Here is a 52,491-nt window from a genome sequence, read left to right on the forward strand (position 1 = left end):
ATATATATGAATAATATTATTATAAAATTTACAAATAGAAAAAACCAAAGGGGCCCCTTTGGTTTTTACATTTTTTTATGTTGTTTAGAAATTTTCTTCCATTTATCACGCTCTGCTCTGGCAAGGATTGCATCTTGTTTCCTCATAAAATACGCCAGTTCTCTTTGTAATTTTTTATAGCTTTTCAAACGATCTATCGTAATAAGTCCGTTTTCAATTGCACTATACACCGCGCATCCTGGTTCATTCTCATGCTTACAATCACGGAAACGACATGTTGTCGCAAGTTCTTCAATATCAGAGAATGCTGTTTGAATCGCTTCGCTGCCTTCCCAAAGTTGCAATTCCCTCATGCCAGGCGTATCAATCACGAGAGCGCCACTAGGCAATTGGAATAATTCTCGATGCGTTGTCGTATGCCTCCCCCTACTATCCTCTTCACGTATATCTCCCGTTTTTGCTACATCAATTCCTATTAGAGCATTTAACAAAGTTGACTTTCCTACCCCTGATGATCCAACTAAAGCAATTGTTTTCCCTGAAGAAACGAATTGTTTCAACGAATCTATACCTGTATGCTCTAAACTATCAACAACGAAAATAGGAACACCAATTGCTATAGCTTCCGTTTCTACAATTTTCTCTTCCACATCATTACATATACTACTCTTTGTTAAAACAATAACTGGCATAGCGCCGCTTTCATACGCTAATAATAAATAACGTTCCATCCTTCTAACATTAAAATCATGATTAAGTGCATTCACTAAAAATAAATAATCTACATTTGCTGCTATAATCTGTTCTTCTGTTCTTGTTCCAGCCTCTTGTCTTGAGAAAGAGCTTCTTCGCTGGAAAATACGATGAATAATCGCTTTCTTTTCATCTTCTATTTTCTTTATATACACCCAATCACCAACTGCTGGATAATCGCCTTTCGTAATCGCTTCATGCCGAAACTTCCCAGACAGTTCTGCCATATATTCACCATCATTACAAATAATGCGATATATATGCTTATGCTCAAGTAAAATACGACCTACTTCATAATTTTTCTCTGTAACTTGTTCTTCAAAAAATGAATCCCAGCCAAAAGATTCTAAAATATTTTGATTCAAATAAATATCCTCCCTAGTTTGTACTAAGTGGAAGGATTGCGAATTACCTTATATAATATCGCCCTTTCCATCCACCTTTGTATTTGGTTGATTATTCATATAAGTTATTTTCGCCATAATACATCACCCCGTTCTTATTTTAATTATTCTCATTATATGGAATTCTCCTATAAAAAGCTACATTATTTTACGTAATTTTCAAATAACTTGTTTTTGAGCATTCTAATTTGTCCTCGATGACTAATTTCATCTTCTAGCACATGAAACCATAGTTAGGCCACTTTCTTTCTAACATGAGCCACTCATCACCTTGTTCACTTAAATACTTCAGAGATTCTTCTCGAACACTTTGTAGAAGTTGTACATAATATTGTATTTCATGACCACGGATTGCTCTACCCGCTTCCCCTAAATACAGTGCATCTTCCCATATTTCTAATTCTTCTTTTGTAAAGTCATGATCTTGAAATGAAATAAGCTGATGAACTTTTTCAATAGCTGCTATATGCTTTAATAAGGCGCCAATTGAATTTCCGCTGCTTTGCATAATTAAATCTAATTGCTCAACTGATAAATTTTTTACTTCGCCTAATGTTACAGCTCTCGTATGCTCAAGCAGGCTTACTAATTCCCCTATTTTTTTGTATAACCATCTACACTTCTTATTCGATAATCTATATTCATATCACGCACCCCTTTCTGCATTCATATTATTGTAAAAATGATTCATATAATAGACTGAAATCTATCTAAATTTTCTGTTATAATTAATTTGAATACAAAATATACCCAAACAAACTTTCTCAATATGCTTATATGAAATATTAAAAGGAATCAATATAAAATAATCGAATCTTATTCACTAAAAGGAGTGGATTCGATGGAAATGTATCAATGGCTAACCGCTGTTCTCGTTGGTGGCATTACCGGCTTCGTTTCCCATCTAATCAATAACCAAGGTAAGTTATTGCTTCCACGCCGTTTGAAAACATTTTTTCATTTTGGATTTTTAACTGATATTTTTACTGGTAGCCTAGCCGCACTTCTTGGGCTCGTTTTATTCGATGTCACCACAATAAAAGAAATTATAAAAGTATCCATTGTAACTGCTATTTCCGGTCAAACTTTTTTACTACATCAAGCTCTTGGTGGCGAACAGGCTAAAAATACGCAAATTGGGAAAGCTGATGAGAAGATTCAAGAAATTGACAAATTATTGCGACGTTAGTGTATACTTTCTTTTAAAATTATTGTTATAATGAGAAATAAATATTTTCTATTGCGTCGTTTGTCAGGAGAAAGGGTGTTTCGTATGACAAAAAAGAAAATAGAAGATTTCTTAACAAACTCCGAAAAAGAGGAACTGCTAGAAAACTATAAATGTTTACGAGAAGCCCGCACAAAAAGCGAAGCTAACTATTTTGGCGAAGCAGTAAACCATCTATTAAATAAAGCAAAACAACGAATTATAAAAGATGCAGGTATACATGATGAAAATGCTGCAACTGTTCAATCAAAGAGAAAAGCACTGTTTTAGCTACATTAGCTAAAACAGTGCTTTTTATTACAATACTTTTCACATTACTTTCACATCTATTTCACAAATATAAGTAGTCCGATATGCTAAACTAAGTATATCCTTTTCCAAGGAACTATATGCCGATATATAAATCCCTATCTTTATAGGGATTTTTATTTTTTGATTCCTCATAACTTTGTTACAATACATTTCTTCTACTATTTCTATACTTTTAGTAACCACTTTAATTAAAAGCACATTCATGTATTCACACTCTTATTAATTCTGATTTACGAAATATTTATACAAGCTTTATGATGCAATTCCTGTTTCACTATTTTCAGTAATTTTTTCACTTTTTCTAAACAAAAATAAAGCTCCTATATATAGTAACGCAGTAAAACTACCTATAAGTATAAAATTGTGAGATATTGCAAATAACATTCCAGCTATTGCCGCACCAATCATTTGACCAATGTACATAGAAGCATTTGCAAGCGCGGCTCCTGTTCCTCTTGCTACACTAGACATGTTTTGTAAGTGCCTCATCATTAATACAAACAAAATTCCTGTCACAAAAAATAAAGCAAAGAACAATAACTCCACCAATACAATGTTCTTTACATGAGGAAGTAATACATATAGCACTGCTGTAAATATAATTCCACCATAGAAAGAAAGGTTATAACCAATTTTATTTACGATTCTAGGACCAAAAATATTAGCAATTAAATTTCCTAATCCTAATACGAGCATAGCTGTACCTACTTCATCAACTTGTAAGCCAAATTGAATGGAAAGCCATACACCAAAAAATGAAAATGCAGCAAAATTTCCGGTTTGAAAAACAAAGTATGCAAAATAAGAAAGTGAAACCTTTGAATCTGTAAGTAATTGTTTATAACGCTGTAAAATCGCTTTTTTATTTCCACCTATATGAACCGACTGTATTTCTGGTAATACAACATAAATAAGAATGACAAGTAGTGCTGATAATATACCAATGAAATAGAATGGAATTGTATAATGTATCGTTGCTAAATAAGCTCCCAGTGGCAGCCCTAAAATTTGAGAGATTGATAACCCTGCTGTTGCAACCCCAATTGCTTTCACAATTTGCTTCTTCTCTATAAGGAGCGGAATAGATGCCCACACTTGTGGAGATACAAAAGCTGCACTTACACCTGCTAAAAATCTAAATGTTAGCATCCATAAAAAACTCGGTGCAATTCCACAAAAAAACGTACTTATTGCAAAAAAACTCATACCTAGTACCATTACTTTTTTTCTGTTTAATCCATCTGATATAGGACCAGCCACAAGTGCAAATCCAGCATACCCTAAAGCATACGAACTCACCATCCATCCTGACAACTCAGTTGAAACATGATACGCCTGTTGCAATGTCGGCAACAGTGGTGAAATTAAGAAAGTATCTGTACCGATCATAAACATTATCATAAAAAATACAGCTAGTACTCTGTTCATTTAGACCTTCTCCTTATATAAACAGAGGGTACTCTCCCTCTGTTTAACTAATCTTCTAAAATAGATTGGATTTCTTTCATGACTCTTTCATTCAATGCAACATCTACCGCTTTCACACTTTCTCTTACCTGCTCTGCCCGCTTTCCACCAGGTATAACAGTATCAATCCCTTCTTTATTTAATAACCATGCTAACGCTAAATGAGACACTTCAATATCATTTTCTTTAGCTAGCCCTTTTAACTTATTCACTTTCTTAAAATTACTCTTATATGTATTTTCTTCAAATAGATTTACATTTTGACGCCAATCGACTTCATTTAATTTAAAATCTTCTGTATATTTTCCGCCTAATATTCCAAAAGCAAGAGGCCCATATGGAATAAATGAAATACCCGCTTCTATACAATACGGCAACAGTTCTTCCTCAGCTGTACGTTCTAACATATTGTATGGAGATTGTACAACATCTATATGACCATGTTGATTCGCCTCTTTTAATTGTTCTATGTTTACGTTCGATATTCCAATTGAACGAATTTTCCCTTCTTCTTTTAAATGAGTAAGCTCTCCGATTGAATCTATGTAACTTGTTTCAGGATTTGTAAAGTGTAAATAATATAAATCAATATATTCAGTCTGTAATCTTCTTAAGCTATTTTCCACAGCATTCCTTAAATAACTTGGTTCATTGTTAATATAAGTTTCTCCATTTAACAACGGTTGAATTCCACCTTTTGTAGCAAGTATAAACTCATGACGTTTTCCCTTTAATACTTCTCCTACTAATTCCTCCGATCTACCGAAACCATATGAATCTGCTGTATCAAAAAATGTAATCCCTTGCTGAATAGCTTCTTCTACTAATCGCTTTCCTTCTTCTTCATTCACATCAGCATATAAATTATGTCCCCCTACTGCATTTGTACCTAAACCCAACTTTGAAATATTTAATCCTGCCTTTTGCAATTTTATATACTTCATTTTTTCTCCCCCTATATTTCTATTGTTCGAATATATTCGAACAATAGAAATATACCACTTTATATGTTATAGTGCAAATATCTTAACTTATACAAGTAGGTGAAATATGCGTACACTCTATCATCCAAATCGAGAAGAAATTCAATTTTCTTCTGTCTTATATGCACTTAGCGATCAAATTCGTTTACAAATTGTAAATATGTTACTAGAGAAAAATGAACAATCTTGTGGTGCTTTAAACATCCCTGTTGCAAAATCAACTTTATCTCACCATTTCAAAGTTTTACGTGAGTCAGGTGTTATGTACACGCGCCTTGAAGGAACACAACGTTTCATTTCAATTCGTGAAGAAGATTTAAACGCTAGATTCCCAGGTTTATTACAAGTTGTATTACATGCGACAGAGCCATATTAAAAAAACATCTCATATTCATATGAGATGTTTTTTTAATATGGCTATTCTTTTAATAAATCTATTAATCCATTCCCTTCAGATGTACGTTCGTACCCTAAAGGTACAGTTCTTTTAATGAGTTGTGCATATATTTCCGGCTCCGATAACTTTCGACCGTATTCTTTCTCACACTGTTTAATGAGCAAGGCGAGCGCTCCAGCAACATGCGGCGTCGCCATGGAAGTTCCACTTAACACAGCATATTTTCCTTCTGGATACGTAGATAATATTTCATCACCTGGCGCTACTAGATCAATTTCTTGATTTGAATTACTAAAACATGCAATCTTCCGCTCTAAATTAACGGCACCAACTTCAATTACCTCGGAGTACGCACCCGGAAAGTCTAGTTCCTCTGTTTCATCATCGCAATCTCCATTATTTCCAGCAGCACATACAACGAGAACATCCTGCTTTACCGCATTTTGAATTGCTTCATGTAATTCTGGAACATCTTGCGGACCACCAAGTGACATTGAAATAATTCTCACTTTCTCTTGATTCGGCCCTCTCCAATTTACAGCATAATGAATTGCCTCAATAATTTGCTCATAACTTCCAGAACCATCTCCCGCTAAAACTTTTAATACTAACATTTTAGCAAGTGGTGCAACTCCTAATACACCGACACCATTTTCAGTCGCGGCAATCGTTCCCGCAACATGAGTACCATGCCCGTTATTATCAAGATACACATTTGGATCAGCTTCATAATCTTTTGTGAAATTTCTTCCGCCGATAATACGATCTTTTAAATCTATATGATTAGTATCACACCCTGTATCTAATACGGCAACGACTACATCTTGCCCCTTCACACTCTTTTCCCATACTTGCGGAGCGTGAATCAGTTGTACACCTGGTGGAATTTCATTTACTTGTTCTACCACCTTATTTACGGTAAACGGAATCAATTGTATACCTTTTTGTTTATTCACTGTACTACTCATCGTAATCCCTCCTGAAAATGTATTATTTTCATTTCAGACCACTTTTGAATACGTGTAAATGTAACATTCGTTTTATTCTTTTTGTTTTCCTTCTTTTCAAATATTTCTCAACATCATTTACTACCTCTATAATACTTCTTTATTTTCCCTATGATTTGTAGGAAGTAACAACCCGAGTCGTTCAACTACTAACCAAAATAAGAGGACCAATTAATGGTCCTCTTACAGTCTTTTAAAAGAATGATATGTATTTGAAAAATAATATAAATTAAGACTAAACCTCACTCTTGTTTAAAAACTTTTCTATTTCTTTTACTAAATATTCCGCTCCCTCTATGCCAACTGTAATATTTCCATTTGCTAATGTAATATTCTGCCCTGAAACATCACCTGTGATTTGGCAAGCATTGTAAGGTTGATATTTTTGTAAAATGATTTTATCTGCTTCTACAAAAATTTCAAGCGGTGATTTGATTTGTATTCCCAATACATCGCGTAATTCTTTAGGGATAACAATTCGTCCTAATTCGTCTACTTTTCGAATAACTCCTGTTGCTTTCATATTTCTCCCCCCTTACTCTCTATTAATTTTTTCACCTCGCTTTTTCCATTTTATCACTTTTTGACAATACTTGCCTCTTTTTAGAAAATTTTGTACTCGAGTTAAAAAAACACATTTAATGCATACGTAATCTCTCTTTTAATTGTTTTACATAACGGGATCTTATAAGTAAGAAGTATACAACTTGAATAACTATGAAAATACTTAATACAACTGTATTTTCTTTAAACAATGAGTACTCAAACATTTGCCCTAACGCCGTTAAGGCTACTGCTCCATGTAATGTTGCAACACCAATTGGAACGAAGAATAAAAGCGCCAATCGAATTGTAACTACCTTCGATAATTCCCTACTTGTCAATCCAACTTTACGAATCATTTCGAACAAACGAACATCATCCTCCAAATCGGAGAATAAACGGAAGTAAAGGAAACTTCCTGCGCAAACGAAAAATACTATACCTATAAAGAAACCTACAAATAAAATCGGTCCTGCAATTTGTAAACTTTGGTTTTGCTCGTACTCTTCCGCACTAAACGTTGAATATTCTTGATACGGTTTAATTTGATGCGTAAGCTCTTTACCAATTTCAATCTCATCTTTCGTTCTTTCAGTTTTATACATATAATCTTTTGTCTCTATAAACCCATCTTGTAATGAATCATATTGACTATTAGAGATTACATAAACATTTCCTCTTAATATTTTCCCCAATGAAGATGAAGTAACTTTTTTCACTTTTAAATTTTCATTCATATTAGGTAAAGTAATTTCTTTTCTTTCTTTCATCGTTGGCCCTGGTATATTAGCTGACAAAAATACAACTTCTTTATTTGCTACAGTATTAAATGGTTCTTCTGTTAACTTTGCATATTTCTTATAGTCTGATTCTTTTATAAAAATGGCACTTCTTAACGACTGTTCCTCCGTTTTCTTTGTCGAAATATTAGTTTTTGAAGCTGCTATACTATGTTTCTTTAATCCTTTGTCAATCATTTGTATATGCTGTGATTCGTTACTATTCCCTTGCTTAGAATGGTAATGAAACGAAATCGGTCTCTCCATTATCCCTTTCGTCATGGATGCGAAGCCAACTAATGTCCCTATTGCGGAAAATGCTACAGTAGAAATAATGGTTACAATAAAGAACATTCTTGCGTTATCTCTCATGCGATACGCTAAATCTGATAACGTAATAATATTAGTCTGTGTCCAATAGAAACGTTTACTTTTTTTACATAATCGAATAATAAAGACACTCAGCTGCTTGTACAACAAATACGTCCCAATAATAACTACCGTTGTAACAGGAATCATCATAATAAATACCATTGCTCCATGTGATAGAAGAGCTCCTACATAGCCAGCACTAAGCAATACTACTGCTAATATGGAAGAAATGATTGATGCTTTCGGTTCCGGTTTCGCCTCTGCTGATCCTCTAAACAACTTCATAATCTTATTTTTACGAATCATTCCTGCACTAAACAATGATATGATCATAAATAAAATAAAAAACATAATACTCGTTACAACAATTGCTTTCATCGGTATGTAATAGGATAAGGAGATATCTAGTTTCAATATCATCGGAGCGACAAATAGTAATCCCCCTGAAAATAACATACCTGAAAGAATACCAAAAATAATTGCCCCTATTCCAATCATAATATTTTCAAAAAAGATAAGACGCTTTAATTGATATTTCGTCATACCTAGCATCATTAAAATTCCTAGTTCACGCTTTCTCGTTTTTAAAAACATTCCCATCGAATATAAAATAAAGAAGAATGTAAATAAGTAAATAATAGACTGTGCAAAAGACATACTTACGAATACGTACTGACCTAATTCTCCTGCACTTAATGCCGGATGAAACGCAAAAAATGAATACACAAAAAAGGCCATAATTGCAAATGCACTACTCAAAAAATAGGCTGAGTATGTCCGTCTATTTCGGGTTACATTCCGATATGCTAGTTCTCTAATGTTCATATTACTTCTCCGCCCTTCTACTATCTATGTTTTTATATTAGTAAAGTGCGGAAATACCTTCCATCGATTCAAATGACAAAAACCTTACATTTTTGAAAGGTTTAAAAAAATTGCTTATACGTAGTACTTTATTTATAATGACTACATTCATATTCATACACACATCCTATTGTATATTCGTTAATTTTGCGAAATAATAAAGGATAGAAGTATGTACCATTATACATATAAACTTAATTACCGCTTTAATATGAATAGGAGGAAACATAATGACATTACAAGAACAGATTATGAAAGCATTACATGTTCAGCCTGTAATTGATCCAAAAATTGAAATTCGTAAACGAGTTGATTTCTTAAAGGATTATGTAAAAAAAACAGGTGCAAAAGGATTTGTACTTGGTATTAGCGGCGGACAAGACTCTACATTAGCAGGACGCTTAGCACAACTTGCAGTTGAAGAAATTCGTAACGAAGGTGGTAATGCAACGTTTATCGCCGTGCGTCTTCCTTATAAAGTACAAAAAGATGAAGATGATGCACAATTAGCATTACAATTCATTCAAGCAGATCAATCTGTTGCATTTGATATTGCTTCAACTGTTGATGCTTTTTCAAATCAATATGAAAACTTATTGGGTGAATCATTAACAGATTTCAATAAAGGTAACGTGAAAGCACGTATCCGTATGGTTACTCAATATGCAATTGGTGGACAAAAAGGGCTACTTGTTATCGGAACAGATCACGCTGCAGAAGCTGTAACAGGGTTCTTTACAAAATTCGGAGATGGTGGTGCAGATTTATTACCATTAACGGGATTAACGAAGCGCCAAGGACGTGCATTATTACAAGAGTTAGGCGCAGACGAGCGACTGTACTTAAAAATGCCAACAGCTGATTTATTAGATGAAAAACCAGGTCAAGCTGATGAAACAGAGTTAGGTATTACTTATGATCAATTAGATGATTATTTAGAAGGTAAAGCAGTTCCAGCTGACGTTGCAGAGAAAATTGAAAAACGTTACACAGTGAGTGAGCATAAAAGACAAGTACCAGCGTCAATGTTTGATGATTGGTGGAAATAAATTAAACATAAAAAAGAAGCTAATCTTCATTTAGCTTCTTTTTTATATGTTAACGATATACCCCTACTCTTTTCTCCAATAAATCTTGCAGGCAATCTTCATGTTGTTTACAAAATAACGGTGGCATGTCGTCTAACGGGAAAAACTTCAAATCCAACGTTTCATCACCATCTACTTTTTTGTCACCTCCAACTATTGAGAATGAAAAGAACATCACAATTGACTGGGCCTTGTCTCCATTTGGATATGATTGAAAATATTTTGTATACACTCCAATAAGCTCATTTATTTCTACATCATACCCGGTTTCTTCTTTTATTTCTCGGATTGCAGTTTCCGCAGCTGATTCTCCTATCTCCATTGCACCACCTGGAAATCCCCAAGCGTTAAAGTCTCCTCTTTTTTGCAGTAATACTTCTCCTTCTTTATTAAATACACAACCACCGGCAAAGTTTAAGAAAACATAATCATGTCCTACTTTTTCACGTAATTCTTTTATATAATTGGCCATTCTCTTTCCCCTTTTCATACCTCTTCTATCGCTATTTCTTATCTTTTTCAAGCAATTCAATGATTCGATCTAGCTTCTGGTTCATATTAATCACGTGGTGTTTCTTTGCAGCACTGCTTTGTAATACTCTTCTAATAAACAAAGTAAATGATATGAAAAACAAAACGATAAGTCCGATTACTAAACAAGTATATATCAATGTAAAAATATTACTTTCGAACAAGTTCATTCAGCATTCACATCCTCTCCTTTTTATTTTATCACATAATTCCCAAAATTTTAAAGTGATCGATAAATATAAAAAGAGCATCTTTTACAGATGCTCTTTCTCATTGCTTAATACGTAAATGTAATTGTCGCTAATGAATAACCCGCCAATGCACTGTAAGGCGCTACTTGATAAGACACACGCTTTGCACCTTTTGGCCAATTTATTTCATTTAATACTTTCTTTATATCTTGCATCGTCCCATCCATGGACTGCTTATATCGTACTTCTACTTTTTCTGGTTTGGCTGCAAACTTTTGCTGCAACTTTTGCTTAAATTCATTATAATTTTCTGCTCCGTATTCTGCAGATAAGTATTGTAAATTTGTTTCTTTTAACATCTGCTCATATACGACAGTTTTTGAGCTACCAGCTTTTATTTTATTTGTTAATTCACCAAAATAACTTGTAGTTGCCGCTGGATATTTGCTACGATCCCATTCATGATCTTTACTTAACTGTTCGTCAGACATATTAAAATATGAGTAAGTTGCACGCCCTGCTTTATCTGGTACTGGATCATCAAATGTAGTATCTAGGTGATACCATTTGTTTTCAATGTTCACTAAATTCCACGCGTGAGCTTGTCCGTTTCCTGTGCCTGTTACAATATGATTTTGAATACCTGCCTCTTTTAACAACTCATACGTCAATAATGTATATCCTTGGCAAACGGCAGAACGATTCGCTAATGCTTCATATGCTGTATACGCTTGATAAGACGTATCATAAGACACATGCTTAACAACGTAATCGTGAATAGCTTTTACTTTCTCATGCTCATCCATCCCTGGTTTTACAATTGATCCAACAATTGATTTCGCCTGAGCTTTTACATATTGAGTTTGTTCTTTTGATTCACGGTATTTTACTTGCAGTGTAAACGTATAGTCCCCTGGCATTCCTTTAATGGAATATCTAGTAGACGCTACATTATATTTTACATACTCATCAGCATCTACAATTTTATTAAACTCACCATACAATTGATCCATAATATTTCTAGCATTTCTATCTTTTGTTTTATATGTGATTGTAATATTTTCTTCTCGATTATCAATCTGTTTTTTTAATTCTTTTCTGAAATCATCTAATAACTTTACATCTGATTGTGCTGTCACTGTAGTCGGATTTGTAGCTGCATAAGATACAGATGACGCTTGTAAGCCTCCCATTACTATAGTTGAACAAAGTGCGGCAGCTGTCACATACTTACTTGTCTTTCCCATCTTGTCACTCCTTATATTCTATAACTATACGAAAAAGTATCGTATAGTTTCAGAGTATACAATACTTTTTCGTATAGGTCATATGAGATTATGCATATTAACTAATTCACATAAAAAGGTTGTTCTTTTAAAAAGAACAACCTTTTTTCATTAGCATGTTTGTAATACGCAGCATGTATTTTCAAAACGTTGATTTTTCAAATCTTCATTACTAATACAGAAATATAGCATCCCTAGTTCTCCCCAAACCATATTACAATTTTTATGATCTGAATCAATTTGGAATAAAAGAGTCATTTGCTGAGGGTCTACTCCCATATATTCTCCCGTCTCATATAACACTTCTTCTTGTACAGAGAATGGCTCACCAAACATTTGATGGTTATCGTAGTTATCCGGAATTAGCTCTTCAAGTAATTGCAAGAAACGATCTGAATCAGCCTCATCTTCAATGAAAAGTTCTGGTAATTTGTATGTCAGTTCAAAAGTAATTGCACACTGGTTATATTTCGCTTGTACTTCATTTCCTCTTCGTAATTGCTCTACAGGAACATCATAATAAAGTACACGCCCACCCTCTGTTAGCTTCACATTTTCTTCAAAATAATTTTCAATGCAAAAGAAATACAGCATCCCCGTCTTAGGAAGATTGTGATCCATACCAACGTTTTGTAAATCACTTAAGTTAAATTGCGCGATAAATTGTAGTGGATTTCCTTTATGCTTTGGATATTCAAATAAAGCTGGTAAATCAGGAACTCCTCCCATTTTCGAACTACCTATCGCAACAGTTTCCTGCTGCTTTGGCACAACTTTTATACAAGGAAATACAGTATTAATAAGTTCCTCTTTCAAGTGTGTTAGTTCATATTTATCAATTAATACTTCAATTTTTTTATTCATAAATTCTCCTTACATTTACATACTTATTTATATCATAGTACAAAGATTATACTTCATTCTTTACAAAATCAACAAGCCTCCCAAAAACGGGCTTATCCTTCGTACGCGAACAAGTTTAAAAAAGCATACTATACATTGTTCCTACAAACACGATAGTTCTTTAGTTCTTCCAGTACATTTTCCCCTCGTTCATTTTTATTTTTAATATAAGGAGGAATTCCACATGGGTTACGGATATAGTTGCGGCGGTTACGGTTACGGCGGTAGCTGTGGTGGTTGTGGTTACGGAGGTTTCGCTTTATTAATCGTTTTATTCATCCTTCTAATCATCATCGGAGCTAGCTGTTGGGGCGGCTTTGTAGGCTGCTAGTAAACTTAAAAACCATTGTAAAAAAGCACGTACAATACGTGCTTTTTTGCCATTTCCAAATCTTTTATTTGAAAGGAAGTATGTTTAATGAAGATTGATGGTGTTTTTGAAGGAGGCGGTGTGCGCGGTATTGCGCATGTTGGGGCAATTTGCGCGTTAGCCGAAAAAGGTTATGAATGGGAACGTATAGCTGGAACATCAGCTGGTGCAATTATCGCGGCACTTTTAGCTGCAGGATATTCTTGTTCAGAGCTAAAAACCATTATAACTGATATCGATTATAACAAATTTACGAAGAAAACCTTTATTGACAAAATCCCCTTTATCGGAAAAGGACTAAGTGCATGGACTACTCTAGGTATATACTCTAATGTATTTATAGAAGAATGGATTGAAGAATTACTTCGAAAAAAAGGTGTTCATTTATTTACTGATTTACCGGATCTAAACAAACTCAAAATCATCGCTTCTGATATTAGTAATGGTAAAATGGTTGTCTTTCCTGACGACTTACCAAACTATGGATTTTTAAATTATCGCTTCTCTATCGCTAAAGCGGTAAGAATGAGTAGTACAATCCCCTTCTTCTTTGAACCCGTAAAATGGAGAACTCCAAAATGGAAGCAGCCTTGTTATATGGTTGACGGAGGAATTCTAAGTAATTATCCAATTTGGATCTTCGATTCACCTACCGCTCCTCGCTGGCCGACTTTCGGATTTCATTTTGTAAAAGATGAGATTCAAGCTGACCCTGCTCACTATAACGAGCCTATTTCTATGTTCAAAGGACTATTTAAAACAATGATGCAAGCTCATGATTTACGTCATTTAGATAAGGAATCAAAAGCAAGAACGATTACAATTCCAACAGGAACGATTACAAGTACTAATTTTGAACTGACGAAGGAAGAAAAAGACTGGCTTTACAATTCTGGTTATAACTCTGCTAATAAATTTTTACAAGCTTGGAACTTTAGGCAATATATTGATGAGTATAGAAAAGGAAATCAAGACCGAAAGACAAATCGATTTTTTCGTCAACTTGACTCATAATATTATTACTTTGCGTATAAATACGAGAACGTTTAACAACTTAATAGTAAATAAGCCTAGTAAATTCTTATATTACTAGACTTATTTACTTCCTATATAATCTCATACATTGTTTAAGGATACGTTAAGCCTTCGGCTTCTTCTGCAGTTATAACTATGTAACGATTTCCCGTTCTTAATCCTAACAGTTCTGCTTTTTCAATCGCCTCTTGCTTCGTCTCCGCATAAGCAGCTAAATATTTTTCTCCATTGATCATTTGGCAAATTACATATTGTTTCATTACTTTCTCCTCTTACTTTTTCATTAGTTGTGCAAGTTTTTTTATACCTATTTCAATTTCTTCTAACGTTGCGTATGAATACGATAGGCGCAAAAATTGATTTGCACTTCTATCATATAAAGTACCTGGGTTTAATAAAACCTTTTCTTGCAGAGCTTTATCAAATAAACTGCGATATGAAATGGGTACTTTTATATGTACCCATATATAAAACCCGCCTGTTGGTTCATGCCAAGTTGCTATTTCACGAAGATATTTATCTAACATTAGTAACATATAATCTCTTCGTTTTTTCAATTCACTTCTTACAAATCGCAAATGCTCATCATATAGACCATTTGTAAACCACTCTGCTGCAATTTGCTGGGATATAGTGCTTGAACCATAATCTGTTTGCATCTTTATGTCTGACAATCTTTGAATTACTGGCTCGGGTCCAACAATCCATCCAATTCTTAAACCTGGACTAATTACTTTGGACATGCTTCCAATATGTAGTACGATTCCATTTTTATCATAGGCTTTTAAAGGTTTCGAACTAGGTGCATCAAACCATAAGTCTTGATACACTGCGTCCTCTATAATAGGTAATCCAATTTCATTACATATTTCCATCACTTCTATTCGTTTCTTCGCATTCATACTAAAGTTCGTTGGATTATGAAAAGACGGGATTGTATATAAAATAGAGGCATTAAATTGCTTCTTATATTTCTTAATATATGATGTATGTAACCCGCTTTCATCCATTGGGATTCCAATTAAACGTACTCCTGCTGATTGAAAAACATTAAGCGAATATAAATAGGATGGTTTCTCTAATAAGATTGATGCCCCTTTCGAAAGAAGCCCCATAGAAATAAGTTGCAGCGCTTGAATTGCTCCTGAAACAATTAATATAGAGTCAGGAGATACATATACGCCATGCTCCTTTAAGTATTCGGAAATCTTTTCCCTTAAATAAAGATTTCCTTTCGGCTCTTCATACCCAAGCGTCACATTTGACTTTAAAAGGTTATTCATAATTTCTTTCATCTTTTTCTCAGGTAAGAGACTCGGCGCGAGCTCACCTGTTCCTAACCGAATTACATGTGGGTAAAATTCAGCTTGATTAATCTCTTGAATAGCTGGGAGATTCGGATAATGAAGTCCTGTTTCTACATAAGACTGCCAATTAGGCGGGGGTGCGTAAGTTGAAACATTCTCATTATTATTTACAACAATTGTTCCTTTCCTGCCATTCCCTTCAATATATCCCTTCGCAACTAGTTCATCGAAAGCCATTACAATTGTGCTTCGATTCACACCAAATGTATGGGCCAAATCTCTTTGTGAAGGTAATTTCGTTCCAACGGTCCATTCTCCATTAACGATCCTTTCTTTTATATACGTTTCTATTTGTTTATACAGCGGCGTCGCTAGAGACATATCCGGTTTCCAAACAAATCTTTCCATCATATCACCTTATATTCTTTTTGGTTGGTAACCTCCCCAACCATATGGATGGATACAAATTTTCATTTCTTCTATACAATATACACTATCATAATGAATTAAAATAGGAGGTAATATGATGAGTGAAGCAATTATTCATGGTATCATTCTTGCATTTGGACTTATCATTCCATTAGGTGTACAAAATGTTTTTGTCTTTAACCAAGGTGCGAGCCAACCAAACATTTGGAGGGCAGCCCCTGTAGTATTAACTGCCTCTATATGTGATACGTTACTCATATTGATTGCAGTGCAAGGTGTCTCCCTTGTACTCCTTACTTTTTCTTGGCTAACTAACTCATTATATATAATTGGATTTTTCTTTCTCCTATACATGGGCTTTGTTATTTGGAGAAGTAGCCCTTCCAACGATGTAACACAAGAAAAAAGTATGCCCTTAAAAAAGCAAATCCTTTTCGCAGCATCAGTTTCGTTATTAAATCCACATGCTATTTTAGACACAATCGGTGTAATTGGAACAAATTCTATTCAATACATAGGAAGTGAAAAGTGGGCTTTCACACTTGCAACTATTATCGTTTCTTGGATTTGGTTTATAAGCTTAGCTTTAGCGGGGAAATTTCTAAAAAGACTAGACTCAACCGGAAAGACAATTTTATTATTAAATAAATTTTCTGGTCTCATCATATGGGGTGTCGCACTTTATATTTTAAAACAAGTTATTTATTCTTAATGAACGAAAGAGAATTGCATGTTACTCAAAACATCATGCAATTCTCTTACAAATTATGAAGTAGGTTCTGGTTTCTGTTTTACCGCCTTTGCATCCTTTGCTGGTTTAATCCAAATGATTGCTATGACAGCACCAATGGCAGCGAAAATACTTGTCAAATAAAACACTTCATGGTCCGCCCCTTTCATGAAAAAAGAATATAAAGGTGGTCCAGCTGCTACACCGATAAATCGCATTGAACTGTAAAATGACGTAACTGTTCCCCTTTGCTCCTTTTCAATTCCTTGTGTAATGAGGGCATCTAAACATGGGAGTGCCATACCAATCCCTATCCCCATAATAACGAGACAAAGAAGTAGTAAATAAATCCCTTTTATAAATAAAGGAATGATGACTGATGCAGCTGCCATTAAAAAACCAATATAGATACACTTCTTCATAACATTTTGATTATCTCCAATTTTTTTACCGGCCATATATGAACTAAGTGACAGTACAAGTAACGGGATAGCAAGCACACACCCTTTCCATATACCATGAATGTCATACTTTGATTCCAGTATAGTCGACAAATAAAAGAGAATTCCGAATAAAATAAGCATAATAATTGCACCTAATGCAAAAATGGCAATTAACCATCTTCCTTTTTCTCGAAACGTAGACAGAATAGATTTTATAAACTCTTTAAGTGGTGGTACTTCTCCTTCTTGTTTCTTTGCCTTTACTAGAACAAGTAATAAAACAATTGATACTACGCATAAAATTGGAATCGCCCAAAATGGTAAGAACCATACAACGGCAGCAAGAGCAGACCCTAAAATAGGGCTCAGCACTTTCCCAAATGTATTGGATGTTTCTATGATTCCTAAACCTGTACTAACTTGTTTTTCGTCTTTGTATAAATCACCAACACACGGTATAACAACTGGCATTGCACCAGCAGCCCCAATACCTTGAATCGCTCTACCAATCAATATCCAATTGTAGGGATTATCAACTTTCCAAGATACCCAACCAGTTATCGCTCCTCCTATAGCTGCAATCAGCAAACTCGGAACCATTACCATCTTTCGTCCCCATCTATCTGATAAATAACCAGCAATCGGTATAAGTAGAATGGCTACGATAGAGTAAATTGTAATAATCATGGATACTTGAAACGATGAAATATGTAATTTCTTTTCAATAGTCGGCAGAATTGGGATGAGCATTGAATTCCCTAATGTCATAACAAGTGGAACTGATGCAAGCGCAATTAAACAACAGTTTTCTTTTTTTAACATGTTGGCTTCGAAACCTTTCATCATATATTTCTTACCATATAATAGCCCCGCTGGAACGTAACTTTTCATTCCACCAGGGCTATTACATCTTTACTACTTCCCATTCACAACAAAAGAAATTGGGGAAATTATAGTATTATTCCTATTCTTTGAATCCAGTTCACAATATATCCATACCAATTAATTGAAAAAAAAGAAAGGAAGCATCCTTCCTTTCTCCTATAACCTTCTACAATTAGCGAGTATATCCGCCACCAAGTTGTTGTTCTGCCATCGCTACAAGGCGTTTTGTAATTTCACCGCCTACAGAACCGTTTGCACGTGAAGAAGTATCAGCGCCAAGTTGTACACCAAACTCTTGTGCAATTTCATATTTCATTTGATCTAAAGCTGCTTGTGCTCCATGTGATGCTAATTGATTAGAATTACGATTTCTAGCCATTACCAATCACCTCCTTATTTATATATAAATTGTGTTAAATTCAAATTAAAATACATGGAAATTTTTGGTTATTTTTTACCATAAAAAAAGAGCCTCTAAAACGAGACTCTCACATCATTTCACATTACGAAGTTACTACTTCTAATTTTCTATTTATTAATACTTTCATTTCTTCTTTTAATATCTCTTTTGCATTATGTCCAAACCATTCTAAGGAAGCAAAAAGATCCGTACCTCTCACTTCCTGAATAATCTCATCATAATTTACAATACCTTCAAATAACGGAACCATACCAATACGACTTCCTGCTGCAGCATATACATTGTTAGGTTCAAACACATGCAAATAATCCGCTGAAGATATATTCTTAAAATGGTAATGTAGTGTCCACGGCTTTAATCGATGGAAACTGTCTATTGGATCTGCGCCAGACTCCCATATATGAAGAAAATCAAGATTTATTTTTAAATTCGGATGATTTACTTCTTCTAATAGTTCTATAGTAGAAGGCAATGTGTCCGTTAGTGTATTGGGATGTGTTTCTAACAGCACATACATATTGTGCTGAGCAAACACATCACAAATCTTACGTATTCGCTTCACATACTCTTTTCTCTCTTGTTCCGAGAAGTCCTTGCTCCCTTTTTGCCCAGCAAACGTGCGAATTTTATTCGTATTAAACCAATTAGCTAGTACTACAAGTTGTTCACTTTTCTCTATCGTTTTTTCAAAATCTGCTGATAATGATATATCTAAGTAATCACTTATCATCGTAATTTCTAAGTTTTTATCCTTTAGAAAAGTCAATTCTCGTTCTGTCGTTTCGCGTTCTTGTATATACAAATTTTGTGCATGAGTCCCCCACAATTCAATTCCTTCAAAACCGTTTTCATATGCAAATTGAACAATATCAGTAAATGAAATTAATTGATGACGAAATGAAATGGTACATAGCGAATATTTCATAGCATTAAACTCCCCTATCTTAAATTCAGTTAGCTTATTAAAAAGTTGCGACAGACTGATTTGTTTTCATACCTTTCCATGATAGAAACTGTCTCTCTAATTCCTTCTTAATTTGCAGTTCAATTGCATTCATTTCATCCAGTTTTTCAATAATCGATACTAGCATACCTTTATTATTCGTCATTGCCATTTTAATTGCACGATACTGTACATTTGTAAATCCTTGTACAATATCCTCTACCCGATCACACCAATAATCAAATTCTTGCTCCGAATATTGCAACGTTTCACGGAAGTATGCAAAGGCATGCTCATAACTATATTTACGAATTGCAAGTACTGGTATTTGTTTTACTGCTGCTACAAGTCCAGAAAGCGCATATCCTTCTTCCTCATTTGCCATTTTTACAATTAAATTTTTCAGTTCCATAGTCAGTTCATTGTCGTTCTTTTTGAATGTTTCTGTGAAATAACTAGCTACTGTTTCTTGCGTTGGCTCTCCAATTCCTTCTATATCAATGAAATACCCTCCACCAAATGGGTTATCTTGAATAGAGTGAAGTACTTTTTCTCTTTCCATATTTCCTTCCCAACGAAAATCAGGATCTAGCATGAACCACTCTTCTTCTTTCTCTGTTTTTGATATCATTAAATAATGTGGAAACGGTTTTTGATGAAATTTATTTTCCCTCTCTGGTAATAGAGACATATCAACCATTACAATGACATAACGATTTCCCGGCTTGTTTTCTACTAATTCTAAAAACGTTTCTACATTGCTATCTTTATCTTTTGCACGATCATACCATTCGTTTACTTTAATATCGTACAATTTTTCAAACCAAAGTAAATAATGATCATGGTTAATGTTTTCAGAGTGATATGAAATAATTCCGCCTTCTGTTATATCAAAATCTCCATCCCATAGTCCAAAATAAAATGGACGAAAATCAATGTCGCTACGCCTTTTTATAATTTCACAAAAACAACTCACTAAACAGTGCACTTTTATTGAAGTCATACTCTCATCCACTTTCCTAAAGGTTAGTTATTCACATTTACTTCTTGTAACTCCTCCATAAAATCAAGCAAAGATCCTACAGTAAGAAATGCCTTTGGGTCTACCTCATCCTCTGGAACGCATAGCTTTACATCCATTTCTATGTATACAATAAGCTGTAACATCATTACCGAATCTATATATAAATCTTGATTTAAGCGCATCGTTTCTTCTAAATGCGTTACATTTTTCAGTTCCATTTTTTCTATCATAATTTTTAACACGGCATTCTTTAACGCTTCCCGTCTCATGTTGTAACCTCTCCCATCTCTAGTAACTTTCTACTTACTTTTCCAGTTTTATTTTTAGGAATTTCATTTACACTTTCAATTTCATGCGGAACTTTATAAGAAGGTAAGTGCTGAATACACCATTCTCTTATTTTCACTGGATCAACATGAGAGATCACTTTCGCTTTAACTATTTCGCCCATCACAGGATGTTTCCCTCGATATACAATTGCCTCTTGCACACCTTCCAATTGAAGCATCGTTTCTTCTACCTCTATAGGAAAGACTTTTAATCCTGAGACATTAATTACATCGTCCATACGCCCCATAAAATGAATGCCACGCTCAGATTTATACCCTAAATCCTTCGTAAAAATTTCCTTATCATTCATTTTCACGACGATTTCTTCCGGTGCATTTTCATCTGAACCTATGCTTATACTTGCATGAGGTAGAGGGTTTCCTAAATCTAAATGGCTTTTCATATCATGACATATACTAATACAACCTGCTTCAGAACAACCATATTGCTGCATCATATATGTTGTCATTTTTTTTAGTTTATAAAATAGTGCTTCTGGCAAAGGCGATCCTGATGTCATAATTTTATGAAACTGGAACGTTCCTAATGGAAAACTCCCCATAATGTGTAACATAAGTGGTACTGCATATATAATATGTTTTTCTGTATTGCGAACTATATTTAATGCGAATTTAGGATTTTTGTTCGTAATGATTACAGGCTTGCTCCCCCTCGTAATTGCTGATAACGTACCACATATTAGTCCGTATGAATGTGAAACAGGAGCCATAACGATTGGCACTTCATCTACTTCACAGTTTAAAGCTTCATTATAGGCAGTAATTTCTGTATCAACTTCCGTCCATGCTCTACGAATCAGTTTCGGTTCTCCCGTAGTTCCCGAACTATATTGCAATAAAGAAGGCTCTTCTAGTAAAAAGTTCCCTACTTCTAATTTTGTAAAATCGCCATATTCTCCATATAAAATCCCTACACAATTTGCACGCTTTGCCATTTCAATAGCCGTTTCTTTTGGCGTATCTTCATGTATAAGTAATACTGATGATTTCTTTTCTTTTAAGAAAAACACAAGCGTAATAATATCGAATGGATCTTTCAGACAAAGTGCAAATCTATTTCCTTCTGCTTTTTGAAATTGTTCCATTTCCTCATAAACTTGTAATCTCAATTCAAAATCACTTTTGCTATACTCTTGTTTATTAACGATTAGCATAATTTCCCCCTGTAACAGCTGATTTTTGTTTCATAAGTTGTCTTACTCTATACAATGGATTTGGAACTTCATGAACAAGCGATTCCACATCCATATATAATCGACGTTTCGTTAATTGTTCAGCATAGAATGTAGGTGCATATAATTGAATATTTTCAAATCTACCTTTCAAATGTGGATATATTCTTAAATGATCTTCAATTTCTTCAACAACCATCATCCAAAAATGTTCTTCTTTCAATCCATATTCATCCGCAAGTACGAATGCTAATTCTCCTAAATTAAACAGGAATAGTGCATCTAACACCATCTCTTGCAAACATTCAATGCGATCCATTTCAAAGAAATCATTCATTTTTCCATTCGCATATGTTTTATGCATTTTAGTAAAGTCGGGACATTTGTCAACCGTTTTCAAATATGGACGATAAAACTCAAGCCCTTCATGAAAATCCTTTAACGCAATACGAACAGGCACCCCTTCTTTATGAACTAGAATCATATTTTGTCCATGTGATTCCAGTGCGATGCCATGCTCTACAACAAGATGTATAACTGGTATTATCGCTTTTTGAATAAGTAATTGTAGCCAATCCTTCATTCCATATTTATTCAACCACGCATCAATAATTGGTGTACCATCTTTCTCTTTAGCGTATAAACCATTAAAAGGAATTGCATCTTCTTGTGCATCTAAATACTTATGAATGCTTTCGCGCCAAATACATCCTAATGAACCATATATAGCTTTTTTATTCGTGTCATACGTTACACTGGAAAACTCATTTAACAAGATTAAACGTGCTTCATCCATTAAATAGGCGTCATTACTTACAACATCATTTAACCAATTTGATATTGCTGGTGCACTCACAACAGAGTATGGTTTCAGCGTACGAAGTGTTGAAGTGTTGAGTAAATTCATCGATAATTTAACGTACGGTTTCTTTGGACTCGTAATATTTCTTAATGTTCTCATTGACTGTTGCGCGCAATAATCGTCCTCTGATGTTCCTAAATAAATAATAAATTTCCCCTGTATATGATCCGCATAATTTGAAATGATGAAATTCACCCACTGCCATGGGTGAACAGGTATAAACACGTACTGTTTTGGATTACATCCCTTATTACGAATTCGTTCCATAAATTCTTCTAATTTACGATCGCCAATCTCCTCTTTTAAAAGGTTGTTATACATCACTTCATTCTCATAACCTACAGTCGCATAATTCTTATGCGCTGCAATCCATATGAGTTTTATTGGCTGCATAAATTCATAACCATATTGAAAATTGTCACGATATTGAAATCCAACACGTGCTTTATAACTAGGATGATATGGATGGCCGTCTATTAAATGGCTTTCAAACTCATCGTAAGATTTTTGAGTATATTCTCTCTTATTATTTCTTTCATATTGTGCAATCGTGTCTTTAAATATTGTTTGTTCTAATTCGTGTATAAAAGAATCTAATTTAGCTTGTTCTACACTAGTAACCCGAAAAACTTCTTCTAGAAATTGCGAGACAGATTGTATTTCTTGCTGTTCATCTTGAACTCTTACTATTAATGAGTCTAACGAAATACGTCCAAATGTCATCCGTTCCCTGCCATAGCATTTGTACGTGACACTTTTGCCTTCTTCATCAAGTCCTTGTATTAGAAAAAGAAGTTGTTCTTCTTTTTCTATGCGAACCGGTGTAATAATCCCCTCATAAATTAACGATTCTACTAATTGACGTAGCACTCTTCTTCGTACTGAAATGTAATCTTCTGATTCGAGCGCCTTCAATACTTTCGTATGATACATGTCCACTCTCATAAAACCCTCCACTTTATGACAAAATACCATTATTTGTATTACGTGAAATTTTAACGTTATTTATGAACGAACAGCCACTTCTCTAACGAGTGGATTATGTACTTGCACATAAATAGCTTGCTCCAATGGATTACTTAACTCATCGACATCGAAAAATCTCGTTAGTAAATTTGCTTTACACGCTAACTTATCTTCGTCCAATAATTCTCTTAAAAATGTAGAAGGTTCCCGGTTATATGGAAGAAATGATTCAAGTACAGACCTTAATTCCGAGAGAAGAATTTCCTCCTTAATTAATCCTGCTGTGCCAAAACCATTAATGAGGCCAAACATATGATTGAAAATTAAGTAGTAACGAAATCTCTCATCCACAATATAGTCGTCATATAAATTTCCAGTACGTTCTCCAATACCAGCTAATTCATTATTAAGCATCTCTTTCATTGAATTACAGAAATAAAATCCTTGATTATCACGGAAATAATATTTGACCGGATAACCATCTTTTAGCTGAACAACGCTATTTTGCTGATGAGCTTCTAATGCAACACCATACTGTAAATACATCCATACCATTGGCTTTAAAGAAATATTCATATATCGTCTAAACCACTCTAAGCTTACTTCTTCACAGCTTTTACTTTCTAAATCTGCTAGGCGATGAATAATATTCGATAACCGCGTACGCTCCCCAGGTATAGCGTCTTGAACTAGCCCAGCAATTAATGTTGCGTCGTTTGCATGTTCACTATAAAAAGGATTCTCACGAATAATCACTTCAAATCCAGATTCTTGTGTTCCATAATTTAATGTAATAAAGGCTGGATCACAAATAAAATCAAATCCTGGAAATCTTTCTCGTACTTCACCAATAGCCGTATTTAACATTTCCTTCCCTTCAAGACCACTCTCAAGTTCTTTCAGTTTATTAATACGCATTGAATTCGTTACTTTCACCGGAAATGAAAACTTAAGCATATACTTCGAATTGGGATGATATAGCGTCCTTAGTGATGATGTTGCCATATAATACTTACCTACAGGACCAATATACTCAAGCAATTCTTGAATTATCCAATCTTGTACGTAAGCTTGATGCAAGAGCCATTCTGCCTGAAGCGGATGAATTGGAATTAATGCATATTGATCTTCCTTACAGTACTTCGCTATAAATTCCTTACTAACCATCTCATCATTACTTAATCCTTCTTTTATAACCGTTGTTGTAGAATCTGATAATAATGATTTTTCATTTACTATACTTTTATGTGCCCGAAAATAATGAAGCTGACATTCCCCTTTTAATTCTGGAGAATACATTGCACTTTTCCAATCCAATATCCCCTGTCTACTCTTTGGTGTAGGATGAGTTAAATGCCCAAATAATAAAGACTGCTCCGCTTCTATAAAAGTTGTATGGAAACCGTATAATGCGGATGTATCTTCTATTCTCTCTTTTGTAAATTCCTCAATATTTTGACAACTACGGATAACTCGAAGCATAAGTTCCGCAGGATTCGTTCCTTCTCCGTAGTTGATCGACATCTCTTTTATTAAAAACGTAATAACTGTAACGTAATCTGCTGTAATAACAGAATTACTATCTCCAATTTGATAATAAAATTGTTCTCCAAACAAATGGCGATCTGTTGGTGATTTATATATAACTTCTCCATACAAAGTAACGTTCTGTGCCGATAGCCGACAACATAAATATGTGGGGACTGTATCTCTATTCAACGTATTACTGAAGATACTTTTCATTCTTTCATCCTCTGTAATCCATTCTCCACTCCCTGTTTCTCTTAAATAACAGTTTAAAAAGCTTTGTAATGTTGCATGTTCTGCGATTTGTTTCGCAAGCTGCATGTTGGTCCTCCTCTTTATATTAAAGCTATCGAAATTTTATATAATAAACGATAATTGAATGTCGTTATCAATTATGATTCTAATTGATAATGATATTCAATTCAAGAGTATATTTCAGAATTTTTTTATCTGATTTAATTTTTCTTGTTTTCTCTCTTTTCTTTAATCTAGTTAAAAATACAAGAAAAAAATACTCAGTTTCAAAATACATACTTATTATTTTTCATTAGTAATCTATCCAAAATGGTTAAACAAAAGAGGTATACCTTAATTGGTATACCTCTTTCAAACATAAAGTTTACATAATAATATTATTTAAGCAAATCTATATAACTTTTTGTATAACAAATTCAAATCTCTCCAACAATACGCTGTTTCTTCTACCCTTACTCTCTCTAAAAATTTCGTATCAATTTTTTCAGGGTTAAATTTTTCATAAAACTTTTTAGAAGGATTATTCGTAACAACCCAAACTAAAAGTGATTGCATATCATTGTTTATACAATCCGATAATAAAGCTTGAAATAACTTTTGTCCTATTTTCATTCCTTGATACTGTTGTAAAAGGTAGATTGCATATAATTCTCCATCACAATTATATGTACCAGTTCTTTCTACTCCCCCATCGATGAATCCAACTATTTCTCCATTTAAATTCTCTGCTACAAATCTAAATTGATGATTACCTTCTTTTTGAAAAATATCTTCCCATTGTTTTTCTCGTTTCTCATATGCTATATTATCTAGAATTTCTTCAGCAAATATCCCTTTATACACTGTCTTCCAACTATCAAAATGCACCTTTGCTATACCTTGTATATCATCCTTTATTGCTCTTCTAATATGTATTCCCATCATTTCTCCCCCCCTTATTACTCATCATTATATCAATTTCATTCCTTAAAAATCCAAATAAAAAAGAGTGAATTCACTTCACTCTTTTTTATCACAATTATCTACTTTCCACTTCAACTGAAACTACTCGATCAATCTCTTTCAGGGAACTATATAACTCTGTTGTATATAAATCTTCTGGAGCTAAAATAACCATCTCCAGTTGCTGAAATGCTCCACTATCTATATCTTTAATTTTCACGCGTTTCACATGCATGCCTAAATTTTTAATTTGCTTAAATATACCATCTAACTCATGATGCTCTTTAACAGTAATTTTTATAGATAAATCCTTTTGTCTTAATGAATACGGTCCTGCAATTTTCACAAGTTGCGGAAGTACATTAATCGCTAAAATAATTAAAACCATAGCAACTGTCGCTTGTAAATAAAATCCTGCACCAATTGCGATTCCTAAAGCTGAAGCAGCCCACACCATAGAAGCTGTTGTTAATCCAGAAATAACGTCATTACTTCTTCGTAAAATGACACCTGCGCCAAGAAAACCAATTCCACTAACAATTTGAGCGGCCAGTCGCATCGGATCCATATTTGTATGTCCTGGAACAGAATATACATGCACAGATTCAATTGAAACCATCGTAATTAAACAACTTGCTACAGAAATAACCATACTTGTTTTCACACCAAGTGGTTTATTCTTTAGCTGCCTATCTATCCCGATGAATAATCCTAAAAAGAGTGCTAAACCTAATTTGAGTAAAAATTCATATGACATATTCCCATTCTCCTTACTTTACAATGTTTCCCTTAGAATAACTCACTATAACTCTTTTATGATATCAATTCCAGTCTTTTCTATTCATTTAACGTAAAAAACCGAAAAAACATTTATAACGATGTTTCTCCGGCTTTTTATTACACTTTAGATTCTTCTTTATTTCTGATCTTTAATCTTAATTTCTGCATCTTTGTAGAATGCTAATTTACTGTCATTATACTCTTTTGTAAATTTGTTAAACTGCTCTTTCGACTTTTGTGCTTCCACATTTAATTCATTAACAGTTTTAACTTTTTCACCGATTTCTTTTAATTTCGTTTCTTTTACTTTTAATTTTTCATACAGTTCTTTTTCAGTCGCTAACACTTTCGTGTAATTTTCATTCATCTTTTGGAATGCATCATAACGATTCTTATACGACTCTTCTACTGCTTTTGCTTGTTTTTGTAACTTTTTATCTTCAAGCTTCTCTATATTTCCTTGTACAGATTTTGTTTCTTTCTGAGCTTTTTCTAGCATTTCTTTTTCATTTTTCAATACTTTTTCACGATCATCTACATTTGCAGTAGCTTGCTCTAGTTTCTTCACAACTGCTTCATTATGATCTTTGCCTTCTTGCAAAATTTGAGAATATAATTCTTGGCCTTGTTTCTCTAACTGCTCTAATTTTTTTGCTTCATCCACTAAAGATTTTTCTTGTGTTGCTGCTGTTTCAAAAGCTGTATATAAATTTTCTTCTGGCTTTTCACCGAAACAACCTGTTAACAACCCTACTGATAACGTTCCAACTACTGCTACTTTTCCATACTTCAACGTCAATTCCTCCATTACATACGGTTATCATGCCAGAAGTTCACTGGGAAGTGACTCTCTTCATGATAAGCTTCAAACTCATAACCTTTTTCTTTTAGCCCCTTTAAAATTGCTGGCACAGCAGCAACTGATTGCGGGTGAATATCATGCATTAAAATTACTTCTTGTGGTTTTGTTGCGTTTGTTAATACGTTTTGAGCAATTTGTGCTGCAGCTGCATCAACTGGCATTTTATTGTATCTCCAATCTAATGAATCAATTGTCCAATCCCATACTTTAAATCCGCCTTCTACCACTTTATTTCGAAGACCTTCATTCAATCCAGGCATCGAACCATATGGAGGACGTGTTAATTTAGGTGATTTCCCAATAATATTAGCGATTAAACCTTGATCTTCTTTCATCTCATTTACATACTCGCCATTTTTATATAACTTTGCGAAATTATGTGTCATACTATGCATGCCTACATAATGACCCTCAGCATTTTCACGCTTCACTAAATCAGGAAATTCTTTTACATTCGCTCCAATTAAAAAGAACGTCGCCTTCGCATCATGTTGTTTTAGCGTATTTAATAATTCAGCCGTATATTTCCCTGGCCCATCGTCAAATGTAAGATAAGCAACTTTTCTTTCTTTTCCATTAAAACGACTTGGTGCCGTTTTATTCATTTCAACTTTCGGCTGTTCACTTGCAAGCTGCACTACATTTTCTTGTTTCGCAACAGCTTTTGCTGGTGAAGTAATTGATTGAAACATGTAATACCCAATAGCTACTGCGGCAATCGCTATTAAAACGACTACTATTTGTTTAATTTTTAAAGCTTTTTCCATTCTATCGAATTCCTCTCCCTATTAATCTTATATATAAATCGCCCAATATAATTATACATCTATTTATTTTTATTTCACCATATAAATAGATTTTATTTGTATTATAATGGGAGTTTTATCAAAATTGTTGTTCCTATTCCTTCTTTGCTTGTAACACTAAGCGCACCGCCATGAAGCTCTACCATTTTTTTAACGATAGCTAAACCAATACCTGCACCTGCAGCATGATTATTAATTTGGTAAAATGATTGCTCAATATATGGTAAATGTTCTTTAGCAATTCCAATCCCTTCGTCTCTTACCTTAATCACTGCTTGTCCTTCTATTTTAGTTGCTTCAATGTGTATTGTGCTTTTTTCATGTGAATACTTAATTGCATTTTGAACAATATTCAAGAAAACTTGCTTTAGCCTATTTCGATCTCCCATCAATTCAATTCGGTCTATAGTAGTAATAAATTGAATTTCCTTCTCTTCCGATTTAGGAGTTAATTGCCAAATCGTCTCCTCTAGTATATCGTACAATTGCACCTTTTGTTTATATAAATTAAAATGATTTGATTGTAATCTTGAAAAATCTAGCAATTCTTCTACTAAATGAATCAACCTATCTGTCTCACCTGAAATAATGCCCATACCTTGCTTTATTTCTTCTTCTGTTAAATAATCTACTGTTTTTAACGTCTCACTCCAACCTTTAATTCCTGTTAAAGGCGTTCGTATTTCGTGCGAAATAGAAGCAATGAATTCATTTTTCATCTGCTCAGCCTTATCTATTTTATAGGCCATATAATTTAAACTATGTGCCAATTCACCTAATTCTCCAGGATAATCTTCTTTAATTTTTTGCTTTAATGTGCCTTCTGCAATTTGTGAAGAGGCTTGAATAATGGATTCAATTGGCTCAACAAATGAATTTGCCAAACGTCTACTAATTAAGAAGGCGACTCCCGAAATAACAATACCTACAGAAATAGTAAACGTAATAATTTCAATAATCTTTTTATTTACATTTGTTAAAACAGTCGTATATTTTAAAACACCAATAGTTTGTCCTTGATGTATAAGTGGGCTTAGCACCTCTAGTTGTTTTTTATTACCTTTCGTAGTAACTTGATTATACATTTCACCTTCTAATAATGATTGTGGAATATTCACTTTACCTTCTACCTTTTCACCACTTGAAGATTGTATAACCGAGCCGTGACGATCAATTAACTGTAATTCTGTTCCTTCTAATTGAAAGCTACTAATTATGTCACCACTATATTCTTGTAATCGAATAAAGTATAGTGAATTGTATTCTGAAAAAAAACGTGTACTCGTTTTCGCATGAGACTCTATATATTGCACAATACCATTATAATAGTATCGATAAATTGAGACTGAAAATACAACTTCAAATAATACAAGCATAAGTGTAATGACCGTCATAAAATATAAAGTCACTTTCCGTTTCATCTCATACTTTCCTTCCACACATATCCTTTTCCCCACACCGTAAGAATAAATTCAGGTTCTGATGGATTACATTCTATTTTTTGACGTAACCGTCTCATATTTACATCTACTACTTTCGTCTCACCTACGTAATTGGTTCCCCAAATCATATTTAAAATTTCATCACGCGAAACTGGCTTTGAAGCCTGATTCATTAAATACTGTAATATCATATACTCTGTAGGTGTTAAATCGACTAATTGTCCATCTTTATACAATCTTTCTTCTATAATATTTAACGAAAATGGACCTGACGTAACAATATTCGTTTTTTCTTCATGTACTTCTATTCTTCTTAATAAAGACTGTATACGTGCAGTTAATACTACTGGACTAAACGGTTTTGCAATATAATCATCTGCACCTATTCCTAGTCCTTGCACCTTATCTTCATCTTGTACACGTGCGGTTAACATAATAATACCCATTTTTTTATTTTCTTTCCTGATAGCCTTACAAACTTCTAAACCATCAATCCCCGGTAACATTACATCCAGCAGTGCTATATCAACAGTTTGTTCACTCAAAATCTGTAACGCTTCTTCTCCAGTAGTAGCTTCTATTACATAAAATCCAGCACGTTTTAAATTTAAAACAATAAAGCTACGGATCGTTAATTCATCTTCTAAAACTAAAATTTTTGACATAATTCCCACCTCCTACTCTTGTTGATAATCCGCTAGCGGTTTTATATATGCTTTCACTTTTTCAAATTCCGATTGCTTCGGTACTGCATATACGTGAGAAGCCGTTTTAATTGCTGCGCTGTAGCCTTTTATATTGAACCATTCTTTCCGCTTAAAAATATGAACTTCAAGCCATATTTTATTTGTTCTTGTATCCAAAAACTTTTGAGAATTTGATTCTTTTTGCTGATCTGGTATTGTAATTTTCCCTATTAACTCTTTAGGAATTTTCACATAATACCCTTTTTCTATATCTATATATCGTTCTTCAATTGGTTTAATTCCAGATTCACTCCACTGTATGTAACGTTCAAAAAGCGGACTATCACCATGTGATTTATCCTCCCAACCTTTTGGACGTACAGTACGAACAAATTCAATAATGCCGTCTTCATTAACATCTTTACTTTCTACAACATATTCATTAAATAAATCTTCTTTCCCACCTATAGGTAATACTTCATAATGATCCTGATCAAATTTTGCTACATAAGTTATACCTGAATGAGCCCCTGTTCCCGCATCGATTACAACTGCCTTTAATGATTTAGAAATACGGCCCATTTGTATTCTTTGAATACTATTTATATACGGATCAAATGTAACCTCTGACAATACCTTAAACTTTTCAATGAACTGAACCTTCAACTGTTCATCTTTCATATACGAAACAAGGCTTATGTCTTTAAAACCATTTTTGTTTAAATCATCTATAAATAACTTTGTATACTTCTGTCTATAAAATTCCTTTATATCGTCACTCTCATCGGAAAAAACATACATTGTGTTTTCTAATAAATCACGATTGGTAGTTATTCCTATCAATAGTTCCTTTTTCCCACTCCCTGTGAAATCTCCTACCTCAACAATATCTACTTCTTCCCCATCAAATGTATATGTTGACTTCATATTCCATCCATTATTTTTCTTCTCATATACGGCTAAATATATATGATAATCTTCATTAGGTATTTTATATACGATGACAGCTTCTTTTTTATTATCTCGTTCGAAATTCATTGACCATGTCGTCTGTTTATCTCTATTAGACATTGGAGTAAGTAAGCGATAATTAACAGGTAAATCTTTATCAATTTGTTCCTTTAATTCATTAATCCATTTTTCATTTGTAGGAGCTTCCATTAGACTTGTTGGAGCTTCAGACATTTTACATCCAGTCAATATAAAGATAATTCCCATCATGCTTAACCATTTCTGCATATGATATCTTTCCTTACCACAAATTTTGAATATGTCCTTTTACTTTTTTACCTATCCATTATACTCATACATATGAGTATAATTTTTCTAAACTAAAAAATCGTTACAGAAAAGTTACAAATACATTCCAAAAAAAAAGATTGGCAAAAGCCAATCTTTTTTTATTATTCGTTTCGGACTGATTTTGGCGTTACACCTAAATGATCATTTAATTTTTTTGAAATATCTTTTACATTTTTTTCATTTGGAATGTAATAATAAATACCACCGATACGTTTATCTGTACCTTCTATTTGCATTTTTTCCATTTCCAAATTAGATCCTGCCATATTTTTTGTAATGGCAAGCATATCGTCAAATGTTAAGTTCGTTTTCATATTTTTATCAACCGCATCTAGTAAAGAGCCCATTTTGCTAATTGATTGAACAGACATCGCTTTTTTAGCAATTGCTTCTATTACAAGTTGCTGTCTCTGTCCACGCATTGCGTCACTATCAATTTTACGCGTTCTTGCAAGTGCAAGTGCTTGTTCTCCATTTAAATGTTGGTAACCTTTTTCTAAATGGATCATACCAGCTTGGTCTTTACTATCTTGTTCAGTGAAAGTAACTGGTACATCAATATCAATACCACCAATTGAATCGACAATTTGTACGAATGATTCAAAGTTAAACTTCACATAATAATCAACAGGTACATTTAAAAATCTTTCCACCGTATCGCGTGTGCTTTCTACGCCACCAAATACGTGAGCATGAGTAATTTTATCTAATTTTTTTCTAGTTGGAATGTAAACACGTGAATCACGTGGAATACTTACTAGCTTAACAGACTTATCATCTTTATTAATTGTTGCTAATAAAAGTGCATCTGTTCGAACTGCTTCGCCATATTGGCTTTTTCTCATTTCACTTCCATCTACACCCATAATTAATATTGAAATATTATCCTTTAAAGGTTCGACTTCTTTATCACGCTTTGATGACTTATCAATTTTTGCATACGCATCATTTACAACAGCTTTTGCTTTATTATATATAAACGAACCATATCCTACTCCTCCAAAAATAAGTAGGAAAAATGGAATTAATATGAACCATTTTATTGACTTTCTTTTAGAACGCTTTTTATTACTTCTCGTATTTTGTTCTAATTCAGAGCTCATACCCATTCGCCTCTCTTTCTCTTTACCAAGTATAATGTAAGTCTATTTATCTTCATATTGAATTTCCTTTCACTAACCTTACAATTTTGTAAGGTTACTACTTAAACCCAATACGTATTCCATTTCACATTATACTCTCGTACTTATTTTTGGCAAGTCACTATTTACCATTTTCAAAAATTTAGCATTTCGCAACATGCGGATTTACAAATTTATTAACTCTTTCATTTTAAATTAGAAATGTCTTTTTCTTAACAAACGATATGAATAAAGAATCCAGCTAATTATAAAATCTCTATGAATACAGTATATTTGACGTTATTATTTCTCAAACGGCGTATACACGCTTTTCTTCCCCTGATTATCAATGTAAGCCGACTTTGCTTTTATTTTCGTTTTTTCTACTTCCATGTCTTCATTTGAGAAGTTCACAATGATTTTAATATCTTTTCCATAAGAAACAGATTGTACTAGCTTATCTTCTGACAAATACGCAAAATTCGTCATCTCTTCTTTTACTGCTTTTTCATGAACTTCATTCCAAACTTTTAGATGCTCTGTAATTTCTTTTTTATGCTTATTCCACTCTACTTCATCTAAATGGTACAACGGAGGAACATTATACAATAATTCAGACAGCATTCGATTTCCAACTTCATCTTTTGCCTTTAAACTTCCCCATTCCCAATGATGTGTTGTAATAACGGAATCATTGTATACTAATTTATATAATGGTACCGAATATACTGGGTTTAAATATACTTGTTTATATTCTTCTTTCAATGGTACTTGTTTTGCATATTTTTCAGGCACATTTTGATTTGGTGACCAATATCCACCGACATAATACGGACTTGTTTTATTTTTCCGCATATCTTCATCGTCCCATTTAATAACAGGTGTTTCAATTCCGTGTGCAAATGCAATCGTACTACTAGCAAAATCATTTCCACCTTCAGAACCAACGACCATACCCTTTTCTTGCGCAATGTAGTCCATTCGTTTTAAACGTGCTTTTAAATCTTGCTCTTGTGTCGTTATATGTTTCGCTGAATAGTCATCGTAAATTTCACCTGTCGCATCACAATCAATAAACCATGAATTATATTTAGGACCATTTTGTAATATATCATTCATGCGTTCCTTTACACTAGGCAGCGATAAAGTCGGGTTTAACTTGCGACCTCTGCCTAAAAAGCCTTGCACCTTTTCTCCGTTTTTCTTCGTTACAGTAGCCTCTTCATATAATGATGGGTCATTAAAGGATGCTGTGTTCCAATTTTTATCACTTTTTTCGTGAATGGAATGATATGAATCATACGGACCAACTAAATACCCCATTTCCTTCGCTTTTGTCACGAAATTAGGTTGCATAAATCCTTGTTCCCAGTTCGGCAGACCAATCCACGCTTTTTCTATTCCTACCTCTTTCATTTCCTTTAGTATGTCCGTTCCATCTGCATTACCCCATTTACTTACCTCTTCAACCGCATCACCAAGTAGCGACTTTAATAAATGCTTATTTAAGCTATACAATTCTGTGTTCGTTAAGTGACCTACACCTTTCTTTAATAGCACACTAGCTTCCTGATCAACGTTTTGAAAAATATCCTCTTTATAAAATTCCTTCATCGATAATACTTCGTTTATATAACGTAAAATAACATTTTTTTGATACTTATCAATGAAATCTTGTTTACTTACTTGATCTAATACATTCAGTTCCCCAGGCTCTGAACTATTCTTTTGAATAAGTTCTTTTATATGACTAAACAGCGGGCTATTTATTTGCTCCCTTAGTTTTGGCCAATTTATATTATTTTCTGATAGACCATTTTGATTCCAAAAATAAAAATGCGCCGCTCCATATAACTTTTCGATTTCTTTATTTTTTCTAGCCTTTTCTTGTAATGTTTTAAATTCACCTTTTCGAACAATATCATCCTTATACATTTTAGCAATGCTTACCGCATCATTATTTGTCACATATAATTGAAATCCATATGTTTTATTTTTATTTATGCTCGGAAATTCATGTGTAAAATCAAATCCTATTTTCGGATCCGAATGAAACTTCAATTCATTATTAAACATATTGTTTGCAATATATACAATTGAATATTTCGAACCATTTAATGCGAAAAACTTCATAGAAAATGATTCAGCAAATGAATATGCATCATCCTTTAAAAACTTCTTCCAATTCTCATCATTGCTCGGAATTTGCTTACCCTCCCATAACGGAAGTGTATAATTTTCAGCTTCTACTTTCGGCCATGTAAAGCTTTCTGCACCAGTCGATTCCACGTCAATGTTTAAGTGGTCTTTTTTCTTTTCTAATTTTATTTTTACTTTTTGATCTGGATATTCCCACGATGTACGATCCTTTTCTTTTTTTACATTCGATACCTTCATTTTCGGTAGGGGTCGTGATGCCTGTTCCTTTACCCCCTCATGTTCTACAGTTAATGTGAATGTTTCTGGATTTACATCATAAGTAAAATCTTTATACGTCGATTTCTTTATTTTAGACTCTTGTACAGCATTACTACCTTTTACGTCACAACCGACTAAAGTCGAAAATGGCATAGTTGTTAGAAGACATATCGCTATCATTTTTTTCATCCTCTGCACCTCCACCAATGAATATACAGGTGGTTTGTTACAGGAATGTGGCAAAAAATAATAGAGCTAGCATTTTGCTAGCTCTATTTGGATTATTAAAAGTTGATATGAACAACTATAACTTGCTTAGAAGATATGTAATACAGTAACTGCATTTTTTCTCAACAATTATGAAACTAAACAAATCAAAATTTTAACAAGCATTCTTTAACTGAAAAAATAAGTGTATACAATGTATCCTAAAAGTAGTACTAAAATGATTATCCCTGTACCTTTCCAATTCATACCGCCTGCTATATCAACTGGACTACCTGTTTCCGCTCTATTGAGTCCGTCATGTAAAGAACCCGTAGGATTACTTTTTAATTCACTTTGTCTCATACGCTCTCTTTTTTCTTCTGGTGACTCTTTATTCATGTAATCACCTCCAAAATGAATGCACTCTTTACTTACATTATTCAAAATCAACATTTGTTTTATATTTTTTCCGAAAAAACCTAATTTAAAATAGGTTTGCAACGTAAAGAAAGCTAGCCATGCCAGCTTTCTTTACGATCCAATATGCTCTTCCTTATTTACAATAATACCTTTATGGTCGATTTCAAGCTCACATACTTTCATATCTGTAAATACTCTCGCTAATTGCTCAGCGATTTCTTGACGTTCCTCATATGGCGTTAATATAAAAATAGATGGTCCCGCACCGCTAAGTGCTGTACCGTACGCACCAAATTCTTTTGCGCATTTACGAATAGATGGTAATAACGGTACGAGTTCTAAACGATATGGCTCGTGAAAATGGTCTCTCTCCATCATTTCACCTACAACTTCCCACCGCTTTTGACATAATGCAGCTACTAATACGTTACTTATCGCACTAGCTTTAACTGCCTCATGAAACGGAAACATCTTTGGTAATACAGATCGACTTTCATCTGTATTTAATTCTTCATTCGGAATAAGAGAAATTACCCCTAACTCCTTGCTCTCAATTCTTACGACGGAAATATCCTTTCCATCAAGTGCTCCGATTACAGTTCCACCTAATATAGAAGCAGCAACATTATCAGGATGTCCTTCAAAATTTGTAGCAATTTGAACTTTTTGATCAGCAGTTAAGTTCAAATTGCCTAGTTGATTCGCAAGTTCTATCCCAGCTACAATCGCTGATGCACTACTTCCTAGCCCTCTTGTTAATGGGATATTACTAGTAACTTCTATTATATGGGGTGATATAGAAGGACAGACTTTACATGCCGTGCTAACGATTAAATTTTTATCGTCTGTCGGAATTGATTCTTCAAAGGAATGGATTACTTGCCATTTATCAGCTTTTTCTTTAACCACCACATCTAAATACAATGACAAAGCTATTCCAACTGAATCAAATCCAGGACCAACATTTGCCGTACTAGCAGGGACACGAACACTTAATGGTATCACGACATAATCACCCCTTTAATATGATCTTTAATCTGTTCTATATCATTTGACAAACTTGCGATGTCTAGTTGATTTGAAGAAATAGCGATATCAGGATCCTTCAAACCATTTCCAGTTAATACTGCAACAACTGTTTCTCCCTTTTTGATTTTTCCAGATTTAACATGTTTAATTACGCCAGCTAATGAAGCATTTGATCCTGGTTCAGCGAAAACTCCTTCAGTTTTTGCTAATAACCTATACGCATGTAAAATTTCTTCATCTGATACCATATCTATTTCACCACAAGACTGCTCGGAAGCCTCTACTGCATACGACCAACTTGCTGGGTTACCGATGCGAATCGCTGTTGCAATTGTTTCAGGTTCTTCAATTACATGCCCTTTTACAATTGCAGCTGCTCCTTCTGCTTCAAAACCATGAATTCTTGGCTTCTTATAACCTTTTTCTTTCTCATATTCACAGAAACCTTTCCAATATGCTGTAATATTCCCTGCGTTCCCAACAGGGATAGCTAGAACATCTGGTGCATTTTGCAATTGGTCACAAATTTCAAATGCTGCCGTTTTTTGTCCCTCAATTCGATAAGGATTCACTGAATTTACTAATGTAATCGGCTCTTCTGCAGCAATATTTCTTACAGCCTTAAGTGCATCATCGAAATTCCCTTCTATTGAAATAATTTCAGCTCCATAAGCGACCGCTTGCGCTAATTTTCCATGCGCAATCTTTCCTTCAGGGATTACGATTATACATTTCATCCCAAGACGTGCCGCATATGCTGCAGCTGATGCTGATGTATTACCTGTTGATGCACAAATGATTGCTTCTGAACCTTCTTCTTTCGCCTTAGCAACTGCCATCACCATACCACGATCTTTAAAAGAACCTGTCGGATTCGCTCCTTCGTACTTACCATATAGCTGAATCCCTAATTGCTTTGATATATTTAATAACGGAATAAGAGGTGTATTTCCTTCCATTAAACTGACATCAGGTGTGTTTTCATTCACCGGTAAATAAGAAGCATATTGTTTCAATAGTCCTTTATACATATTGTTTTTCCTCCTCAATAATGTAGTAACTGTTTATTTCACTTGCGACAGCTTCTATCGCTCCTAAAACTCGTTCGAATTGATACTTGGAAGTTCGATGTGTCACAACAACAACTTCTGCCAGTTCACGGTTTAAAGGTAATTGAATAACTTCTTTTAAACTTACAGAGTAATTAACGAAACATTCTGTTATTTTTTGTAACATCCCAGGCTCATCTCGTAATGAAATACGCAAGAAATATTTCGAAACTACTTCTTCATCACCTTGTAATTCATAAGGAACTGGTTCTTTTAACGCACTTTTATTTTTCGGCACTTGATTCATATTTTTAACAATGGAAATAATATCACTTACTACAGCAGAACCAGTTGGCAACTTTCCAGCTCCAGGTCCGTAAAACATTACTTCTCCTACCGCTTGACCGTGAACATATACTGCATTAAATTCATTATTCACATTTGATAATGGATGCTGGCTCGGTAAAAGCGTCGGTTCTACACTTAAATGAATGGCTGATCCTTGTTTTTCTGCTTTCCCAATTAACTTCATAGTAAATCCTAACTTTTCAGCCATTTGTAAATCTTCTTTTTCGACCTTTCGAATCCCTCTTACTTGCACATCATCTAATGAAACATTCATCGAAAAACCTAAGTTTGCAAGAATTGCTACCTTTCTTGCCGCATCTAGTCCATCTACATCTGCTGTCGGATCCGATTCTGCAAAACCTAATTTTTGCGCTTCCTGTAAAGCCTCTTCATAAGACCACCCATTTTGACTCATTTTTGTTAACATATAATTTGTTGTACCATTTACAATTCCCATTATTTTTTCAATTTGATCTGATGCCAGCCCGTCAGTTAGTCCTCTTAACACTGGAATACCGCCTGCTACGCTCGCTTCATAACATAAATCACAATCATTATCGTTCGCCAGTTGAAGAAGCTCTGCACCATATACAGCCATTAAATCTTTATTTGCTGTTACGACATGTTTTTTATTTCGTAAAGCCTTAACAATATGCTGTTTTGCTTCTTCAATTCCGCCCATTACCTCTACTACAATATCAATATTTGAATCATTTAGAACTTCATCTGCATGACTTGTTACTGCAATTCCATCAATACAAACATCGCGTTCTTTTTCCAAATCACGTACAACGACTGTTTTCACTTTCACTTCGTATCCTGTATCAAGTGCGATTTTTTTATAATGTTCTTTCAAAATATGAACAACACCACTTCCGACCGTACCTAAACCTAATACCCCAACATTTATAACGTTATTCATCTTCTAATCTCCTCCTAAAAGTTTAATTGTTACATCTATAAATCACCTTACTCTGCTTTTTTGTCATGCAGGTGGTGGTTATTTCCGTACTTATAAATCGTTTCATATTACCGCACCTCCTTTCAAAGTAAAAAACACACCCATCCCTAGGAAAGGGACGAATGTGTTTTCGTGGTTCCACCCTTGTTCCAATCTAGACGTATTTCCTCCTAGATTGCTCAAGTTCAGATAACGGCTGATACCGCCAATAATTACTAGATTACTCGTTCACTATTGAAGTTCAAAGGTGGTAAAATCATTTCTCGTGTTAGGAAGCTCACACCCTTGGCTTCCCTCTCTGTAAACCGTAAAAATGATTTCGTGTCCTTATCGTTACTTTTTCGTTCATGTTTATTTGTTAACTCATTATACTCGCATAAAAAACAAAATCAATAATATTTTTTAATTATTTTAAATTTTCAATCTCTTATACTATAAAAAACACACTCATCCCTAGGAAAGGGACGAATGTGTTTTCGTGGTTCCACCCTTGTTCCAATCTAGACGTATCTCCTTCTAGATTGCTCAAGTTCAGATAACGGCTGATACCGCCAATAATTACTAGATTACTCGTTCACTATTGAAGTTCAAAGGTGGTAAAATCATTTCTCGTGTTAGGAAGCTCACACCCTTGGCTTCCCTCTCTGTAAACCGTAAAAATGATTTCGTGTCCTTATCATTACTTTTTCGTTCATGTCTATTTGTTAACTTATTATAGTTATCAAATTTTTAAAAAGCAAGCCTATTTTTACTAACTATTTTCAAAATAATTTTTTATTATATTTCACAATAGCATTATGCAACTGCCACTCAATTTACCTATTTTGTCATTTCTCCAGTTTATAAATCAACGGTTCATATATAAAGTGAAACTTTAATCAGTGGGGATTTTGTTCATCCCCACTGATTATTAGCCTTCACCAATCGGGCTTTTACGGGCAGTTGATCCCCACCTAACTTCTTTGCTTTCGCTGAATTTTGAGGTAGGGGTGTTACTGCCCGTTAATGCGGGATAAATCCCCATTCTAAAACCCGTACATACTCACCTTACAAAATTATATCAATAAAATTTTTAATACAATCTTTTTGTATAACTTTCTTCTAAAGAACGTGCAACATCTTCTTCTGAAGCATTCACTTTCGCATGCTCTAACAACATTTTTGCTGCTGAAGGTAACTCTTTTTTATGTAACCAAGATTCTGGATCCCATATCTTCGAACGAATAAACGCTTTTGCACAATGAATGTAACACTCTTCTATTTCAACAACAATTCCAAGCAACAGATTACGTCCATTCGCCTGCATTTCTTTCAAAATTTCTTCATCGTTTGTAATATACGCTCGGCCATTTATTCTAAGTGTCTCCCCAAGACCTGGAATAAAAAAGATTAGTCCTACACGTGGATTTGAAATAATATTCAAAATGGAGTCTATACGACGATTTCCTGGTCTTTCTGGAATGATAATTTTATTATTATTGAGTACGTATACAAATCCAGGTGCATCTCCTCGCGGCGAGGCATCACACTCCCCCAACTTATTTCCAGTGGATAATACTAGAAAAGGAGATTTAGAAAGAAAATCTACGCAATGGTGGTCTAATGATGAAATGACTTTTTTCAACGCTCGCTCACTTGGTTGCCCCAATATTTTCCGTAACTCTTCCTCTGTTGAAATAATCGATTTTATTTCCGTACGCTCTATCCCCACTTATAACCACTCATTTTTCTTTATTTTCCCAAAATTCAATACAAATATTGTATAATAAAATTTGAGGAAAGGGGAATTAAAATGACAGAGTGGTTAACAATATTTGATCCTGAAAGAAATACACTTGGGAAGAAATTACGTGATGAAGTGCATCGTGACGGCGATTGGCACGAAACATTTCATTGCTGGTTTGTAGAAAAAGATAATGAAGATATGTTTTTATATTTCCAATTACGCTCTAAAAATAAAAAAGAAGCTCCATGTATATGGGATATTACTTCAGCTGGACATATTATGCATGATGAAGATGTACAAATTGGTGGTCTTCGTGAAATTGAGGAGGAATTAGGGCTTTCCTTTCAAACTAATGATTTAACATACAAGGGAATCTTTAAAATAGATTATGAAATTTCAAATCTTACTGATCGCGAGTTTTGTCATATGTATTTTCACAACGTCATCAATCCACTTCCATTCGCACCAGGTGAAGAAGTAGACGATGTGATGAAAGTACATGCAACTTCTTTTCTACAACTATTAAAAGGAGAGATTTCATCTTTAACGACTATTTCAGTCTTAAACAATACACCGATTACGATAACATTTGAAGATATTTATCCGTATGATCTTGCATACTATGAATTTGTTATAGAGCAAGGAAAAGAATTATTAAAAAATAATAGTTTATAAATAAAATAGGACTCTTAGCATAATATTGCGTAGAGTCCTATTTTTTATTATTGCTCAAGTGCCTTCAATCTTTTCTCTACTCGTATGAATAAGCGAATGATTAGTACTAGCATAAAGATCATTATAGCTAACGTTGTATGGGAGTATCTAAACAGTATACTAATAACACTTCCAATTAACATCATGATGAATCCATTTTGCTTCATCACTTCTGCACTATACCTGTTACCCGCACCCCATAATTCCTTATTTTTCATAGATCGTTTCGTACGATAACCATATGCCGCATTAATATCGGTCGGTGGATTCTTTTGAAGAATAATTGCCGCAAATATAAAAATAATACTAATCAATATGCTTATTCCTATGTTTACTAGTGCATAAATCAATTATATCCCCCCTAACTTACACTTTCATTATACGACATAAACCTTATTTTCCCAATTCATAACACATTCACTTTCTTTCTTTTGATGTCTGGAACATACTTGGAAGTGTTACAAAACGTGCCCCTTTCGTTTTTAACTGCGGAATGATTTTGTCTAGTGCATCTACAGATCCTTGTAAATGCCCACCTGGTGTTGAATGTTGGAGGATGACACTTCCAGGAAATGAATTCCCTAACACATTATTTGTAATCGTATCAGCACTCACACCTTTCCAATCAACCGTATCAACACTCCACTGTACAATCATAAAATTTTGCTCTGTGGCCCATTTTAATTGATTTTCAAGTATTTCACCGTATGGCGGACGTATAAACTTCGGTGCATAACCAGCTAAACGATTTAATATTTCTTCCGTTTTTATAATTTGATTACGGTACTCATCCTCATTTACTTTCGCTAAGTTCGGATGACTATACGTATGATTACCAATTACATGCCCTTCATTCGCAATACGCTTTACTACGTTCGGAAATTTTTCTGCGTTTTCACCAAGTAAGAAGAAAGTCGCTTTTACATTATGTTGTTTTAACTTATCTAAAATTTTTGGCGTAAATTCTAAATCTGGTCCATCATCAAATGTAAGAGCTACTTCCGCTTTATTGTACGGTCCGGAAAATGCGTACGCATATTTTTCGACCCATGAAAATGGTGTCCACGATCCACGCTCATATGCTTTCATTTGTACTTCATAGTTTTGAGGGGTATATACGTATGGCAATGAACTTATATAGTCTCCATAATAAAATGAGTCATATGGCATATAGGCGTATGAAACATCTCGTTCTAGTCCCCAATGATATGGGGCAAACATTTGTGGCGAATAAAAATAATACATAATAAAAACCTCCCTAAAGTTTCATATGTGATTCATCTGCACTTTGTTAGAGAAATTGTTATTCATAAACAAAAAATAAGACTGTCCTTAATTAGGACAGTCTTGCTGCTTTATATTATTAATAAATCGATGTACTATCTTTCGGCAAAGCTTTCACATGTTTTAAATAGTTCGTCACTTTATCATCATCATCTTGCGGATATTGATATTCATACGTGTTAGCAATTTCGTTCGCCACTTCCCTAAATAAATCACCCATGACAAAGAATGAATCCCATATGTTTTCATATTCTGCATTAGAAAATGTTCTTTTAAATTGCTCCCACATATCTTCTTCAATATATTGCTCAAAATGCTTTCCAAACTTCCCTGTATTAACTGTAAAGTCTGTTTTCATACCAATATACCATTCTAGCATTACGATGAACATATCTCGCACTGGTCCTTCAAGCATTCCTTTTGCATAAGAAAGCTCCTCTCTCCATAACCCTTTTGCGATATTCGTACTACACCACCAAAATTCATTACAGCAATCTAAAAACTCTTTTTCTGTAGGCTTTTTTACTAAGTAATCTTTATCGCTTGCTGGCGGGAATTCTTCCAGACAATTATCTTTATCAAGAAGCAGTTTACTTAAACTATCTTGTCCAACGAACTTTTTTATTAACTCAACTGGAACTAGCGTTAAATCAATCCGATTCCCATCCATGAACTGCATTAAATATGGAAACTTCCCATCTTCATCTGGTGGAACTAACGACATTTCTTCTGGCATTTGTACAATCATTATTTCTCCAAATCTATGAATCCAATTATGATTAGACGTAAAAGATTGTATATCATTTACAACATACATAATATCATAGTCTTGAAAACAATCTCTTTTCACATTTGGATTTACACGCGATCCATTCATGATGACAGCTCGAATTCTTTCATCCTCTATTGCTGTATTTATAATTAAATCTAACATTTCTTTTTCAGTTCTCATCTACTTATAGCCTCCAATTTTTTAATATACAATAATGCTATGTATACTGGAGGTCCACGAGCTAATCTCGTTATACACGATACATGTTATAATTTTTGAAACTTCTTTCTCATCCTTTTCCCTCCTTACATCACTCTTTTACAACTGCCATTCCTTTCAATTTACCAATGCTTTCTACCATTCGCCTTTAATTATACCGAAAATTCTGTCTCTAATACAAAAAATAAAGAAGGGACATCTCCCCCTTACAGAATAGATATCCCTTCTTTTAAAGTTAAATTTAATTCCTATGGATTAGTAGACCAAAGCCCAGCAGATTTAATAAATGTACGTTTATTTAATTTCAGCTGCGCTACGATAAATTCTGCAATATCTTCCGCTTGCATTACTTTATCAGGGTTTCCATCAGTTAATCCTAAATCTACAGCCATATCAGTTGCTACTGTACTTGGAGTTAAAGCTGTTACACGAATGTTATGTTTGCGAACTTCCATCGCTAACGATTCTGTTAAACCAAGGACACCAAATTTAGAAGCACTATATGCACTTGTTACAGGTGCACCTTTTTGTCCTGCTGTAGATGAAATGTTAATGATATCACCAGATTGTTGTTCAATCATGCTCGGTAAAGCTGCACGAGTTGCATAGTATACACCCATTAAGTTTACTTGAATGATTTTTTCCCAATCAGCAACGTCTAGTTCTAAAAACTTACCGAATTTAGAAATACCAGCGTTATTAATTAAAATATCAATAGATCCTAAACCATTTTTTAACGTTTCAATCGCAGTTGTTACTTCTTCGTATGAAGAAACATCTGCAGTTGCAATAACAGCTTTTACGCCTTCTGCTTCTACTTCTTTCGCTACAGCTTTTAAGTTTTCTTCTGAGCGAGCTAAAAGTCCTACATTTACGCCTTCTTTCGCTAATGCAATCGCTACAGCGCGACCAATCCCTCTACCTGCTCCTGTAATTAAAGCATTTTTACCTTGTAATAATTCTGCCAAGTATAACACTCCTTAATCATTTCAGTTATGTATTATATTAAAATTGTATCTATCTTTATGTAAAAAGGCAATGATGCACTTTCATGTGCGTAGGTTACTTGTAGGTAACTATAGAAAGTTTTTATTTATAAGTTTCATTTTTTTACCATTATTCATGTAAAATAAAAACAAATCCAGCATAGGGGAGTGTATGAGTATGAAAGCGAAGGAAAAGCTTATCAATATAATTGCAGTAACGGTAAATGCATTTTTAAAGAGAAATAGTGTTAGAAGGTTCTCCTTCTAACACTATTTCTCTTCATGATTTGGCATACGCACAATAAATTCAGTACCTTTTCCTTCCTCACTCTCAACTTTTATTTCCCCATGATGAAGGTCGAGTACTTTCTTTACAATAGCTAAACCTAAGCCACTTCCTCCATAGGCACGATTTCGTGAAGAATCCGCTTTATAAAAACGCTCAAAAATATGTTGTTTCTGTTCTTCTGATATGCCAATTCCTGAATCACGGATACGCACTTCCACTACTGTCTCATGTTCCTTTAACTGAATAGTAATCGTACCACCGCTTGGAGTAAATTTAATACTATTATGAATTAAATTAATCCACACTTGACTCATACTTTCTTGGTCAGCAATAACATGTACTTTTTCTAAATCTAGTTCTAACTCAATTTCTTTTTCAGCCCAGAGTGGTTCACTATTTAACACAATTTGCTTTAATTGTTGATCTAATCGATAGCTCACTCTTTCTGGTATATATTCTTCTGATTCTAAAAGAGTTAGCTTTAGTAAATTTTGACTTAGTTTAGATAATCTCGTTGTTTCAGTTTCAATAATGGTAAGATAATGCTTTCTTTTTTCCTCAGAAAAATTATCTTCTTGTAGTGCTCTAGCAAATCCTTTTATAGAAGTTAATGGTGACTGTATTTCATGAGAAACATTCGATACAAATTCTTGTCTCATTTTCTCCATCGTATTCAGTTCATCTGTCATATCATTTATACTTTTTACGAGCACGCCAATTTCTCCATCATACTTTTCTTCATTTCGTATTTTTACGGAGAAGTCTCCTTTTGCAATTTTTTGTATCGGTTCAATAATAGTCCAAATCATCGCCTCTCGTTTTGGTCTCATTAATATTCCAATCAATGTCCAAATAAGAATAATAAATACAAAACCGACCATATCACTAATTAGAAAGGCAACAAACGGCGATACGTTTACGTCAAAAGCATTCAATATACTAGTTGCTACATAAAATGCGATAGACCAAATGATAGTAAGAAAAGAAAAGAGCGCTAATACCGCTCCAAATACTTTCAGCATCTTCAACTTACTCATTCGTTTTCTTTTTCTCATTTACTTACCTCTAAGCGATACCCTAATCCTCTTATTGTTTTAATACTAAATTTCGACTGCTCTTCTTGAAACTTCTCACGTAACCGATTAATATGAACGTCTAGTGTACGCTCATTCCCTTCAAAATCATATCCCCATATTTCTTCAATTAATTGCTCTCTCGAACAAGTTCTTCCCGATTTAGACCCTAAAGTAAAGAGCAGCTCAAATTCTTTTAACGGTAATGTAACCGTTTGTTCTCCAGATGTAACTTCGAATGTTTTACGATTTAATAATACATTTCCAACTTGAATCGATTGGGAAACTGTAATTTGGTAACGTTTCAATAATGCCTTTACTCTCACTACTAATTCTATAGGGTCAAATGGTTTTACAAGATAATCATCTGTCCCAAAGTGAAATCCTTTTACTTTTTGTGATGTTTCCCCTTTGGCAGTTAGCATCAGAACCGGGATATCATAGTATTTTCTTAATTCAAAACATACATCAAATCCATCCATATTTGGCATCATGATATCAAGAATAACCATATCGACTTTTACGTCATCCATTTTCTGAAGTGCATCTACTCCATCAATTGCCTCATATGTTTGAAAACCTTCTCGTTCTAAAAATACCGAAACGAGTTCTCTAATGTGTGGATCGTCATCTACTATTAAAATTTTAGGTATCAAAGGAACCATTTCCTTTCTACTTAGCATCTAATATATTGTTTAAAAATGAATCATCAGTTGAGTAAAATCCCACTGATGATTCATTTTATAATGCCCCCTCTTTAATTTTCAATTGCTGCGTTGCAAACTCACGATACATATCATGCGTCTGTAATAATTCATCATGCGTACCACTACCTGTAAGATTCCCTTTCTCAATAAAGACAATTTTATCTGCATCTACAACAGTAGAAAGTCTATGCGCAATCACTAACGTTGTTCTGCCTTTCATTAAGTTATTTAACGCTTTTTGAACGACAGACTCAGATTTACTATCTAAGCTTGAAGTCGCCTCATCTAACATAAGAATTTGCGGATTTCGAAGTAACGCTCGGGCAATGGCAATTCGCTGTCTTTGTCCTCCAGAAAGTTTCACACCGCGTTCTCCAACTTCTGTTGCATAACCGTTTGGTAAGTCATGAATAAATGCATCAACATATGCCATTGCAGCTACTTTTTCAATTTCTTCATCCGTTACTTCGCCCTCGACACCATAACAAATATTATCACGAATCGTTCCATCAATTAACGGACTATCTTGTGATACGTAACCGATTTGACGTCGCCATGACTCTAATGAATAACTCGTAATTGATTCTTTTCCTAATTTAATGGCACCACTAGTTGGCTCATAAAAACGTTCCAGTAATGAGAATAACGTTGTTTTCCCACTACCACTTGGTCCTACAATCGCTGTCACTTTTCCAGATTCAATTGTGAAATCAATATTTTTCAAAACTTGCTCTTCTTCGTTATACTCAAAATGTACATTTTCAAGAACGATCGGTTGCTTAGCATTTGTCACTTTCACACCAGTTTCATGATCTTCTACTTCATATTCTAAAATCGTACTAATTCTTTCCGTTGCACCAATTGCCTTTTGGAATTGTGTAAAGAACATAGATAATTGACTCATTGGCATTACAATTTGAACTAAATACAAAATAAACGCTACAAGTTCACCGGTTGTTAATGCACCGCTAGAAACTCGCATCCCGCCATACCCTACGATAATAACAAGTAGTGCCATTAAAACAAACGACATAACTGGCGAAATTAATGCTTGCACTTTTCCTTCTTTCAAACCAAATTGTAATAACTTTTGTATACCTGTATTACCCGTTTCATATTCTCTCTTTTCTGTATTTGAAGATTTCACTAAACGAATTTCTGATAACACTTGCGTTAACACACTTGTAAAAGATGCAGTTTCATCTTGAAGCGCTTTTGAAATCTTATACATTTTTCGTCCAAGTGGAACTAAAATTAACACAGACAACGGAATAACCGTTAAAAGTAACGCAGTCATTTTCCAATCTAAAACAAATAATACAATTAACGATCCAACAATTGAAATACCACCTGTTAATAAGTTTGACAAATGCTCAGAAATTAACGTTTTCACAACACCTGTATCATTCGTCATACGGCTAATAGTATCACCTGTTCTATTTTGATCGTAATAAGATACCGGCAAGATAAGTACCTTTTTCCACAAACGTTCTCTTAGTCCCGCTACAATCTTCTGCCCAATATAATTTAGTAAATATATAGACAACCCTGCCGCAATAGTTTGCATTACAAAGAAAGCAACTAACCCAACAATTTGTCCTGCACTAATTGAAGAAAGCGAAAAATTATCTACTAATCCTTTTGTCAGCATAGGAATAAATAAACTCGCTCCCGTAGAAAGCAAACTCATTAACAACGCAAAAACTAAAATTCCTTTCGGAGGATTTGTATCTTGAATAAGGCGTAAAAACTGCCTCCAACTCCCTTTTTTCTTTATTTCATTTCTAACTTCCATTCCTGTTCATCTCCTCATGTTAAACAAAACTGTTCTTTCTAAAATTAGAATACGATACAAATGTAAACTGAATGTAAACACACTTTTTCTATTTTTACAAAATATACATAAAAACTCATCTTTACAACAGATATAAACATCTGATATTATTACCTGGTACTTAATATTATTCTATGTAAATTATAGATTAATAATTTACAACACGATATAAATCTCCAGTTAGTGAAAGGAGTATCCTTTTTGCAAACAAATATACATTCTGAAAAGGAAACAATTATTTTTATTCATGGATTAGTTGGCAATCGTCGCGCCTTCAAAAAAGAGCAAAAACGATTTTCTGCCTCCTACAACATTATAACTTATGACTTATTAGGTCACGGTGATGATAAAGGAGAAGCAATCGACTTTTCATTACAGCGCCTCGTAGATCAATTATTAAACTTATATGAACAAGAAGGTATTAAAAAAGCACATATTTGTGCGCTAAGTTACGGCTGTTACATCTCTACAATTTTTGCACAAATGCATCCAGAAAAAGTATTAAGTATTTGTCATATTGGAGGACATTACAATAACCCTTCTCGTTTATATAATGTATTTCAAAATTTTTGGGAGAAGCGAGGAGATGAATACTCTAAATGGCTCTCTCAATACGCAAATACTATTTTTCCAAGCGGTATATTAAAAGCAAATCCGTTCGCAGTCATTTCAAGAAATATTTACTATCGTTTCGGATTACAATTACATTCATCTATAATTGCCCAGTCATTACGACATCGGTTAGAATTCGATTTAAAATCTAAATTAAAATCACTTCCTCACCCTATACTATGGGTAATGGGAGAGCATGATCATCTCTATAAATCTTGTCTATTTGATTTAAAATCTATTTTACCTAACGTTCTATATAAGGAAATACCGTTAGCGGGACATGCAGCGAACTTATTTCGTCCTAACTATTTCCATGACTTATATGATCGATTTTTAAATGGAAAGTTAAAATAAAAACTATTAAACTTCCAATTTATTCAACTATAAAAAGGCTTCCCAAGTTTCCTTGGAAAGCCTTTTCTCTATACGAAAAGTATATAAAACTACTTTTTCTTAGTATGCTTTTGTGTAACCTAATAGGTGCTTGCTCCAGTAAGAGTTACTTACAGAACTAATACGTACACCAGTTGCATCTGTTTCTGCACTAATGAACTGACCGTTTCCTAAGTAAACACCCATGTGAGAAGGACCTGATTTATAAGTATTTTGGAAGTATACTAAATCACCTGGTTGTGGATTGCTAGTTTTTGTTTTAGAGCTCCAGTATCCAGCAACTGTTTGACGAGCGCCTTTATGACCAGTTTGATTTAATACGTAGTGAATGAATCCACTGCAGTCAAAACCAGCAGGTGTTGTACCAGCAGTTCTGTATGGTGAACCATTTAAAGATCTAGCGAATCCAGCGATTGAAGATGTATCTCCACCTGTTGTTGGTTTTTGTACGTCTTTACCTGGTTGTTGAACGTTATTTGTAACATTATTGTTATTTGTAACGTTGTTTACTCCGCCTTTTACAAACTTAACGAAGTCTGCACTTACATAACCTGTGCGGCCGTTATGGTTAATTTTGTACCAACCATTTTCAGCACCAGTAACGTTTAATACTTTACCATTTGTTACTCCACCGATTACAGCGTTGTATGTAGCTGGGCCTGTACGTACTTTTAAAGCACCAGTGTTAACAACATAAGAACCACCAGTTTGAACTGTTGTAGTATTGTTGTTTGTAGTTGGTTGTTGTGTTTCGTTAGATACAGCAGAACCACCTTTTGTTACGAAGTCTTTGCTTACGTATCCAGTTCCACCATTGAAGTTGATTTTAAACCAATCTTGTACTTCACCTACAACTTGTACTGTTTTACCTTTGTTTACAGAACCTAATACTGTATGAGATGTACTTGGGCCTGTACGTACGTTAAGTGAAGAAACGTTTACTGTGTAAGTACCTGTTCCTTGTTGAACAGTCGTTCCTGTTTTGCCACCAGTCGTTACGAAGTCACCACTTACATAACCTGTTTGACCATTTACGTTTACTTTGAACCAACCGTTTTCTTGTCCAACTACTTGTAGCACTTGACCTGATTTCACTTTAGAAATAACGTTATGTCCTGTACCAGCACCTGAACGAACATTTAATACATCAGCAGTTACTGTGTATTTTAATTCAGAAGTTGTTTCTACAGTTTTTGTTTCAGTTACAGTCGTTTGAGTTTGAGTTTGAGTTTGTCCATTAATTTCTTTTAGCGCTTCATTTGAAACTTGTGCATGAGCAGAATCCATTCCTGGAACTGCAACGCCAGCTACAGAAGCTGCTGCTAAACCTGCAATTACTTTTTTCATAAGTTGTCTTTACTTCCTTTCCCTACTATCCTCTTAAAAAAACTTAAAACTTTAATACTTTACAATATTATCAAAGTAAAATATTCATCCAGTTCCATTTTTTAGCAAGAGTTTTATTTTTCACACAGAGTTCATTTTAAATGAACAAAGTGAAATCCGTGTGAACTTCATGTGAACTTTATCATTAATTATAGTGTTTTTGCAATGATTTTTTCAAATTTCTCATATATCGCATGAAAATTCGACATTTCATTTAATATCTCAATATAAAACATCCCTTTTCTATCTTCTATAAAAAATTCTATTAACCTAATACAAACCACATTATGTATTTC

Annotated in this window: 52 protein-coding genes, 2 pseudogenes and 2 other annotated features; of the genes and pseudogenes, 10 read left to right on the forward strand and 44 right to left on the reverse strand. The window is 34.0% G+C overall.

Annotated features, from left to right (window positions below):
* Positions 1 to 65: 65 nt before the first annotated feature.
* Positions 66 to 1,118, reverse strand: a complete 1,053-nt coding sequence (rsgA, locus tag GBN78_RS13480) for a ribosome small subunit-dependent GTPase A (RefSeq protein WP_001073075.1) — start codon at positions 1,116 to 1,118, stop codon at positions 66 to 68.
* A gap of 182 nt (positions 1,119 to 1,300) precedes the next feature.
* Positions 1,301 to 1,802, reverse strand: a pseudogene (locus GBN78_RS13485) (DinB family protein).
* Positions 1,803 to 1,998: 196 nt separating this feature from the next.
* On the opposite strand from GBN78_RS13485, the gene GBN78_RS13490 reads away from it, so the two are divergent.
* Together GBN78_RS13490 and GBN78_RS13495 are read left to right on the forward strand one after the other, a co-directional pair.
* Positions 1,999 to 2,346, forward strand: coding sequence for a DUF4257 domain-containing protein (locus tag GBN78_RS13490; protein ID WP_048372681.1), 348 nt, complete (start codon positions 1,999 to 2,001; stop codon positions 2,344 to 2,346).
* An 84-nt stretch (positions 2,347 to 2,430) separates the two neighbouring features.
* The gene (locus GBN78_RS13495) at positions 2,431 to 2,655 is read left to right on the forward strand and encodes a hypothetical protein (RefSeq protein WP_000162602.1); all 225 of its coding nucleotides are present in this window, start codon (positions 2,431 to 2,433) and stop codon (positions 2,653 to 2,655) included.
* A gap of 39 nt (positions 2,656 to 2,694) precedes the next feature.
* Here the strand turns inward: GBN78_RS13495 and GBN78_RS30995 are convergent, their stop codons facing one another.
* From GBN78_RS30995 to GBN78_RS13510, 3 genes are read right to left on the reverse strand one after another with little or no spacing between them, the layout of a single operon-like run.
* Positions 2,695 to 2,901: a hypothetical protein gene (locus GBN78_RS30995; protein WP_001101741.1), complete on the reverse strand. Its 207-nt coding sequence runs from the start codon at positions 2,899 to 2,901 to the stop codon at positions 2,695 to 2,697.
* A 48-nt stretch (positions 2,902 to 2,949) separates the two neighbouring features.
* Entirely contained in the window at positions 2,950 to 4,125 is a 1,176-nt protein-coding gene (locus tag GBN78_RS13505) for an MFS transporter (RefSeq protein ID WP_152127469.1), read from the reverse strand.
* A gap of 47 nt (positions 4,126 to 4,172) precedes the next feature.
* Complete coding sequence (locus tag GBN78_RS13510; protein WP_000874082.1) at positions 4,173 to 5,108, reverse strand: aldo/keto reductase; 936 nt, start codon at positions 5,106 to 5,108, stop codon at positions 4,173 to 4,175.
* A 106-nt stretch (positions 5,109 to 5,214) separates the two neighbouring features.
* Between GBN78_RS13510 and GBN78_RS13515 the strand changes: the two genes are divergently transcribed.
* Positions 5,215 to 5,523: an ArsR/SmtB family transcription factor gene (locus GBN78_RS13515; RefSeq protein ID WP_001259906.1), complete on the forward strand. Its 309-nt coding sequence runs from the start codon at positions 5,215 to 5,217 to the stop codon at positions 5,521 to 5,523.
* Positions 5,524 to 5,564: 41 nt separating this feature from the next.
* Here GBN78_RS13515 and GBN78_RS13520 read toward each other — a convergent pair whose 3' ends face one another.
* From GBN78_RS13520 to GBN78_RS13530, 3 genes are all read right to left on the reverse strand, one after another.
* Positions 5,565 to 6,512, reverse strand: coding sequence for a serine protease (locus tag GBN78_RS13520; RefSeq protein ID WP_000099756.1), 948 nt, complete (start codon positions 6,510 to 6,512; stop codon positions 5,565 to 5,567).
* Positions 6,513 to 6,786: 274 nt separating this feature from the next.
* Positions 6,787 to 7,074 (reverse strand): AbrB/MazE/SpoVT family DNA-binding domain-containing protein, encoded by a 288-nt coding sequence (locus GBN78_RS13525; RefSeq protein ID WP_000648325.1) that lies wholly within the window; start codon positions 7,072 to 7,074, stop codon positions 6,787 to 6,789.
* Between the two features lie 115 nt (positions 7,075 to 7,189).
* Positions 7,190 to 9,070, reverse strand: coding sequence for an FtsX-like permease family protein (locus tag GBN78_RS13530; RefSeq protein WP_001025977.1), 1,881 nt, complete (start codon positions 9,068 to 9,070; stop codon positions 7,190 to 7,192).
* A gap of 269 nt (positions 9,071 to 9,339) precedes the next feature.
* Here GBN78_RS13530 and nadE point away from each other — a divergent pair, with 269 nt between their 5' ends.
* Positions 9,340 to 10,158 (forward strand): ammonia-dependent NAD(+) synthetase, encoded by an 819-nt coding sequence (nadE, locus tag GBN78_RS13535; protein WP_000174891.1) that lies wholly within the window; start codon positions 9,340 to 9,342, stop codon positions 10,156 to 10,158.
* A gap of 49 nt (positions 10,159 to 10,207) precedes the next feature.
* On the opposite strand, the gene GBN78_RS13540 is transcribed toward nadE, so the two are convergent.
* The 4 genes from GBN78_RS13540 to GBN78_RS13555 all read right to left on the reverse strand — a co-directional run bounded on the left by GBN78_RS13540 (position 10,208) and on the right by GBN78_RS13555 (position 13,069).
* The gene (locus GBN78_RS13540) at positions 10,208 to 10,669 is read right to left on the reverse strand and encodes an NUDIX hydrolase (protein ID WP_000024999.1); all 462 of its coding nucleotides are present in this window, start codon (positions 10,667 to 10,669) and stop codon (positions 10,208 to 10,210) included.
* A gap of 31 nt (positions 10,670 to 10,700) precedes the next feature.
* Positions 10,701 to 10,898: a DUF4083 domain-containing protein gene (locus GBN78_RS13545; RefSeq protein ID WP_001048102.1), complete on the reverse strand. Its 198-nt coding sequence runs from the start codon at positions 10,896 to 10,898 to the stop codon at positions 10,701 to 10,703.
* A 107-nt stretch (positions 10,899 to 11,005) separates the two neighbouring features.
* Positions 11,006 to 12,166, reverse strand: coding sequence for a transglutaminase domain-containing protein (locus GBN78_RS13550; protein ID WP_000520857.1), 1,161 nt, complete (start codon positions 12,164 to 12,166; stop codon positions 11,006 to 11,008).
* A gap of 150 nt (positions 12,167 to 12,316) precedes the next feature.
* The gene (locus GBN78_RS13555; RefSeq protein ID WP_001034837.1) at positions 12,317 to 13,069 is read right to left on the reverse strand and encodes a YwqG family protein; all 753 of its coding nucleotides are present in this window, start codon (positions 13,067 to 13,069) and stop codon (positions 12,317 to 12,319) included.
* A gap of 223 nt (positions 13,070 to 13,292) precedes the next feature.
* Here GBN78_RS13555 and GBN78_RS13560 point away from each other — a divergent pair, with 223 nt between their 5' ends.
* Both GBN78_RS13560 and GBN78_RS13565 read left to right on the forward strand, forming a co-directional pair.
* Entirely contained in the window at positions 13,293 to 13,439 is a 147-nt protein-coding gene (locus tag GBN78_RS13560; RefSeq protein WP_000540425.1) for a YjcZ family sporulation protein, read from the forward strand.
* Positions 13,440 to 13,526: 87 nt separating this feature from the next.
* Positions 13,527 to 14,492 carry a patatin-like phospholipase family protein gene (locus GBN78_RS13565; RefSeq protein ID WP_152127470.1) on the forward strand — a complete coding sequence of 322 codons (966 nt, stop codon included), beginning with the start codon at positions 13,527 to 13,529 and terminating at the stop codon, positions 14,490 to 14,492.
* A 113-nt stretch (positions 14,493 to 14,605) separates the two neighbouring features.
* On the opposite strand, the gene GBN78_RS13570 is transcribed toward GBN78_RS13565, so the two are convergent.
* Positions 14,606 to 14,773: a DUF3933 family protein gene (locus GBN78_RS13570; protein ID WP_000816389.1), complete on the reverse strand. Its 168-nt coding sequence runs from the start codon at positions 14,771 to 14,773 to the stop codon at positions 14,606 to 14,608.
* Between the two features lie 12 nt (positions 14,774 to 14,785).
* Positions 14,786 to 16,228, reverse strand: coding sequence for an aminotransferase-like domain-containing protein (locus tag GBN78_RS13575; protein WP_098536626.1), 1,443 nt, complete (start codon positions 16,226 to 16,228; stop codon positions 14,786 to 14,788).
* Between the two features lie 118 nt (positions 16,229 to 16,346).
* On the opposite strand from GBN78_RS13575, the gene GBN78_RS13580 reads away from it, so the two are divergent.
* The gene (locus GBN78_RS13580; protein WP_152127471.1) at positions 16,347 to 16,961 is read left to right on the forward strand and encodes a LysE/ArgO family amino acid transporter; all 615 of its coding nucleotides are present in this window, start codon (positions 16,347 to 16,349) and stop codon (positions 16,959 to 16,961) included.
* Positions 16,962 to 17,014: 53 nt separating this feature from the next.
* Here the strand turns inward: GBN78_RS13580 and bcbE are convergent, their stop codons facing one another.
* The 22 genes from bcbE to GBN78_RS13690 all read right to left on the reverse strand — a co-directional run bounded on the left by bcbE (position 17,015) and on the right by GBN78_RS13690 (position 41,911).
* A complete protein-coding gene (gene bcbE / locus GBN78_RS13585; protein WP_033667350.1) occupies positions 17,015 to 18,244 on the reverse strand; it encodes a bacillibactin exporter BcbE in 1,230 nt (409 codons plus the stop codon).
* A gap of 235 nt (positions 18,245 to 18,479) precedes the next feature.
* Positions 18,480 to 18,686, reverse strand: coding sequence for an alpha/beta-type small acid-soluble spore protein (locus GBN78_RS13590; protein WP_000113545.1), 207 nt, complete (start codon positions 18,684 to 18,686; stop codon positions 18,480 to 18,482).
* A 124-nt stretch (positions 18,687 to 18,810) separates the two neighbouring features.
* Positions 18,811 to 19,653, reverse strand: a complete 843-nt coding sequence (locus tag GBN78_RS13595; protein WP_000877670.1) for a sugar phosphate isomerase/epimerase family protein — start codon at positions 19,651 to 19,653, stop codon at positions 18,811 to 18,813.
* Between the two features lie 37 nt (positions 19,654 to 19,690).
* Complete coding sequence (locus tag GBN78_RS13600) at positions 19,691 to 20,674, reverse strand: DUF6005 family protein (RefSeq protein WP_152127472.1); 984 nt, start codon at positions 20,672 to 20,674, stop codon at positions 19,691 to 19,693.
* A gap of 23 nt (positions 20,675 to 20,697) precedes the next feature.
* Complete coding sequence (gene asbD, locus GBN78_RS13605) at positions 20,698 to 20,964, reverse strand: petrobactin biosynthesis protein AsbD (protein ID WP_086409199.1); 267 nt, start codon at positions 20,962 to 20,964, stop codon at positions 20,698 to 20,700.
* Positions 20,961 to 22,199, reverse strand: coding sequence for an AMP-binding protein (locus GBN78_RS13610; RefSeq protein ID WP_106822307.1), 1,239 nt, complete (start codon positions 22,197 to 22,199; stop codon positions 20,961 to 20,963). The genes asbD and GBN78_RS13610 overlap by 4 nt, the downstream gene beginning before the upstream one ends.
* Positions 22,186 to 24,024 (reverse strand): IucA/IucC family protein, encoded by a 1,839-nt coding sequence (locus tag GBN78_RS13615; RefSeq protein WP_001261833.1) that lies wholly within the window; start codon positions 24,022 to 24,024, stop codon positions 22,186 to 22,188. The genes GBN78_RS13610 and GBN78_RS13615 overlap by 14 nt, the downstream gene beginning before the upstream one ends.
* A 60-nt stretch (positions 24,025 to 24,084) precedes the next feature.
* Positions 24,085 to 25,893: an IucA/IucC family protein gene (locus tag GBN78_RS13620; RefSeq protein WP_001175122.1), complete on the reverse strand. Its 1,809-nt coding sequence runs from the start codon at positions 25,891 to 25,893 to the stop codon at positions 24,085 to 24,087.
* Between the two features lie 315 nt (positions 25,894 to 26,208).
* On the reverse strand, positions 26,209 to 26,751 hold the full coding sequence (locus GBN78_RS13625; protein ID WP_152127473.1) for a GNAT family N-acetyltransferase: 543 nt from the start codon (positions 26,749 to 26,751) through the stop codon (positions 26,209 to 26,211).
* Positions 26,752 to 26,845: 94 nt separating this feature from the next.
* Entirely contained in the window at positions 26,846 to 27,526 is a 681-nt protein-coding gene (locus GBN78_RS13630) for an MgtC/SapB family protein (protein ID WP_000119510.1), read from the reverse strand.
* 159 nt (positions 27,527 to 27,685) lie between these two features.
* On the reverse strand, positions 27,686 to 28,342 hold the full coding sequence (locus GBN78_RS13635; protein WP_100619654.1) for a YkyA family protein: 657 nt from the start codon (positions 28,340 to 28,342) through the stop codon (positions 27,686 to 27,688).
* A 14-nt stretch (positions 28,343 to 28,356) separates the two neighbouring features.
* Positions 28,357 to 29,178, reverse strand: coding sequence for a peptidoglycan-N-acetylglucosamine deacetylase (locus tag GBN78_RS13640; protein ID WP_000409484.1), 822 nt, complete (start codon positions 29,176 to 29,178; stop codon positions 28,357 to 28,359).
* A 101-nt stretch (positions 29,179 to 29,279) separates the two neighbouring features.
* Positions 29,280 to 30,638: a sensor histidine kinase gene (locus GBN78_RS13645; RefSeq protein WP_100619653.1), complete on the reverse strand. Its 1,359-nt coding sequence runs from the start codon at positions 30,636 to 30,638 to the stop codon at positions 29,280 to 29,282.
* Entirely contained in the window at positions 30,635 to 31,324 is a 690-nt protein-coding gene (locus GBN78_RS13650; protein WP_000036071.1) for a response regulator transcription factor, read from the reverse strand. Before GBN78_RS13650 ends, GBN78_RS13645 begins: the two co-directional genes overlap by 4 nt.
* Positions 31,325 to 31,336: 12 nt before the next feature.
* Positions 31,337 to 32,584, reverse strand: coding sequence for a hypothetical protein (locus GBN78_RS13655; RefSeq protein WP_152127474.1), 1,248 nt, complete (start codon positions 32,582 to 32,584; stop codon positions 31,337 to 31,339).
* 164 nt (positions 32,585 to 32,748) lie between these two features.
* Entirely contained in the window at positions 32,749 to 33,750 is a 1,002-nt protein-coding gene (locus GBN78_RS13660) for an LCP family protein (protein ID WP_001987131.1), read from the reverse strand.
* A 321-nt stretch (positions 33,751 to 34,071) separates the two neighbouring features.
* A complete protein-coding gene (locus GBN78_RS13665) occupies positions 34,072 to 36,375 on the reverse strand; it encodes a glycoside hydrolase (RefSeq protein WP_000738103.1) in 2,304 nt (767 codons plus the stop codon).
* 207 nt (positions 36,376 to 36,582) lie between these two features.
* The gene (locus tag GBN78_RS13670) at positions 36,583 to 36,792 is read right to left on the reverse strand and encodes a DUF6366 family protein (RefSeq protein WP_001031479.1); all 210 of its coding nucleotides are present in this window, start codon (positions 36,790 to 36,792) and stop codon (positions 36,583 to 36,585) included.
* Positions 36,793 to 36,924: 132 nt separating this feature from the next.
* Positions 36,925 to 37,818 (reverse strand): homoserine kinase, encoded by an 894-nt coding sequence (gene thrB, locus GBN78_RS13675; RefSeq protein WP_152127475.1) that lies wholly within the window; start codon positions 37,816 to 37,818, stop codon positions 36,925 to 36,927.
* Entirely contained in the window at positions 37,815 to 38,873 is a 1,059-nt protein-coding gene (thrC, locus tag GBN78_RS13680; RefSeq protein ID WP_152127476.1) for a threonine synthase, read from the reverse strand. Before thrC ends, thrB begins: the two co-directional genes overlap by 4 nt.
* Positions 38,866 to 40,161: a homoserine dehydrogenase gene (locus GBN78_RS13685; RefSeq protein WP_016124457.1), complete on the reverse strand. Its 1,296-nt coding sequence runs from the start codon at positions 40,159 to 40,161 to the stop codon at positions 38,866 to 38,868. Before GBN78_RS13685 ends, thrC begins: the two co-directional genes overlap by 8 nt.
* A 150-nt stretch (positions 40,162 to 40,311) precedes the next feature.
* Positions 40,312 to 40,543, reverse strand: a binding site (T-box leader).
* Positions 40,544 to 40,657: 114 nt separating this feature from the next.
* Positions 40,658 to 40,889: a binding site (T-box leader), on the reverse strand.
* A gap of 383 nt (positions 40,890 to 41,272) precedes the next feature.
* The gene (locus tag GBN78_RS13690; RefSeq protein WP_152127477.1) at positions 41,273 to 41,911 is read right to left on the reverse strand and encodes a pyridoxamine 5'-phosphate oxidase family protein; all 639 of its coding nucleotides are present in this window, start codon (positions 41,909 to 41,911) and stop codon (positions 41,273 to 41,275) included.
* 81 nt (positions 41,912 to 41,992) lie between these two features.
* Between GBN78_RS13690 and GBN78_RS13695 the strand changes: the two genes are divergently transcribed.
* Complete coding sequence (locus tag GBN78_RS13695) at positions 41,993 to 42,601, forward strand: NUDIX hydrolase (RefSeq protein ID WP_000141352.1); 609 nt, start codon at positions 41,993 to 41,995, stop codon at positions 42,599 to 42,601.
* Between the two features lie 47 nt (positions 42,602 to 42,648).
* Here GBN78_RS13695 and GBN78_RS13700 read toward each other — a convergent pair whose 3' ends face one another.
* The 4 genes from GBN78_RS13700 to GBN78_RS13715 form a co-directional block, all read right to left on the reverse strand.
* A complete protein-coding gene (locus GBN78_RS13700) occupies positions 42,649 to 42,987 on the reverse strand; it encodes an SdpI family protein (RefSeq protein ID WP_025966230.1) in 339 nt (112 codons plus the stop codon).
* A gap of 70 nt (positions 42,988 to 43,057) precedes the next feature.
* On the reverse strand, positions 43,058 to 43,885 hold the full coding sequence (locus GBN78_RS13705; protein WP_097855738.1) for a peptidoglycan-N-acetylglucosamine deacetylase: 828 nt from the start codon (positions 43,883 to 43,885) through the stop codon (positions 43,058 to 43,060).
* A 118-nt stretch (positions 43,886 to 44,003) separates the two neighbouring features.
* On the reverse strand, positions 44,004 to 44,876 hold the full coding sequence (locus GBN78_RS13710; RefSeq protein ID WP_001258503.1) for an aminoglycoside 6-adenylyltransferase: 873 nt from the start codon (positions 44,874 to 44,876) through the stop codon (positions 44,004 to 44,006).
* Between the two features lie 287 nt (positions 44,877 to 45,163).
* A complete protein-coding gene (locus GBN78_RS13715; RefSeq protein ID WP_000818985.1) occupies positions 45,164 to 45,883 on the reverse strand; it encodes a 3-ketoacyl-ACP reductase in 720 nt (239 codons plus the stop codon).
* Positions 45,884 to 46,072: 189 nt separating this feature from the next.
* Between GBN78_RS13715 and GBN78_RS31160 the strand changes: the two are divergent.
* Positions 46,073 to 46,147, forward strand: a pseudogene (locus tag GBN78_RS31160) (DUF3139 domain-containing protein); the annotation flags it as partial.
* A 24-nt stretch (positions 46,148 to 46,171) separates the two neighbouring features.
* On the opposite strand, the gene hitS reads toward GBN78_RS31160, so the two are convergent.
* The 3 genes from hitS to GBN78_RS13730 form a co-directional block, all read right to left on the reverse strand.
* Positions 46,172 to 47,245, reverse strand: a complete 1,074-nt coding sequence (gene hitS / locus GBN78_RS13720) for an envelope stress sensor histidine kinase HitS (protein ID WP_152127478.1) — start codon at positions 47,243 to 47,245, stop codon at positions 46,172 to 46,174.
* On the reverse strand, positions 47,242 to 47,919 hold the full coding sequence (hitR, locus tag GBN78_RS13725) for an envelope stress response regulator transcription factor HitR (RefSeq protein WP_142954706.1): 678 nt from the start codon (positions 47,917 to 47,919) through the stop codon (positions 47,242 to 47,244). The genes hitS and hitR overlap by 4 nt, the downstream gene beginning before the upstream one ends.
* Positions 47,920 to 48,004: 85 nt before the next feature.
* Positions 48,005 to 49,765 (reverse strand): ABC transporter ATP-binding protein, encoded by a 1,761-nt coding sequence (locus GBN78_RS13730; protein WP_000453867.1) that lies wholly within the window; start codon positions 49,763 to 49,765, stop codon positions 48,005 to 48,007.
* Positions 49,766 to 50,005: 240 nt separating this feature from the next.
* On the opposite strand from GBN78_RS13730, the gene GBN78_RS13735 reads away from it, so the two are divergent.
* Positions 50,006 to 50,770: an alpha/beta fold hydrolase gene (locus tag GBN78_RS13735; RefSeq protein ID WP_001194306.1), complete on the forward strand. Its 765-nt coding sequence runs from the start codon at positions 50,006 to 50,008 to the stop codon at positions 50,768 to 50,770.
* A 99-nt stretch (positions 50,771 to 50,869) separates the two neighbouring features.
* Here GBN78_RS13735 and entFM read toward each other — a convergent pair whose 3' ends face one another.
* Complete coding sequence (gene entFM / locus GBN78_RS13740; RefSeq protein WP_000755513.1) at positions 50,870 to 52,156, reverse strand: enterotoxin EntFM; 1,287 nt, start codon at positions 52,154 to 52,156, stop codon at positions 50,870 to 50,872.
* Positions 52,157 to 52,491: the final 335 nt, after the last annotated feature.

This window comes from Bacillus sp. B2-WWTP-C-10-Post-4, from assembly GCF_009183805.1.
Lineage (GTDB): Bacteria > Bacillota > Bacilli > Bacillales > Bacillaceae_G > Bacillus_A > Bacillus_A cereus.

Coding starts and splice junctions, on each gene's coding strand:
- GBN78_RS13600 (WP_152127472.1), bottom strand. CDS start 20,674: ATGACTTCAATAAAAGTGCACTGTTTAGTGAGTTGTTTTTGTGAAATT.
- GBN78_RS13655 (WP_152127474.1), bottom strand. CDS start 32,584: ATGCAGAAATGGTTAAGCATGATGGGAATTATCTTTATATTGACTGGA.
- GBN78_RS13565 (WP_152127470.1), top strand. CDS start 13,527: ATGAAGATTGATGGTGTTTTTGAAGGAGGCGGTGTGCGCGGTATTGCG.
- GBN78_RS13595 (WP_000877670.1), bottom strand. CDS start 19,653: ATGAAATATTCGCTATGTACCATTTCATTTCGTCATCAATTAATTTCA.
- asbD (WP_086409199.1), bottom strand. CDS start 20,964: ATGAGACGGGAAGCGTTAAAGAATGCCGTGTTAAAAATTATGATAGAA.
- GBN78_RS13710 (WP_001258503.1), bottom strand. CDS start 44,876: ATGAGAACTGAAAAAGAAATGTTAGATTTAATTATAAATACAGCAATA.
- GBN78_RS13645 (WP_100619653.1), bottom strand. CDS start 30,638: ATGAAACGGAAAGTGACTTTATATTTTATGACGGTCATTACACTTATG.
- GBN78_RS13615 (WP_001261833.1), bottom strand. CDS start 24,024: ATGAGAGTGGACATGTATCATACGAAAGTATTGAAGGCGCTCGAATCA.
- GBN78_RS13660 (WP_001987131.1), bottom strand. CDS start 33,750: ATGAGCTCTGAATTAGAACAAAATACGAGAAGTAATAAAAAGCGTTCT.
- GBN78_RS13525 (WP_000648325.1), bottom strand. CDS start 7,074: ATGAAAGCAACAGGAGTTATTCGAAAAGTAGACGAATTAGGACGAATT.
- GBN78_RS30995 (WP_001101741.1), bottom strand. CDS start 2,901: ATGAATGTGCTTTTAATTAAAGTGGTTACTAAAAGTATAGAAATAGTA.
- hitS (WP_152127478.1), bottom strand. CDS start 47,245: ATGAGAAAAAGAAAACGAATGAGTAAGTTGAAGATGCTGAAAGTATTT.
- GBN78_RS13550 (WP_000520857.1), bottom strand. CDS start 12,166: ATGGGAAAGACAAGTAAGTATGTGACAGCTGCCGCACTTTGTTCAACT.
- GBN78_RS13620 (WP_001175122.1), bottom strand. CDS start 25,893: ATGCAGCTTGCGAAACAAATCGCAGAACATGCAACATTACAAAGCTTT.
- GBN78_RS13670 (WP_001031479.1), bottom strand. CDS start 36,792: ATGAATAAAGAGTCACCAGAAGAAAAAAGAGAGCGTATGAGACAAAGT.
- GBN78_RS13730 (WP_000453867.1), bottom strand. CDS start 49,765: ATGGAAGTTAGAAATGAAATAAAGAAAAAAGGGAGTTGGAGGCAGTTT.
- entFM (WP_000755513.1), bottom strand. CDS start 52,156: ATGAAAAAAGTAATTGCAGGTTTAGCAGCAGCTTCTGTAGCTGGCGTT.
- GBN78_RS13555 (WP_001034837.1), bottom strand. CDS start 13,069: ATGAATAAAAAAATTGAAGTATTAATTGATAAATATGAACTAACACAC.
- GBN78_RS13625 (WP_152127473.1), bottom strand. CDS start 26,751: ATGATGGGAATACATATTAGAAGAGCAATAAAGGATGATATACAAGGT.
- GBN78_RS13580 (WP_152127471.1), top strand. CDS start 16,347: ATGAGTGAAGCAATTATTCATGGTATCATTCTTGCATTTGGACTTATC.
- GBN78_RS13685 (WP_016124457.1), bottom strand. CDS start 40,161: ATGAATAACGTTATAAATGTTGGGGTATTAGGTTTAGGTACGGTCGGA.
- GBN78_RS13610 (WP_106822307.1), bottom strand. CDS start 22,199: ATGCTAATCGTTAATAAACAAGAGTATAGCAAAAGTGATTTTGAATTG.
- GBN78_RS13665 (WP_000738103.1), bottom strand. CDS start 36,375: ATGAAAAAAATGATAGCGATATGTCTTCTAACAACTATGCCATTTTCG.
- thrC (WP_152127476.1), bottom strand. CDS start 38,873: ATGTATAAAGGACTATTGAAACAATATGCTTCTTATTTACCGGTGAAT.
- GBN78_RS13545 (WP_001048102.1), bottom strand. CDS start 10,898: ATGAACTTGTTCGAAAGTAATATTTTTACATTGATATATACTTGTTTA.
- GBN78_RS13570 (WP_000816389.1), bottom strand. CDS start 14,773: ATGAAACAATATGTAATTTGCCAAATGATCAATGGAGAAAAATATTTA.
- GBN78_RS13705 (WP_097855738.1), bottom strand. CDS start 43,885: ATGTATTATTTTTATTCGCCACAAATGTTTGCCCCATATCATTGGGGA.
- GBN78_RS13490 (WP_048372681.1), top strand. CDS start 1,999: ATGGAAATGTATCAATGGCTAACCGCTGTTCTCGTTGGTGGCATTACC.
- nadE (WP_000174891.1), top strand. CDS start 9,340: ATGACATTACAAGAACAGATTATGAAAGCATTACATGTTCAGCCTGTA.
- GBN78_RS13640 (WP_000409484.1), bottom strand. CDS start 29,178: ATGGAAAAAGCTTTAAAAATTAAACAAATAGTAGTCGTTTTAATAGCG.
- GBN78_RS13520 (WP_000099756.1), bottom strand. CDS start 6,512: ATGAGTAGTACAGTGAATAAACAAAAAGGTATACAATTGATTCCGTTT.
- GBN78_RS13510 (WP_000874082.1), bottom strand. CDS start 5,108: ATGAAGTATATAAAATTGCAAAAGGCAGGATTAAATATTTCAAAGTTG.
- GBN78_RS13695 (WP_000141352.1), top strand. CDS start 41,993: ATGACAGAGTGGTTAACAATATTTGATCCTGAAAGAAATACACTTGGG.
- GBN78_RS13560 (WP_000540425.1), top strand. CDS start 13,293: ATGGGTTACGGATATAGTTGCGGCGGTTACGGTTACGGCGGTAGCTGT.
- GBN78_RS13515 (WP_001259906.1), top strand. CDS start 5,215: ATGCGTACACTCTATCATCCAAATCGAGAAGAAATTCAATTTTCTTCT.
- GBN78_RS13540 (WP_000024999.1), bottom strand. CDS start 10,669: ATGGCCAATTATATAAAAGAATTACGTGAAAAAGTAGGACATGATTAT.
- GBN78_RS13505 (WP_152127469.1), bottom strand. CDS start 4,125: ATGAACAGAGTACTAGCTGTATTTTTTATGATAATGTTTATGATCGGT.
- GBN78_RS13590 (WP_000113545.1), bottom strand. CDS start 18,686: ATGGCTAGAAATCGTAATTCTAATCAATTAGCATCACATGGAGCACAA.
- bcbE (WP_033667350.1), bottom strand. CDS start 18,244: ATGTTAAAAAAAGAAAACTGTTGTTTAATTGCGCTTGCATCAGTTCCA.
- GBN78_RS13575 (WP_098536626.1), bottom strand. CDS start 16,228: ATGGAAAGATTTGTTTGGAAACCGGATATGTCTCTAGCGACGCCGCTG.
- GBN78_RS13630 (WP_000119510.1), bottom strand. CDS start 27,526: ATGTCATATGAATTTTTACTCAAATTAGGTTTAGCACTCTTTTTAGGA.
- GBN78_RS13495 (WP_000162602.1), top strand. CDS start 2,431: ATGACAAAAAAGAAAATAGAAGATTTCTTAACAAACTCCGAAAAAGAG.
- GBN78_RS13650 (WP_000036071.1), bottom strand. CDS start 31,324: ATGTCAAAAATTTTAGTTTTAGAAGATGAATTAACGATCCGTAGCTTT.
- GBN78_RS13530 (WP_001025977.1), bottom strand. CDS start 9,070: ATGAACATTAGAGAACTAGCATATCGGAATGTAACCCGAAATAGACGG.